The sequence below is a fragment of the Pseudomonas sp. R15(2017) genome (assembly GCF_002112685.1).
Lineage (GTDB): Bacteria > Pseudomonadota > Gammaproteobacteria > Pseudomonadales > Pseudomonadaceae > Aquipseudomonas > Aquipseudomonas glycinae.
Map to the genome: position 1 here is coordinate 1 of NZ_NEII01000015.1, position 55,340 is coordinate 55,340.

The 55,340-nt window shown below is 61.2% G+C and carries 59 protein-coding genes and 2 tRNA genes (1 of these 61 running past the window's edge); 18 read left to right on the plus strand and 43 right to left on the minus strand.

Annotated elements, in window-relative coordinates; all coding sequences use genetic code 11:
- Positions 1-161 precede the first annotated feature (161 nt).
- Positions 162-1,169 carry a DUF481 domain-containing protein gene (locus CAF77_RS25485; protein ID WP_011332762.1) on the minus strand — a complete coding sequence of 336 codons (1,008 nt, stop codon included), beginning with the start codon at positions 1,167-1,169 and terminating at the stop codon, positions 162-164.
- A gap of 177 nt (positions 1,170-1,346) precedes the next feature.
- Between CAF77_RS25485 and CAF77_RS25490 the strand changes: the two genes are divergently transcribed.
- From CAF77_RS25490 to CAF77_RS25505, 4 genes are all read left to right on the plus strand, one after another.
- Positions 1,347-1,688 carry an MGMT family protein gene (locus CAF77_RS25490; RefSeq protein ID WP_234420624.1) on the plus strand — a complete coding sequence of 114 codons (342 nt, stop codon included), beginning with the start codon at positions 1,347-1,349 and terminating at the stop codon, positions 1,686-1,688.
- A 43-nt stretch (positions 1,689-1,731) separates the two neighbouring features.
- The gene (locus CAF77_RS25495; protein ID WP_064379072.1) at positions 1,732-3,291 is read left to right on the plus strand and encodes an AmpG family muropeptide MFS transporter; all 1,560 of its coding nucleotides are present in this window, start codon (positions 1,732-1,734) and stop codon (positions 3,289-3,291) included.
- 115 nt (positions 3,292-3,406) lie between these two features.
- On the plus strand, positions 3,407-5,122 hold the full coding sequence (locus tag CAF77_RS25500) for a proline--tRNA ligase (protein WP_064379073.1): 1,716 nt from the start codon (positions 3,407-3,409) through the stop codon (positions 5,120-5,122).
- A gap of 17 nt (positions 5,123-5,139) precedes the next feature.
- Positions 5,140-6,093: a hypothetical protein gene (locus tag CAF77_RS25505; RefSeq protein ID WP_011332758.1), complete on the plus strand. Its 954-nt coding sequence runs from the start codon at positions 5,140-5,142 to the stop codon at positions 6,091-6,093.
- 48 nt (positions 6,094-6,141) lie between these two features.
- Here the strand turns inward: CAF77_RS25505 and dinB are convergent, their stop codons facing one another.
- Positions 6,142-7,203: a DNA polymerase IV gene (gene dinB / locus CAF77_RS25510; RefSeq protein WP_085655595.1), complete on the minus strand. Its 1,062-nt coding sequence runs from the start codon at positions 7,201-7,203 to the stop codon at positions 6,142-6,144.
- Between the two features lie 280 nt (positions 7,204-7,483).
- Here dinB and CAF77_RS25515 point away from each other — a divergent pair.
- From CAF77_RS25515 to CAF77_RS25530, 4 genes are all read left to right on the plus strand, one after another.
- Positions 7,484-7,560 (plus strand) — tRNA-Met (locus CAF77_RS25515).
- 204 nt (positions 7,561-7,764) lie between these two features.
- A tRNA-Met gene (locus CAF77_RS25520) sits at positions 7,765-7,841 on the plus strand.
- Positions 7,842-8,119: 278 nt separating this feature from the next.
- Positions 8,120-10,759, plus strand: coding sequence for a bifunctional lysylphosphatidylglycerol flippase/synthetase MprF (gene mprF, locus CAF77_RS25525; RefSeq protein ID WP_085655596.1), 2,640 nt, complete (start codon positions 8,120-8,122; stop codon positions 10,757-10,759).
- Positions 10,759-12,054: a virulence factor family protein gene (locus CAF77_RS25530; RefSeq protein WP_011332755.1), complete on the plus strand. Its 1,296-nt coding sequence runs from the start codon at positions 10,759-10,761 to the stop codon at positions 12,052-12,054. The genes mprF and CAF77_RS25530 overlap by 1 nt, the downstream gene beginning before the upstream one ends.
- Before the next feature lie 260 nt (positions 12,055-12,314).
- Here CAF77_RS25530 and CAF77_RS25535 read toward each other — a convergent pair whose 3' ends face one another.
- A complete protein-coding gene (locus CAF77_RS25535) occupies positions 12,315-14,156 on the minus strand; it encodes a potassium transporter Kup (protein WP_371915551.1) in 1,842 nt (613 codons plus the stop codon).
- Between the two features lie 347 nt (positions 14,157-14,503).
- Here CAF77_RS25535 and rimO point away from each other — a divergent pair, with 347 nt between their 5' ends.
- The 6 genes from rimO (at position 14,504) to tsaA (ending at position 19,707) form a co-directional block, all read left to right on the plus strand.
- On the plus strand, positions 14,504-15,841 hold the full coding sequence (gene rimO / locus CAF77_RS25545; protein ID WP_011332753.1) for a 30S ribosomal protein S12 methylthiotransferase RimO: 1,338 nt from the start codon (positions 14,504-14,506) through the stop codon (positions 15,839-15,841).
- Between the two features lie 111 nt (positions 15,842-15,952).
- The gene (locus tag CAF77_RS25550; RefSeq protein ID WP_064379067.1) at positions 15,953-16,426 is read left to right on the plus strand and encodes a GNAT family N-acetyltransferase; all 474 of its coding nucleotides are present in this window, start codon (positions 15,953-15,955) and stop codon (positions 16,424-16,426) included.
- Between the two features lie 204 nt (positions 16,427-16,630).
- Complete coding sequence (locus tag CAF77_RS25555) at positions 16,631-17,341, plus strand: rRNA pseudouridine synthase (protein WP_011332751.1); 711 nt, start codon at positions 16,631-16,633, stop codon at positions 17,339-17,341.
- Between the two features lie 74 nt (positions 17,342-17,415).
- Positions 17,416-17,883 (plus strand): DUF1456 family protein, encoded by a 468-nt coding sequence (locus CAF77_RS25560; protein WP_085655597.1) that lies wholly within the window; start codon positions 17,416-17,418, stop codon positions 17,881-17,883.
- 156 nt (positions 17,884-18,039) lie between these two features.
- Positions 18,040-18,810: an SDR family oxidoreductase gene (locus CAF77_RS25565; RefSeq protein ID WP_085655598.1), complete on the plus strand. Its 771-nt coding sequence runs from the start codon at positions 18,040-18,042 to the stop codon at positions 18,808-18,810.
- A 198-nt stretch (positions 18,811-19,008) separates the two neighbouring features.
- A complete protein-coding gene (tsaA, locus tag CAF77_RS25570) occupies positions 19,009-19,707 on the plus strand; it encodes a tRNA (N6-threonylcarbamoyladenosine(37)-N6)-methyltransferase TrmO (RefSeq protein WP_170929000.1) in 699 nt (232 codons plus the stop codon).
- A gap of 110 nt (positions 19,708-19,817) precedes the next feature.
- On the opposite strand, the gene fpr is transcribed toward tsaA, so the two are convergent.
- Complete coding sequence (gene fpr / locus CAF77_RS25575; protein ID WP_003222277.1) at positions 19,818-20,597, minus strand: ferredoxin-NADP reductase; 780 nt, start codon at positions 20,595-20,597, stop codon at positions 19,818-19,820.
- A 144-nt stretch (positions 20,598-20,741) separates the two neighbouring features.
- On the opposite strand from fpr, the gene CAF77_RS25580 reads away from it, so the two are divergent.
- A complete protein-coding gene (locus CAF77_RS25580) occupies positions 20,742-21,668 on the plus strand; it encodes a LysR family transcriptional regulator (protein ID WP_011332748.1) in 927 nt (308 codons plus the stop codon).
- On the opposite strand, the gene CAF77_RS25585 is transcribed toward CAF77_RS25580, so the two are convergent.
- Both CAF77_RS25585 and erdR read right to left on the minus strand, forming a co-directional pair.
- Positions 21,665-22,027: a diacylglycerol kinase gene (locus tag CAF77_RS25585; protein ID WP_003222276.1), complete on the minus strand. Its 363-nt coding sequence runs from the start codon at positions 22,025-22,027 to the stop codon at positions 21,665-21,667. The two genes, CAF77_RS25580 and CAF77_RS25585, sit on opposite strands and share 4 nt — an antisense overlap.
- Before the next feature lie 75 nt (positions 22,028-22,102).
- Positions 22,103-22,753, minus strand: a complete 651-nt coding sequence (erdR, locus tag CAF77_RS25590) for a response regulator transcription factor ErdR (protein WP_064379063.1) — start codon at positions 22,751-22,753, stop codon at positions 22,103-22,105.
- Between erdR and CAF77_RS25595 the strand changes: the two genes are divergently transcribed.
- Positions 22,746-23,012, plus strand: coding sequence for a hypothetical protein (locus CAF77_RS25595; protein ID WP_139831636.1), 267 nt, complete (start codon positions 22,746-22,748; stop codon positions 23,010-23,012). The genes erdR and CAF77_RS25595 overlap by 8 nt on opposite strands.
- On the opposite strand, the gene CAF77_RS25600 is transcribed toward CAF77_RS25595, so the two are convergent.
- Positions 22,979-23,722 carry a tRNA-uridine aminocarboxypropyltransferase gene (locus CAF77_RS25600; protein WP_085655601.1) on the minus strand — a complete coding sequence of 248 codons (744 nt, stop codon included), beginning with the start codon at positions 23,720-23,722 and terminating at the stop codon, positions 22,979-22,981. The two genes, CAF77_RS25595 and CAF77_RS25600, sit on opposite strands and share 34 nt — an antisense overlap.
- A gap of 189 nt (positions 23,723-23,911) precedes the next feature.
- Here CAF77_RS25600 and CAF77_RS25605 point away from each other — a divergent pair, with 189 nt between their 5' ends.
- Positions 23,912-24,337, plus strand: a complete 426-nt coding sequence (locus CAF77_RS25605; protein WP_064379061.1) for a PA3611 family quorum-sensing-regulated virulence factor — start codon at positions 23,912-23,914, stop codon at positions 24,335-24,337.
- On the opposite strand, the gene CAF77_RS25610 is transcribed toward CAF77_RS25605, so the two are convergent.
- Positions 24,338-24,532: a hypothetical protein gene (locus tag CAF77_RS25610; RefSeq protein ID WP_011332745.1), complete on the minus strand. Its 195-nt coding sequence runs from the start codon at positions 24,530-24,532 to the stop codon at positions 24,338-24,340.
- 352 nt (positions 24,533-24,884) lie between these two features.
- On the opposite strand from CAF77_RS25610, the gene CAF77_RS25615 reads away from it, so the two are divergent.
- On the plus strand, positions 24,885-26,003 hold the full coding sequence (locus CAF77_RS25615) for a TIGR00730 family Rossman fold protein (RefSeq protein ID WP_064379060.1): 1,119 nt from the start codon (positions 24,885-24,887) through the stop codon (positions 26,001-26,003).
- 64 nt (positions 26,004-26,067) lie between these two features.
- Here CAF77_RS25615 and recX read toward each other — a convergent pair whose 3' ends face one another.
- The 35 genes from recX to CAF77_RS25790 form a co-directional block, all read right to left on the minus strand.
- Complete coding sequence (recX, locus tag CAF77_RS25620) at positions 26,068-26,538, minus strand: recombination regulator RecX (RefSeq protein WP_064379059.1); 471 nt, start codon at positions 26,536-26,538, stop codon at positions 26,068-26,070.
- Positions 26,539-26,546: 8 nt separating this feature from the next.
- Positions 26,547-27,605, minus strand: coding sequence for a recombinase RecA (gene recA, locus CAF77_RS25625; protein ID WP_003222269.1), 1,059 nt, complete (start codon positions 27,603-27,605; stop codon positions 26,547-26,549).
- A gap of 83 nt (positions 27,606-27,688) precedes the next feature.
- Entirely contained in the window at positions 27,689-28,189 is a 501-nt protein-coding gene (locus tag CAF77_RS25630) for a CinA family protein (RefSeq protein ID WP_064379058.1), read from the minus strand.
- Positions 28,190-28,257: 68 nt separating this feature from the next.
- On the minus strand, positions 28,258-28,788 hold the full coding sequence (locus CAF77_RS25635; RefSeq protein WP_064379057.1) for a lysis system i-spanin subunit Rz: 531 nt from the start codon (positions 28,786-28,788) through the stop codon (positions 28,258-28,260).
- Entirely contained in the window at positions 28,770-29,333 is a 564-nt protein-coding gene (locus CAF77_RS25640) for a glycoside hydrolase family 19 protein (protein ID WP_064379056.1), read from the minus strand. Before CAF77_RS25640 ends, CAF77_RS25635 begins: the two co-directional genes overlap by 19 nt.
- Before the next feature lie 33 nt (positions 29,334-29,366).
- Complete coding sequence (locus tag CAF77_RS25645; RefSeq protein WP_064379055.1) at positions 29,367-29,621, minus strand: hypothetical protein; 255 nt, start codon at positions 29,619-29,621, stop codon at positions 29,367-29,369.
- Positions 29,621-30,781, minus strand: a complete 1,161-nt coding sequence (locus CAF77_RS25650; protein WP_064379054.1) for a hypothetical protein — start codon at positions 30,779-30,781, stop codon at positions 29,621-29,623. Before CAF77_RS25650 ends, CAF77_RS25645 begins: the two co-directional genes overlap by 1 nt.
- 18 nt (positions 30,782-30,799) lie before the next feature.
- Complete coding sequence (locus tag CAF77_RS25655; RefSeq protein WP_064379053.1) at positions 30,800-31,246, minus strand: hypothetical protein; 447 nt, start codon at positions 31,244-31,246, stop codon at positions 30,800-30,802.
- Entirely contained in the window at positions 31,247-32,143 is an 897-nt protein-coding gene (locus CAF77_RS25660) for a hypothetical protein (RefSeq protein WP_064379052.1), read from the minus strand. It lies immediately after the preceding gene.
- 41 nt (positions 32,144-32,184) lie between these two features.
- Positions 32,185-32,652: a phage tail assembly chaperone gene (locus tag CAF77_RS25665; RefSeq protein ID WP_064379051.1), complete on the minus strand. Its 468-nt coding sequence runs from the start codon at positions 32,650-32,652 to the stop codon at positions 32,185-32,187.
- A complete protein-coding gene (locus CAF77_RS25670; RefSeq protein WP_085655602.1) occupies positions 32,652-33,578 on the minus strand; it encodes a hypothetical protein in 927 nt (308 codons plus the stop codon). The genes CAF77_RS25665 and CAF77_RS25670 overlap by 1 nt, the downstream gene beginning before the upstream one ends.
- Positions 33,579-33,600: 22 nt before the next feature.
- A complete protein-coding gene (locus tag CAF77_RS25675; protein ID WP_064379049.1) occupies positions 33,601-34,167 on the minus strand; it encodes a tail fiber assembly protein in 567 nt (188 codons plus the stop codon).
- A gap of 7 nt (positions 34,168-34,174) precedes the next feature.
- The gene (locus CAF77_RS25680) at positions 34,175-35,269 is read right to left on the minus strand and encodes a phage tail protein (RefSeq protein ID WP_085655603.1); all 1,095 of its coding nucleotides are present in this window, start codon (positions 35,267-35,269) and stop codon (positions 34,175-34,177) included.
- An 11-nt stretch (positions 35,270-35,280) separates the two neighbouring features.
- Positions 35,281-35,880 (minus strand): YmfQ family protein, encoded by a 600-nt coding sequence (locus CAF77_RS25685; protein WP_011332730.1) that lies wholly within the window; start codon positions 35,878-35,880, stop codon positions 35,281-35,283.
- Entirely contained in the window at positions 35,868-36,911 is a 1,044-nt protein-coding gene (locus CAF77_RS25690; protein WP_064379047.1) for a baseplate J/gp47 family protein, read from the minus strand. The genes CAF77_RS25685 and CAF77_RS25690 overlap by 13 nt, the downstream gene beginning before the upstream one ends.
- Entirely contained in the window at positions 36,901-37,299 is a 399-nt protein-coding gene (locus CAF77_RS25695) for a phage GP46 family protein (protein ID WP_064379046.1), read from the minus strand. Before CAF77_RS25695 ends, CAF77_RS25690 begins: the two co-directional genes overlap by 11 nt.
- On the minus strand, positions 37,299-37,808 hold the full coding sequence (locus tag CAF77_RS25700) for a phage baseplate assembly protein V (protein WP_011332728.1): 510 nt from the start codon (positions 37,806-37,808) through the stop codon (positions 37,299-37,301). The genes CAF77_RS25695 and CAF77_RS25700 overlap by 1 nt, the downstream gene beginning before the upstream one ends.
- Positions 37,809-37,967: 159 nt before the next feature.
- Complete coding sequence (locus CAF77_RS25705) at positions 37,968-39,011, minus strand: phage baseplate assembly protein (RefSeq protein ID WP_085655604.1); 1,044 nt, start codon at positions 39,009-39,011, stop codon at positions 37,968-37,970.
- 3 nt (positions 39,012-39,014) lie between these two features.
- Positions 39,015-40,250, minus strand: a complete 1,236-nt coding sequence (locus tag CAF77_RS25710) for a DNA circularization protein (protein WP_085655605.1) — start codon at positions 40,248-40,250, stop codon at positions 39,015-39,017.
- On the minus strand, positions 40,237-42,132 hold the full coding sequence (locus tag CAF77_RS25715) for a hypothetical protein (RefSeq protein ID WP_064379043.1): 1,896 nt from the start codon (positions 42,130-42,132) through the stop codon (positions 40,237-40,239). The genes CAF77_RS25710 and CAF77_RS25715 overlap by 14 nt, the downstream gene beginning before the upstream one ends.
- A gap of 130 nt (positions 42,133-42,262) precedes the next feature.
- Positions 42,263-42,559, minus strand: a complete 297-nt coding sequence (locus CAF77_RS25720; RefSeq protein ID WP_003222226.1) for a phage tail assembly protein — start codon at positions 42,557-42,559, stop codon at positions 42,263-42,265.
- Complete coding sequence (locus CAF77_RS25725) at positions 42,556-42,903, minus strand: phage tail tube protein (RefSeq protein ID WP_007908779.1); 348 nt, start codon at positions 42,901-42,903, stop codon at positions 42,556-42,558. The genes CAF77_RS25720 and CAF77_RS25725 overlap by 4 nt, the downstream gene beginning before the upstream one ends.
- Positions 42,904-42,970: 67 nt before the next feature.
- The gene (locus CAF77_RS25730; protein WP_064379042.1) at positions 42,971-44,467 is read right to left on the minus strand and encodes a phage tail sheath subtilisin-like domain-containing protein; all 1,497 of its coding nucleotides are present in this window, start codon (positions 44,465-44,467) and stop codon (positions 42,971-42,973) included.
- On the minus strand, positions 44,467-44,646 hold the full coding sequence (locus tag CAF77_RS25735; RefSeq protein WP_007954893.1) for a DUF2635 domain-containing protein: 180 nt from the start codon (positions 44,644-44,646) through the stop codon (positions 44,467-44,469). The genes CAF77_RS25730 and CAF77_RS25735 overlap by 1 nt, the downstream gene beginning before the upstream one ends.
- A complete protein-coding gene (locus CAF77_RS25740) occupies positions 44,643-45,227 on the minus strand; it encodes a hypothetical protein (protein ID WP_064379041.1) in 585 nt (194 codons plus the stop codon). Before CAF77_RS25740 ends, CAF77_RS25735 begins: the two co-directional genes overlap by 4 nt.
- 61 nt (positions 45,228-45,288) lie before the next feature.
- Positions 45,289-46,317 (minus strand): hypothetical protein, encoded by a 1,029-nt coding sequence (locus CAF77_RS25745; RefSeq protein ID WP_064379040.1) that lies wholly within the window; start codon positions 46,315-46,317, stop codon positions 45,289-45,291.
- A gap of 9 nt (positions 46,318-46,326) precedes the next feature.
- Positions 46,327-46,539, minus strand: coding sequence for a tail protein X (locus CAF77_RS25750; protein ID WP_064379039.1), 213 nt, complete (start codon positions 46,537-46,539; stop codon positions 46,327-46,329).
- On the minus strand, positions 46,532-46,915 hold the full coding sequence (locus CAF77_RS25755; protein ID WP_064379038.1) for a phage tail protein: 384 nt from the start codon (positions 46,913-46,915) through the stop codon (positions 46,532-46,534). The genes CAF77_RS25750 and CAF77_RS25755 overlap by 8 nt, the downstream gene beginning before the upstream one ends.
- A complete protein-coding gene (locus CAF77_RS25760) occupies positions 46,912-49,110 on the minus strand; it encodes a phage tail tape measure protein (RefSeq protein WP_064379037.1) in 2,199 nt (732 codons plus the stop codon). Before CAF77_RS25760 ends, CAF77_RS25755 begins: the two co-directional genes overlap by 4 nt.
- Positions 49,111-49,238: 128 nt before the next feature.
- Complete coding sequence (locus CAF77_RS25765; RefSeq protein ID WP_064379036.1) at positions 49,239-49,820, minus strand: phage tail assembly protein; 582 nt, start codon at positions 49,818-49,820, stop codon at positions 49,239-49,241.
- A 99-nt stretch (positions 49,821-49,919) separates the two neighbouring features.
- Positions 49,920-50,426, minus strand: coding sequence for a phage major tail tube protein (locus CAF77_RS25770; protein ID WP_064379035.1), 507 nt, complete (start codon positions 50,424-50,426; stop codon positions 49,920-49,922).
- Positions 50,426-51,592 (minus strand): hypothetical protein, encoded by a 1,167-nt coding sequence (locus CAF77_RS25775; protein WP_064379034.1) that lies wholly within the window; start codon positions 51,590-51,592, stop codon positions 50,426-50,428. The genes CAF77_RS25770 and CAF77_RS25775 overlap by 1 nt, the downstream gene beginning before the upstream one ends.
- Positions 51,593-51,594: 2 nt before the next feature.
- On the minus strand, positions 51,595-51,780 hold the full coding sequence (locus CAF77_RS25780; protein ID WP_039771239.1) for a hypothetical protein: 186 nt from the start codon (positions 51,778-51,780) through the stop codon (positions 51,595-51,597).
- Between the two features lie 101 nt (positions 51,781-51,881).
- On the minus strand, positions 51,882-52,427 hold the full coding sequence (locus CAF77_RS25785) for a DUF4376 domain-containing protein (protein WP_064379033.1): 546 nt from the start codon (positions 52,425-52,427) through the stop codon (positions 51,882-51,884).
- A 9-nt stretch (positions 52,428-52,436) separates the two neighbouring features.
- A protein-coding gene (locus CAF77_RS25790; RefSeq protein WP_085655606.1) for a tail fiber protein crosses the window boundary here: on the minus strand, positions 52,437-55,340 show its 3' portion. Its footprint extends 39 nt past the window's final position; 2,904 of the gene's 2,943 nt are visible here — the last part of the coding sequence; its start codon lies beyond the right edge, outside the window — the gene reads right to left on this strand; it ends in the stop codon at positions 52,437-52,439.

A 55,340-nucleotide genomic window follows, 5' to 3' on the forward strand; every position in this document is an offset into this window, starting at 1 on the left:
ACCAGGAGCGCCCGCACCTGTCCTTAAAATACAAAACGCCCGATGCGGTGCATCGGGCGTTAGGGTGAAACAGGTGTAAACCTATTTCAGGACTAGACACGTCGGTTTTTCCGGGCGCAAAAAAAATCGCAGCTTGCGAAGGCTGCGATCTTTTTTGTTGTTTACCAGGCGACGCCGAAGCCGGCGGTGTAGCGGGTTTTGCTCAGATCCGCGTCCTCGGTGCCGCTGATGATGTCGCGTTCGGCCTTGAGGTTGAGCGAGGCCCAGTCGGTGACTTTGTAGCGCAGGCCCATTTCCGCATCCAGCGCGTAGTCGGCCACGCCGGACAACGGCTTGCCGACCTCGCCATTGGTGAAGAACTCGACCTTCTTGCCGATCAGGTAGCGGTTGTAGTCCCACTTCATGGCGACCGAATAGAAGTTGTCCTTGCTGCCATCGCGGTACTCGTAATCGGTTCGGTTGAGCAGCGAACCCAGGGAGAACGCTCCCAGTTCATCGTCCCAGAACTGGTAACCCGGACCGGTACCGACCACGCGCTGGCGGGCCAGCTCTTCAATGTGATCACGCTTGTAGTTCAGGCGGCCCTGCCAGAACCATTGATCAGTGAGGAAGCGGTCGAGCGAGTACTCGGCGCGCCAGTTATCGGTGGTGGTCACGTCGTCCTGCACTTCGCGGTTGTATTCGCCCTCGGCGGTATGGCGCCAGCGGCCGTGACGAGCAGTGGTCTTGAAGCCGACATCGTAATCATCGGTATCTTTCTCGGCACGCTGGTAGTCGAGCGCCAGGTCGACGTTGCCCTTCCACACCAGATCCTCGACCACCGGTTTGGGCTTGAGAATCTGCTGAATGCTCGCCAGTTCCACGGTTTTCGGCGCTTCGCCGTTGGCCAGGGTGACCTTGCCGTCTTCGGCGGCGCTCAGCGACTTGGCCTTCTCGCCATTGTAGGCGTCCTGTTTGACCAGCAACTCCTGATCACTTTCCAGGGTCTTGACCTGCTTCCAGTCGATGGTGACGGCACCGGCGTACTGGGTCTGGACCAGCAACTTGCCGCCGTCGAACAGCGTGATTTTGCCGCTCAGCTTGTCACCGTTCTTCAACCAGACGGTGTCGGCAAGCAAAGGTGTGGACGCACTGAAGACAGCAAGGCACAGCAGGGTTCTGGACAACATAAGCGAATCGAAGACTCAAGTTTGCGAAAAAAGGGTCGGCATTATCCGTAGGAATAATTCCCTGACAAGGAGTGACCCGGCTAATTCTGTTGAGTTCATTTCTCAATTGCCCATCCACCGATTACGCTTAAGGCCATAAGGCGATCAAGTTCAGGAACCGCGCACGTGACAGACCCGATGCATGCCTGCGAAAACGATCCGCAAATCCGACGCACGGCACTCTATTCCACCCTCGCCCAAGTGCCTGAAGGCAAAGTCGTCAGCTATGGTCAGTTGGCCGAACTGGCGGGGTTGGGGCGCGCCGCCCGCTGGGTCGGCCGGACCCTGAGCCAATTGCCCGGCGACACCAAACTGCCCTGGCACCGCGTACTCGGCGCCGGCGGTCGGATCAGCCTGCCGGTGGGCAGTCCGTCCGGGGACGAACAGCGTGCGCGATTGCGCATGGAAGGCATCACCGTCCTGAACAATCGTGTGGATATTCGGCGCCATGGCTGGCGTCCGGTAGAGCACAGCGGTTAGAGTGCGCGCTTTGTTTTCGCAATCTTGAGGCAGACTTCAGCCCATGCCCCGTAAAACCTGGCGCGCCGCGCTCGCCGCCTATGCCAGTCCTTCGACGCTCGTGCTGTTGTTGCTGGGTTTCGCCGCCGGCCTGCCGTACATGCTGGTGTTCTCGACACTTTCGGTCTGGCTGCGTGAAGCCGGTGTGGCCCGTGAGACGATCGGCTACGCCAGCCTGATCGGTCTGGCCTACGCCTTCAAATGGGTCTGGTCGCCCCTGCTCGACCAATGGCGCCTGCCGTTGCTGGGCAAGCTGGGACGTCGCCGTTCGTGGCTGGTGCTCTCACAGACGCTGGTAATCCTCGGCCTGATCGGCATGGGTTTTTGCGACCCGCAAAAACACCTGTCCTGGCTGATCGCTATCGCAGTGGTGGTTGCATTCGCCTCCGCCACCCAGGATATCGCCGTCGACGCCTATCGCCTGGAAATCGCCGAAGACAGCCGTCAGGCCGCGCTCGCCGCCAGTTACATGTCCGGTTATCGGGTTGCAGCGCTGCTGGCGACTGCCGGTGCACTGTTCTTCGCCGAGGGCTTCGGTTCCACCGGTTTCAACTACCAGCACTCCGCCTGGACCGGCACTTACGTGCTGTTCGGCGCCCTGATGGTGCCGGCCCTGCTCACCACCCTGCTGATGCGCGAGCCGCCGGTGCCATTGCGCACCCAGTTGCAGGCCGGGCGCTACACCTTCATGCATCAGTTGATGTCAGTGTTCGTGCTGATCATTTTGCTGGTGTCTGTGCCGGCAATGTTTACCCAGCTCTACAACACCGATTTCGCCAGCGTGCTGTTTGGTGACATGAGTCCGCTGGACCTGCTGCTGGAAGACCGGGCGTTCCTGCGTGCCATTCTCTACACCACGCTGACCTGCCTGTGCCTCTCGGCCATGGGTCGCCGTGGCCTGGCGCCGGTACTGACACCGGTCAACGACTTCATCCTGCGCTACCGCTGGCAGGCGTTGCTGCTGCTCGGCCTGATCGCCACCTATCGAATGTCCGACACGGTGATGGGCGTGATGGCCAACGTGTTCTACATCGACCAGGGCTTTACCAAGGACCAGATCGCCAGCGTCAGCAAGATCTTCGGTCTGATCATGACCCTCGTCGGCGCCGGCATGGGCGGTCTGCTGATCGTGCGCTTCGGCATCCTGCCGATCCTGTTCATCGGCGGTGCCGCGTCGGCGGGTACCAATCTGCTGTTCCTGATGCTCGCCGACATGGGCCCGAACCTGCAGATGCTGGTGGTGACGATCTCCCTCGACAACTTCAGCTCCGGCCTGGCCACCTCGGCGTTCGTCGCCTACCTGTCGAGCCTGACCAACCTGAAATTCTCCGCCACCCAGTACGCCCTGCTGAGCTCGATCATGCTCCTGCTGCCACGCCTGATCGGCGGCTACTCCGGGGTGATGGTGGAAAAATTCGGCTATCACAACTTCTTCCTGATCACCGCGCTGCTCGGCGTTCCGACCCTGGTGCTGATCGCCCTGCACTGGTTCCAGGAAAGCCGCCGAGAAGGCCCGACGCCGACGCCGGAACCCGCACCGACCTCCGTCGTGGAAGAATCGTAAGCCATCTCGCACCCGGCGAGAGGGTTTGCGCCGGGGCTGCACTTCTGTACGTCGGCGGATCTCGCCGTTACACTGCTCCGTCATTTCCAGTCATAGCAACCGACAACGGCCAACCATGCGCACCAGTCAATTTTTGCTCGCCACACAGAAAGAAACGCCTTCCGACGCGGTCGTGATCAGCCACCAGCTGATGCTGCGCGCCGGCATGATCCGCAAACTCGCCTCGGGCCTGTACACCTGGCTGCCGATGGGCTTGCGAGTGATGCGCAAGGTGGAAGCCATCGTTCGCGAAGAAATGGACGCCGCCGGCTCTCTGGAAGTGTTGATGCCGAGCACCCAACCGGCCGAGCTGTGGCAGGAATCGGGGCGCTGGGAAGAATACGGCCCAGAACTGCTGCGCATCAAAGACCGCCACGGTCGTGATTTCTGCGCGGGCCCGACCCACGAAGAAGTGATCACCGATCTGATGCGCAACGAGTTGAGCAGCTATAAACAGCTGCCGATCAACCTGTACCAGATCCAGACCAAATTCCGTGACGAAATCCGTCCACGCTTCGGCCTGATGCGCGGTCGCGAATTCATCATGAAGGACTCGTACTCCTTCCATGCGGATCAGGCGTCGCTGCAGATCACTTATGACCGCATGCACGAAGCGTACTGCAACATCTTCACCCGCCTGGGCCTGAAATTCCGTCCGGTGGAAGCCGACAACGGTTCGATCGGTGGCGCCGGCTCCCACGAGTTCCACGTGCTGGCCGAGTCCGGCGAAGACGATATCGTCTTCAGCAACGGCTCCGACTATGCGGCGAACATCGAGAAAGCCGAAGCCGTGCCGCGTGAAACCTCGCGCGCCGCGCCAGGCGAAGAGCTGCGCCTGGTCGACACACCAGACACCAAGACCATCGCGGCCCTGGTGGAGAAATTCAATCTGCCGATTGAAAAGACCATCAAGACCCTGATCGTGCATGCCGAAGAAGAAGGCAAGCTGATCGCTCTGATCATCCGTGGCGACCACGAACTGAACGAAATCAAGGCTGCCAATCAGCCAGGCGTTGCCAGCCCGCTGGTCATGGCCTCCGATGCCGAACTGCGTGACGCCATTGGCGCCGGCGCCGGTTCCCTCGGCCCGCTGAACCTGCCGCTGCCGATCATCATCGACCGTTCGGTCGAACTGATGAGCGACTTCGCCATCGGTGCCAACATCGACGACAAGCACTACTTCGGCGTGAACTGGGAGCGTGATCTGCCGGTTCCGACCGTGGCCGACCTGCGCAACGTCGTGGCCGGCGACCCGAGCCCGGACGGCAAGGGCACCCTGGAAATCAAGCGCGGCATCGAAGTCGGACACATCTTCCAGCTGGGCAACAAGTACAGCAAGGCGATGAAGTGCGAAGTGCTGGGCGAGAACGGCAAGCCGGTGACCCTGGAAATGGGTTGCTACGGCATTGGCGTGTCCCGCGTGGTGGCTGCCGCCATCGAGCAGAACAACGATGAGAACGGCATCATCTGGAGCGACGCCCTGGCACCGTTCCAGATCGCTCTGGTGCCGCTGCGCTATGAAACCGAGCTGGTGCGCGAAGCCACCGACAAGCTGTACGCGGAACTGACCGCGGCCGGCTTCGAAGTGCTGCTGGACGACCGCGACAAGAAAACCAGCCCGGGCATCAAGTTCGCGGACATGGAGCTGATCGGCATTCCACACCGGATCGTGGTCAGCGACCGCGGCCTCGCCGAAGGCAACCTGGAATACAAGAGCCGTACCGAAGGCCAGGCGCAAGCGCTGCCGGTTGCCGACGTGCTGTCCTTCCTTCAGGCCCGTATCCGCCGCTGAAACCAGATAGAGACGTCATGTTCAAGCGAAACACCTTAGGCCTCGGTGGTGCCGCCCTGTGCGGCACCCTGCTGGTCAGCGGCTGTGCCAATCACATGTCACAACGCAGCGAGCACGAGGAACGTGTCGAGCGCAAACTGCTCGATCACAGCCTGCAGATCGATGTCGGCGAGCCCAAGGTGCTTGAGCTGCCGCAACGGCGCGTGAAGATCAACGAACAGAAGACTTTCGAAGTCACCGAGTTCGAGGTCACCCGCCATTACGACCGTTACACGCCTTACCAGCCATGGCGGGAGATCTACGAGATCCCGCTGGGCGCGGTGGCGGTGGTCGGCGGCATCGGCGCGAACGTGGTCAACGTGTTTGCCCTCGGCAATCTGCCCGACAGCGTGACACGGGACTGGCTCAGCTACGGTTTCGCCGGGCTCAACCCGTTCATGAACGTGCAATCCAACGGTCGCGCGCAGCAGAACCTGGCCGGCATCGATGAAGTCCAGCGCGACAAGCGCACGGAGTATTCGAGCCTGCCTTGGAGCGAGCGTCCGGTTCAGGTCAAGGCTGGTAAACAGACCTTCGACATGACCACCGATCGCAACGGCGTGCTGCGTCTGAACCTGCTGGACAGCCCGTTCGCCGAAAACGACCTCAATCATGTGGGCAAACTGCAGATCAGCGTCGAAGACGGCAAAGATGACGTGCATTCCGATTCGTCCCTGGCGATCAGCACTCACCTGCGCGGCAAGCTGCTGGAGGCTCACGGGCTGATCTACGACGATCTGGAAGACGACGAAGTGAGCCAGTGGGTGCACCGGGTCAAGCGTCTGTCGGAACTGGGTCTGGAAGAAGAAGCCAGTGAGCTGGAACAAAGCCTGATCGAACTGACCCGCAACGATCCCGAGTTGCAAGCTGAATTCCTCAAGTCCCTGACCCGGGATGCGGGGCGTCTGGTGGCGGATCCGGGGCCGAACTGAATCCCCTGAAAAATTGCCCGAACCTGCTTCGGGCATTTTTTTGTCCGTCTATCGCTCGAACAACTCCATTTGTTCAAACCCGCCGCGTAAATCCTCCAGCCGCACGCCCACTCCTAATAGCCGCACCGGTTTGCCACCGCGATTGAACGCCTGCGTCAGCATCAACTGGTAACTGCCCAGATCCCGCCCTGCCCCGGCCTGCTCAAGTGTGGTCTGGGTGAAATCGTGAAACTTCACTTTGACGAACGGCTTGCCCGGCCGGTAGCTGCTGTCGATCCGCGCCATGCGGGTTTTCAGGGTTTCCAGTAGTTCCGGAAGCTTGTCGAGGCAGCTGCGCAGATCCGGCAGATCGACGTCGTAGGTGTTTTCGACGCTGATCGACTGACGACGACTGTCGTTGTGCACCAACCGCTCATCGATCCCACGGGCCAGACTCCACAAACGCTCGCCGAAACTGCCGAATTCCCGCACCAGCGCCAGCTTGTCCCACTCGCGCAATTGCAGGCAGTCATTGATACCCAGTTTGCCCAGCTTGTCGGCCGTGACCTTGCCCACTCCGTGCAACTTGCTCACCGGCAGGCCACTGACGAAGTCTTCGACTTGATCGGGGGTAATCACGAACAAGCCGTTCGGCTTTTTCCAGTCGCTGGCGATCTTGGCCAGAAACTTGTTGGGCGCCACGCCGGCGGAGACAGTGATGTGCAACTGATTGGAAACCCGGCGGCGAATGTCCTGGGCGATCCGCGTGGCGCTGCCGGCAAAATGCGCGCTGTCCGAGACGTCGAGATAAGCTTCGTCCAGAGAAAGCGGTTCGATCAGGTCAGTGTAATCGCTGAAGATCGTGTGAATTTCCTTCGAGGCCTCGCGATAGGCGTCCATTCGCGGCTTGACGATGGTCAGGTCCGGGCACAGCTTCAGGGCATGTCCGGACGACATCGCCGAGCGAACCCCGTAAGCCCGCGCCTCATAGTTGCAGGTGGCGATCACTCCGCGCCGATCCGCCGAGCCACCCACCGCCAACGGCTTGCCGGCGAGACTCGGGTCATCCCGCATCTCGATGGCAGCGTAGAAACAGTCACAGTCGACGTGGATGATTTTTCGCTGAGTCATGACAGAAAAGGAAACATGGCGAGCCGGACCGGCAGTATCTCACTGACACCTGTATATAGCACCAGTGGTACGAATGTTCTTTTCAGTTTGTAGGAAACGGAGTTTGAATTTATTTCCTCAATCGAAAACCAACCTCCAATAGAGCTGAAACCCTTGCCCTGCCTGACCTGCAGCCTCTGAAAAGACCGTCCGTCAGCGCTAACCGATTGAAGCTGAACAGGTTTTATCCGAATTGAAGGTTGACACCCCCGCGTTCCTCTGTAGAATGCCGCCACACAGACGCGGGATGGAGCAGTCTGGTAGCTCGTCGGGCTCATAACCCGAAGGTCGTCGGTTCAAATCCGGCTCCCGCAACCAAACATCAAAAAAGGCCAATCGAAAGATTGGCCTTTTTTGTGCGCGTCTGTTTTTCGGATCCAGTCGCGCCAAGCGGAAATCGTTCCGATTCCGAAACTTAGCGCTTGCCCTGCGACCGTTTGCCGCGATTGCACACTTATTTGACCCTTCTCGGGATTATCGGTTGACACCCCGTCGTTCGCCTGTAGAATGCCGCCACACAGACGCGGGATGGAGCAGTCTGGTAGCTCGTCGGGCTCATAACCCGAAGGTCGTCGGTTCAAATCCGGCTCCCGCAACCAAACATCAAAAAAGGCTACTCGAAAGAGTGGCCTTTTTTGTATCTGTGGAAAAAGTCCTTTCGCAACAATGATCTGTCACTGTGCAGTACCGTTCAGGATCTGAAGACCCGCCAAGTTGCGACTATGCTTGAAGTCGCGGGCAAGGCGTCTGCAATCCAGGAGCTGCCCTCGCCGATACCCGGTGAGAGGCGTAGTATTTTGTGATTATTTTTTTCTACAGGGATTGGTAACTTGGCTGGATACCTCCATCCTGTCGCGCACAATCCAAGAGGTGATTGATGCGCGCCAACTCGTCTGATTCACAAGACACCGTCACAGCAAACCCACCGATCAAACCTGAGCGTTTGCGCCTGCTGGATCGGATCAGCAAATACCGGCAACCGATCGGTCTGGCGGTCACTTTGCTGCTGTTCGCCATTGCGCTGATTGCCTGTCGCCATCTGCTCAGCGAACTCGATCTCGATGCCTTGCACGACTCGATTCTCGACGTGCCGAAACCGGCCCTGCTCGGTGCCCTCGGTGCGACGGTCGTCGGCTTCATTATCCTGCTCGGCTATGAATGGTCGGCCAGTCGTTATGCCCGCGTGACGCTGGCGCCGAAAGTGCTGGCACTGGGCGGTTTCACCGCGTTTGCCATCGGCAACGCCATCGGCCTGTCGATGCTGTCCGGCGGCTCGGTGCGTTACCGTTTATATGCACGACATGGACTGGGCGCTTCCGAAGTCGCGCACATGACCCTGTTCGCCAGCCTGTCGCTGGGCTGCGCCCTGCCGCCGCTGGCCGCGCTTGCGACCCTGAGCAACCTGCCCGCCGCGTCACAGGCACTGGGGCTGTCCGAGACCTTGTTGGGCACGATTGCCGGCGTGGTGCTGCTGCTCGGCGCGATCCTGGCCATCGGCATCTATCGCCGTCGCCTGCCGGAGCAGCCTTACCCGGACAACCTGCTGGTCCGGGCCGGTCGTCGCACCCTGCGTCTGCCGGGTCGTCGCCTGACGTTCCTGCAACTGGTCATCACCGCCCTCGACGTGGCTGCCGCTGCGACCGTCCTTTATCTGCTGCTACCGGAAGCGCCGCCCTTCGGTGCGTTCCTGCTGGTTTACCTACTGGCCCTGGCGGCGGGCGTACTCAGTCACGTTCCGGGCGGTGTGGGGGTCTTCGAAGCGATTCTGCTGGCCGCGTTCGCCGACAAGCTCGGCGCCGCGCCACTGGCCGCTGCCCTGCTCCTGTATCGCCTGATTTATGTGGTGCTACCGTTGCTGGTGGCCTGCGTGCTGCTGCTGCTCAATGAAGGCCAGCGCCTGTTTCAGTCGCAGACCATGCGTGCAGCCTCCGGTCTGGCGGCACCGATTCTCGCGGTGCTGGTGTTCCTGTCCGGCGTGGTGCTGCTGTTTTCCGGCGCGACGCCAGAGATCGACACCCGCCTGGAACATATCGGCTTTCTGATTCCTCACCGTCTGGTCGACGCCTCGCACTTTGGCGCCAGCCTGATCGGCGTGCTGTGCCTGATGCTCGCTCAAGGCCTGCGTCGCCGGTTATCGGCGGCGTGGATGCTGACCACCATTCTGTTGCTGGTGGGCGCCCTGCTCTCGCTGCTCAAGGGTTTCGACTGGGAAGAAGCGACCCTGATGACCCTCACCGCCGCGCTGCTGGGGGTTTTCCGTCGTTCGTTCTATCGCCCGAGCCGTCTGACCGAACTGCCGTTCTCGCCGCTGTATCTGGTGGCCAGCCTGTGCGTACTCGGTGCTTCGACCTGGCTTTTGCTGTTTGCTTATCAGGACGTCCCTTACAGCCATCAACTGTGGTGGCAGTTCACCCTCGACGCCGACGCCCCGCGCGGCTTGCGCTCGCTGCTCGGCGCCGCCGTGTTGCTGCTGGTGATTGCCCTGACCTGGCTGCTGCGCACTGCTCGCCCGGTGATTCACCTGCCGACACCCGATGAGCTGGAACGCGCCTCGAAAATTCTGATGGCCTCCTCGCAACCGGACGGTGGCCTGGCCCTGACCGGTGACAAGGCGCTGCTGTTTCATCCCAACGACGAAGCCTTCCTGATGTACGCCCGTCGCGGCCGCAGCCTCGTGGCCCTGTACGACCCGATCGGCCCCGGCCAGCAACGGGCCGAAATGATCTGGCAGTTCCGCGACCTGTGCGACATCCATCACGCCCGCCCGGTGTTCTATCAGGTGCGCGCCGAGAACCTGCCGTACTACATGGACATCGGCCTGACCGCGATCAAGCTCGGCGAAGAAGCCCGGGTCGATCTGCATCGCTTTGACCTGGAAGCCAAGGGCAAGGAGATGAAGGACCTGCGCTACACCTGGAACCGTGGCACCCGCGACGGCCTTTCGCTGGAAATCCATGAGCCAGGCCAGGCGCCGATGGATGAGCTCAAGGTGATTTCCGATGCCTGGCTGACCGGCAAGAACGTGCGCGAGAAAGGCTTCTCCCTCGGCCGTTTCAGCGACGATTACCTGAAGCATTTCCGCATCGCGGTGATTCGCTTCGAAGGCCGCCCGGTGGCGTTCGCCAACCTGCTCGAGACCTACAGCCATGACCTGGCCAGTCTCGATCTGATGCGCGCGCACCCGGACGCCCCCAAGCTGACCATGGAATTCATGATGGTCGGTCTGATTCAACACTATAAGAGTCACGGATACGCGCGCTTCAGCCTGGGCATGGTGCCGCTGTCGGGGTTGCAACCCCGGCGCGGGGCACCGCTGACCCAGCGACTGGGCTCGATGGTTTTCCGCCGTGGTGAGCAGCTGTACAACTTCCAAGGCTTGCGCCGCTTCAAAGACAAGTTCCAGCCTGACTGGGAACCCCGTTATATGGCCGTGCCCGCCGGACTCGATCCGCTGGTGGCGCTGGCCGACACTGCTGCCCTGATCGCGGGCGGCTTGACTGGATTGGTGAAACGCTGATGATTCAACGCTCCCTGAAGTACATCCTGGTGGCACTGCTGGTGCTGGCCGCGATTGCCGGTGGCGGTTTCTGGTACCTCAAACGCCCGGCACCGGAACCGACCCTCGAACAGCTCACCCCGGCCGATGGCGCCGCCATGACCCGGGTCATCCCCGGCACCAAGCCCAAGGCTCAGGTGCTGGTGGCGGTCAACGACGACCAGAAGCTCAGCGACAAACAACTGAGCACCCTGAGCCGCAGCGCCTCGGCGCAAATTGTCCAGGTGATCCTGCCCAAGGACTGCCTGCTGCAAAGCCGCGCCCTGCAGGCCGGCCTGCGTGAACTGAACGGCCCGGCGACGTTGGTCAGCGGCATCGGCCCCGGCGCCGTCCTGGCGTGGCGCTGGCTGTCCGAGCAGAAGGACGACAAGGCTCAGGCCGTCTCCGTCGACCTGGCCCTGGAAAAACCCGGCTGCACCCACCTGCTGCCAAAAGCCGCCGCCCACGGCCACTGGCTGGTGGCGTGGAACGACAACCCGGACGACACCAGCGCCGGTTTCGTGCGCGATCAACCGAACGCCGAAACCAGCATCAGCGACTACGACATCAACCTGCCGCAAGTGCTGAACAACGAACTGCGCAAGATCCTCGTCGGCGGCGACAAGGCCAACGGTGGCCTGCAGATCCCGGTGGTGGAAGTCCCGGCCGGCCAGGCCAAGGACACCGTGACCCTGTTCCTGTCCGGTGACGGCGGCTGGCGCGATCTGGACCGCGACGTGGCCGGTGAAATGGCCAAGATCGGCTACCCGGTGGTCGGCATCGACACCCTGCGCTACTACTGGCAGCACAAAAGCCCGGAACAGAGCGCCCTGGACCTGACCGAACTGATGCAGCACTACCGCCAGAAATGGGGCACCAAGCGCTTCATCCTGACCGGTTACTCGTTCGGCGCCGACGTCCTCCCGGCGATCTACAACCGCCTGCCGGAAACCGAGCAGCAGCGCGTCGACGCAATCATCCTGCTGGCCTTCGCCCGCACCGGCAGCTTCGAAATCGAAGTCGAAGGCTGGCTCGGCAACGCCGGCAAAGAAGCCGCCACCGGCCCGGAAATGGCCAAGCTGCCACCGGCCAAGGTCGTGTGCATCTACGGTGAAGAAGAGACGGATGAAAGCGGCTGCACCGACAAGACCGCGGTGGGCGAAGCGGTGAAGCTGCCTGGCGGCCACCACTTCGACGAGAACTACCCGGCGCTGGCCAAGCGTTTGGTGGATCTGATCGAGAAGCGCCAGAACTCGGCGCAGGTGGCGGAAGAGTGATCTGAAGCGCCCCCCAAAAAGCCCCCGCAACTTCGCAGTTGCGGGGGCTTTTTCGTTTTGGCAAACGCCCGAGATCCTTGTGGGAGCCGGGCTTGCCCGCGATGGCGGTTGGTCAGGCAGCTGATTTGTAAACTGATACACCGCATTCGCGGGCAAGCCCGCCCCCACAGGGATCTCCACTGGATTCTGATAAGTCCACAAACACAAAAAAGCCCCCGCCAGCCGCAAAGCTGACGGGGGCTATTCAATCGAGACGCAAACTACATCTCCACCTGCGTCCCCAACTCAATCACCCGGTTCAGCGGCAGATTGAAGAACCGCAGGTTTCCGTTGGCATTCTTCAACATGAATGCAAACAGCGCTTCACGCCAACGGGCCATGCCTTCGAGTTTCGAGGCGATGACCGTTTCGCGGCTGAGGAAGTAGGTGGTGCGCATCGGGCTGAAGTCCAGATCATCCAGGTGGCACAGCTTCAGCGCCTGCGGCACGTCCGGTTCGTCGGTGAAGCCGAAGTGCAGGATCACCCGGAAGAAGCCTTCGCCGTGGGCTTCGACTTCGAAGCGCCGGGATGGCGGGACGCGCGGGATGTCTTCGTAGACCACGGTCAGCAGCACCACTTGTTCGTGCAGCACCTGGTTGTGCAGCAGGTTGTGCAACAGCGCGTGCGGCACCGCGTCGGAACGGGCGGTAAGGAACACAGCGGTGCCCTGCACGCGGTGTGGTGGCTGGACGCGGATGCTGCTGATAAAGATCGGCAGCGGCAGCGCGCCTTCGTCGAGGCGCTCGACCAGCAGTTGCTTGCCGCGCTTCCAGGTGGTCATGAGCACGAACAGCGCGATACCGGCGATCACCGGGAAGGCGCCACCCTGGACGATCTTCGGCACGTTGGCGGCGAAGTACAGGCCGTCCACCAGCAGGAAGCCGATCAGTACCGGCACCGCCAGAATCGGTGGCCATTTCCATAGCAGCAGCATGACTGCCGACACCAGAATCGTGGTCATCAGCATAGTGCCGGTTACCGCCACACCATAGGCCGAGGCCAGTGCGCCGGAGGATTCGAAGCCCAGCACCAACAAGACAACGCCGACCATCAGCGCCCAGTTCACCGCGCCAATATAAATCTGGCCCTGCTCGTCGCTGGACGTGTGCTGGATGTACATACGCGGAATGTAACCAAGCTGAATCGCCTGACGAGTCAGGGAGAACGCGCCGGAAATCACCGCTTGGGACGCAATCACCGTGGCCAGGGTCGACAGACCGACCAGCGGAATCAGTGCCCAGCTCGGCGCCAGCAGGTAGAACGGGTTGCGCGCCGCTTCCGGGTTGTCCAGCAACAAGGCGCCCTGACCGAAGTAGTTGAGCACCAGCGCCGGCAGCACCAGCAGGAACCACGCGCGGGCAATCGGCTTGCGACCGAAGTGGCCCATGTCGGCGTACAGCGCTTCGGCACCGGTCAGCGCCAGCACCACGGCGCCGAGGATCGCCACGCCCATGCCGGTATGCACCATGAAAAAGCGCACGGCCCAGATCGGGTTCAGCGCCTTCAGCACTTCCGGGGAATGGCTGATGCCGTACACGCCGAGAGCGCCGAGAACGAGGAACCAGGTGACCATGATCGGCCCGAAGAGAATGCCGATCCGTGCTGTGCCATGGCTCTGGATCAGAAACAACCCGACCAGCACCACCAACGACAACGGCACGACCCAATGGTCGATCCCGTCAAATGCCAGGCCCAGACCTTCGATGGCCGACAGCACAGAGATCGCCGGGGTGATCATGCTGTCGCCATAGAACAGCGCTGCGCCGATCAAGCCGCAGACCACCAGCAGCGAACGCAATTTCCTGCGTTCCCCCGCTGCCCGCCGTGCCAGCGCGGTGAGCGCCATGATGCCGCCCTCGCCCTGGTTGTCGGCACGCAGCACGAACATCATGTATTTGATCGACACGACCCAGATCAGCGACCAGAAGATCAACGACAGAATGCCCAGCACCCCGTCGTGGTTCACCGGAACGCCATAAGCGCCGGAAAACACTTCTTTGAGGGTGTACAACGGGCTCGTGCCGATGTCGCCGTAAACTACCCCGACCGCCGCGACCAGCATGCTCAGCGGCTTGGTGGCCGAACCTTCGGCGCCTGCCGCGTGACTACTTGCCTGACCCATCCAACACTCCTGATTCCCAGACCGGCTTCTCATATGAAGCACTATGCTTTGTGTGCAGCATGCGCGTTTTTACGCCCTGTAACAGACGTTTTGTTGACTGTAAAAATTCAGTAAAGCGCAACGGCGCGAAGCATAGCGCAGCACTCGTCGTATTTCCCTGCATAAAGCTGGTCAAGTGCGTTGCTCACCGCTAGAATTGCGCACTTTTTGATCAGCGGCGCGCCTTAAGCGCCCATCCGTCGGTTCCTGAATCAGGCAAGCGACGTCACAAAACACCGAGGTTAGACATGTCCACCACTCCTGCGCCGGCCAATCCAAAGGTTGGCTTCGTTTCTCTGGGTTGCCCGAAAGCACTGGTCGACTCCGAGCGCATCCTGACCCAGCTGCGCATGGAAGGCTATGACGTGGTGTCCACCTATCAGGACGCCGACGTGGTCGTGGTCAACACCTGCGGCTTCATCGACTCGGCCAAGGCCGAATCGCTGGAAGTCATCGGCGAAGCGATCAAGGAAAACGGCAAGGTCATCGTGACCGGCTGCATGGGCGTGGAAGAAGGCAATATCCGTGACGTGCACCCGAGCGTGCTGGCCGTCACCGGTCCGCAGCAGTACGAGCAAGTGGTCAACGCCGTGCACGAAGTCGTGCCGCCGAAGCAGGATCACAACCCGCTGATCGACCTGGTGCCGCCGCAAGGCATCAAGCTGACCCCGCGCCACTACGCGTACCTGAAGATTTCCGAAGGCTGCAACCACAGCTGCAGCTTCTGCATCATCCCGTCGATGCGCGGCAAACTGGTCAGCCGTCCGGTCGGCGACGTGCTCGACGAAGCCCAGCGTCTGGTCAAATCCGGCGTGAAGGAACTGCTGGTGATTTCCCAGGACACCAGCGCCTACGGCGTTGACGTCAAGTACCGCACCGGTTTCTGGAACGGCGCGCCGGTGAAAACCCGCATGACCGAACTGTGCGAAGCGCTGAGCACCCTCGGCGTCTGGGTCCGTCTGCACTACGTTTACCCGTACCCGCACGTCGACGAACTGATCCCGCTGATGGCCGCCGGCAAGATCCTGCCGTACCTGGACATCCCGTTCCAGCACGCCAGCCCGAAAGTCCTGAAGTCGATGAAACGCCCGGCGTTCGAAGACAAGACCCTGGCGCGGATCAAGAACTGGCGCGAGATCTGCCCGGACCTGATCATCCGTTCGACCTTCATCGTCGGCTTCCCCGGCGAAACCGAAGAAGACTTTCAGTACCTGCTGGACTGGCTGACCGAAGCCCAGCTCGACCGCGTCGGCTGCTTCCAGTATTCGCCGGTCGAAGGCGCTCCAGCCAACGATCTGGATCTGGAAGTGGTTCCGGACGACGTCAAGCAAGACCGCTGGGAACGCTTCATGGCGCACCAGCAGGCCATCAGTTCGGCGCGCCTGCAACTGCGCATCGGCCGTGAAATCGAAGTGCTGGTGGACGAAGTCGACGAGCAGGGCGCGGTCGGCCGCTGCTTCTTCGATGCCCCGGAAATCGACGGCAATGTGTTCATCGACAACGGCAGCAACCTGAAGCCGGGCGACAAGGTCTGGTGCAAGGTGACCGACGCCGACGAATACGACCTCTGGGCCGAACAGATCTAAGCGCGAAAAATACAGAAAGCCCCGCTCTCTTTTACGAGATGCGGGGCTTTTTTACGGCTAGAGTTTGTGAGGGGAAGGACTCCCTCATCCATGACAAAGAGGCTATCGGGCATGCGTCAGCATTCGGTCATCCACACGCCGAAACTCAGCGATTATCAGGAACTGACCCGGGTCTGGGAGGCCTCGGTTCGCGCGACCCACGATTTCCTGCCGGAATCCTACATCGAGCTGCTGAAGAATCTGGTGCTGACTCGCTACCTCGATGCGGTGATGCTGATCTGCACCCGCGACAGCCACCAGCGCATCACCGGGTTTGCCGGGGTCGCGGCGGGCAAGATCGAAATGCTGTTCATCGACCCGGCCCATCGCGGCCAGGGCCTTGGCAAGAAACTGCTGAAGTACGCGATGGAACACCTGAACGCCGACGAACTGGACGTCAACGAACAGAACCCGCAGGCGCTGGGGTTTTACTTCAAGCAAGGGTTCGAGGTGATCGGCCGCTCGGAGGTCGATGGCATGGGCCAGCCGTATCCGTTGTTGCATATGCGTCTGCGCCAGAATCAGCAACGCTCGAACCATGCCTGATCAAGCATAGAACCCTGTGGGAGCTTCGGTGCGACGTTTCGACTTGCCAGCGATGCAGGCGCCTCGGTCTGACAGAACACCGCGGTGATAACATCGCTGGCAAGCCAGCTCCCACAGGTCAAGCGAACACTCTGTAAATGCAATCGGGCTTAACCGGCCCCAGGCAGGTACAATGCCCACCCCTTTTTTGTTACGGCCCCTGTCATGACTGACCCGATTCGCCTCTCCAAACGCCTCATCGAGCTGGTCGGTTGCTCCCGCCGGGAGGCCGAGCTGTTCATCGAGGGCGGCTGGGTCACTGTGGACGGCGAAGTCATCGACGAGCCGCAGTTCAAGGTCGGCGACCAGAAAGTCGAGCTCGACAAGGATGCCAAGGCCACCGCGCCGGAGCCGGTGACTATCCTGCTCAACGTGCCGGCGGGCATGGATGTCGACAGCGCCATGCAGTCGCTGAACGCCGAAACCCTCAGCGAAGAACACCGCTACGGCAAACGTCCGCTGCGCGGACACTTCCTGCGCCTGACCGCCAGCGCCGACCTGCAACCCAAGGCCAGCGGCCTGCTGGTGTTCACCCAGGACTGGAAGGTGTTGCGCAAGCTCACCGCCGACGCGGCCAAGATCGAGCAGGAATACGTGGTCGAAGTCGAAGGCGACATGGTTGCCCACGGCCTCAATCGCCTGCAGCACGGCCTCACCCACAAGGGCAAGGAGCTGCCGCCGGTCAAGGCCAGCTGGCAGAACGAAAACCGCCTGCGCTTCGCCATGAAGAACCCGCAGCCGGGGATCATCGCCCAGTTCTGCGAAGCGGTCGGCCTGAAGGTCATCGGCATACGCCGGATCCGCATCGGCGGCGTGTCCATCGGCAAGGTGCCGGTCGGCCAATGGCGCTACCTGTCCGGCAAAGAGAAATTCTAAGGCTCGCAAGCCACCCAATATTTCCGGCATCGCGCCCCGCTCGGTGCCCACAGCGAACAATCAGGATTGCACACATGGTTCACAACGACGTTCTGCGCAGCGTGCGCTACATGCTCGACATCAGCGACAAGAAAGTGGTCGAGATCATCAAACTCAGCGGCATGGATGTAACGCTCGCCGACGTGATCACCTGGCTCGACAAAAAAGAAGAAGACGAAGAAGGCTTCGTGCGCTGCCCGGACGAAGTCATCGCGCACTTCCTCGACGGTCTGGTGATCTTCAAGCGCGGCAAGGACGAAAGTCGTCCGCCGCTGCCGATCGAAGTGCCGGTGACCAACAACATCATCCTGAAAAAGCTGCGCGTGGCCTTCGAATTGAAGGAAGACGACATGCACGCGATCCTCAAGGCTGCCGACTTCCCGGTGTCCAAGCCTGAGCTGAGTGCGCTGTTCCGCAAGGTCGGCCACACCAACTACCGCCCGTGTGGCGATCAGTTGCTGCGCAATTTCCTCAAGGGGCTCACGCTCCGCGTGAGAGCGTAAAGCAGCGACAAGCGTCGAGCTGCAAGCTTTTACTCGTAGCTCGACGCTCGCAACTTGAAGCTGGCCCTATGGCCTCCCATTCCCTCGAAAAATAGTGGCTCCGCTTTTTGCGGCCGGCGACTAGGGTGTACTGAACCCTAGCCCTCAGGAATCGCCATGCACCCGTATTTCTCCCTGCAAGGCCGCACCGCCCTGGTGACCGGCGGCACCCGTGGTATCGGCAAAATGATCGCCAAGGCCTTTGTCGAGGCCGGCGCCCGCGTGTACGTCTGTTCCCGTGACGCGGAAGCCTGTCATCAAACCGCTGAAGAACTCAGTGCTCTGGGCACTTGTCTGGGCATGGCGGCGAACCTGGCGACCGAAGAAGGCGTGAAAGAGCTGGCCGAGCGACTGGGCGAACAGATCACTCATCTGGACATTCTGGTGAACAACGCCGGCACCACCTGGGGCGCGCCGCTGGAGAGTTACCCGGTCAAGGGCTGGGAAAAGGTCATGCAACTCAACGTGACGTCGGTGTTCAGCTGCATCCAGCAGTTTCTGCCGTTGCTGCGCAAATCCGGGTCGGCGGCCAATCCGGCGCGGATCATCAACATCGGTTCGGTGGCGGGGATTTCTTCCTTTGGTGAACAGGCCTACGCCTACGGGCCGAGCAAGGCCGCCCTTCATCAGCTGTCGCGGATCCTCGCCCGGGAACTGGTGAGCCAGCACATCAACGTCAACGTCATCGCACCGGGGCGCTTTCCGAGCAAGATGACCCAGCACATCGGCAGTGATCAACAGGCGCTTGCCGAAGACACCGCGCTGATTCCGATGAAACGCTGGGGCCGCGAGGAAGAGATGGCGGCGCTGGCGATCAGCCTGGCGAGTACAGCCGGGGCCTACATGACCGGGAATATCATTCCGCTGGATGGTGGGTTCAGCCTCTGATATCGGCGGTGCGGCTATCGCTGGCAAGCCAGCTCCCACAGAGATCTCGAGTGTCAGCAGGATTTGTGTACACCACAAAACCTGTGGGAGCTGGCTTGTCGGCCCGCCGCATCGCAGCGATAGCGTCAGCCCTGTCAGCACCAGACTTGAAGCCTGCCGGGTTATCATGCCCGCCCTGCTCCGCTTCGAATGCAAACCATGACTTACAGCGTCTCCCCCATCGGCTTTGTCCGCTCCTGCTTCAAGGAGAAGTTCGCCATCCCGCGCCAGCCGCAACTGGCCCCTGCCGCCCGCGGCGTGCTGGAGCTGGTGGCGCCGTTCGATCAGGGCGATGCGGTGCAGGGGCTGGAGCAGGTCAGTCATGTCTGGCTGCTGTTCCTGTTCCATCTGGCCCTGGAAGACAAGCCGCGCCTCAAGGTCCGCCCTCCGCGCCTGGGTGGCAACAAGTCCATGGGCGTGTTCGCCACCCGAGCCACCCATCGGCCGAACGGCATTGGTCAGTCGGTGGTGAAGCTGGACAAGGTCGAGGCCAATCGCCTGTTCATCTCCGGTATCGACCTGCTGGACGGCACGCCGATTCTCGACATCAAACCCTACGTGCCCTACGCCGACATCATCACTGACGCCTCCAACAGCATCGCCAGTGCCGCGCCGCACCTGATCGACGTGCAGTGGACGGACACGGCGCTGCAACAGGCGCACACGCACGCTCAGCGCCTGGCCGAGCCGCTGGTCGAGCTGATCGAGCAATGCCTGGCCCAGGATCCGCGCCCGGCGTACCAGACGCCCGCGCCAGAGCGCGAATACGGCGCGCAGTTCTGGGATCTGGATGTGCGCTGGCATTACCCTGTGCCTGAGCAGATCCGCGTCCTGGAAGTGATTCCCGCCGCTGACTGAATCGCGAAAACGAAAAAGCCCGCGCTGCCTTCTCAGGCAACGCGGGCTGATCGTTCCCACGCTCTGCGTGGTAATGCATCCAGTGACGCTCTGCGTCACCTATAAACAGCTTACTTCTCGACGAATGCGCGCTCGATCAGGTAGTCACCCGGCTCGCGCATCCGCGCCGAGATCTTCAGGCCGAAGCTGTCGAGCACTTCGCTGGTCTCGTCGAGCATGCTCGGGCTGCCGCAGATCATCGCGCGGTCGTCCTGCGGGTTGATCGGTGGCAGGCCGATGTCGCTGAACAGCTTGCCGCTGCGCATCAGGTCGGTCAGACGGCCCTGATTCTCGAACGGTTCGCGGGTCACGGTCGGGTAGTAGATCAGCTTGTCACGCAGCGCTTCGCCGAAGAATTCGTTCTGCGGCAGGTGCTCGGTGATGAATTCGCGGTAGGCGACTTCGTTGACGTAACGAACACCGTGAACCAGGATCACTTTCTCGAAGCGCTCGTAGGTTTCCGGGTCCTGGATCACGCTCATGAAAGGCGCCAGACCCGTACCGGTGCTCAGCAAATACAAATGCTTGCCCGGGTTCAGGTCGTCCAGCACCAGGGTGCCGGTCGGTTTTTTCGAGATGATGATCTCGTCGCCTTCCTTCAGGTGCTGCAACTGGGAGGTCAGCGGACCGTCCGGCACCTTGATGCTGAAGAACTCGAGATGCTCTTCCCAGTTCGGGCTGGCGATCGAGTAAGCGCGCATAAGCGGGCGGCCGTTGGGCTGTTGCAGGCCGATCATCACGAACTGACCGTTCTCGAAGCGCAGGCCCGGATCGCGGGTGCACTTGAAGCTGAACAGAGTGTCGTTCCAGTGATGAACACTGAGGACACGCTCGTGGTTCATGTTGCTCATGTACGTGGGACTCCTGGAGATTGATCTGCGCCTGCCCGGCTCGTGTTGAAGAATGCCGACGGTGCGCAATTGCATCGCATTCTAATAGCGCCGACAATATCTGTTAACTGGATTATTAAGATAAGGGTTATCGGTTATATCGATATGCGATTTACTCTTCGTCAACTGCAAGTCTTCGTCGCCGTCGCCCAGCAGGAAAGCGTGTCCCGAGCTGCGGGGCTGCTCAACCTGTCGCAATCGGCCGCCAGCACTTCCATCACTGAACTGGAGCGCCAGTCCAGCTGCCAGCTGTTCGATCGCGCCGGCAAACGCCTGAGCCTCAACGCCCTCGGCAAACAATTGTTGCCGCAAGCGGTGGCCCTGCTCGATCAGGCCAAGGAAATCGAAGACCTGCTCAACGGCAAATCCGGTTTCGGCTCGCTGTCGGTGGGCGCGACCCTGACCATCGGCAATTACCTGGCGACGCTGCTGATCGGCGGTTTCATGCAGCGCCACCCCGAAAGCCAGGTGAAGCTGCACGTGCAGAACACTGCCAATATCGTGCAACAAGTGGCTCATTACGAAATTGATCTGGGTCTAATCGAAGGCGATTGCAGCCACCCGGACATCGAAGTGCAGAGCTGGGTCGAGGATGAACTGGTGGTGTTCTGCGCCCCGCAGCATCCGTTGGCCAAACGCGGCAGCGCGACCATGGAGGAACTGACCCATGAAGCGTGGATTCTGCGGGAACAGGGTTCGGGCACGCGCCTGACCTTCGATCAGGCGATGCGGCATCACCGCAGCGCACTGAACATCCGGCTCGAGCTGGAACACACCGAAGCGATCAAGCGCGCCGTGGAATCAGGTCTGGGTATTGGCTGCATTTCGCGGCTGGCGCTGCGGGACGCCTTCCGGCGCGGCAGCCTGGTGCCGGTGGAGACGCCGGATCTGGATCTGGCGCGGCAGTTCTATTTCATCTGGCACAAACAGAAGTACCAGACTTCCGCCATGCGCGAATTCCTCGACCTGTGCCGCGCCTTCACCGCCGGGGTCCAGCGCAGCGACGAGATCGTTCTGCCGAGCATCGCTTAAAGCAGAATCACCGCCCACACCAGGGCGATCATGCTCAGTGCCACGAATTGCGCGGCACTGCCCATGTCCTTGGCATTCTTGGACAGCGGGTGCAATTCCAGCGAGATGCGGTCGATGGCCGCCTCCACCGCCGAATTCAACAGCTCGACGATCAGCGCCAGCAGGCACACGGCGATCAGCAGCGCCTGCTCGACCCGGCTGACATTGAGGAAAAACGTCAGTGGAATCAGAACCACGTTAAGCAGCACCAATTGGCGGAAAGCCGCTTCGCCGGTGAAGGCGGCGCGCAAGCCGTCCAGCGAGTATCCGGAAGCGTTGAGGATGCGTTTCAGGCCCGTCTGGCCCTTGAAAGGTGACATAAAGTAGATAACCGACCGAAAGGAAGTGGGGAAGCTAGATCAACGAAAGTCAAAAAAGCGTGAAGACGCCAGTACTTACTGGCTCGGAATTGACTCAAGTTGTTGCAGCAGTAAAGCGGCCTGGGTCCGGGTCCGCACGTTCAACTTGCGAAAAATCGCCGTGACGTGGGCCTTGATGGTCGCTTCGGACACATTCAGCTCGTAGGCAATCTGCTTGTTCAGCAAACCCTCGCAGACCATGGTCAACACCCGGAACTGCTGTGGCGTCAGGCTGGCGAGGCCATCGCTGGCAGCCTTGGCTTCATCCGAAACGCTGACCGCTTCGAACGCCTGGGGTGGCCAGAACACGTCCCCGTCCAACACTTTACGCACCGCTTCCTGAATCACGCTCAGGTCGCTGGACTTGGGAATGAAACCACTGGCACCGAATTCCCGGGACTTGACCATCACCGAGGCTTCTTCCTGGGCCGAAACCATCACCACCGGAATCTGCGGGTACTGACCGCGCAGCATCACCAGCCCGGAAAATCCGAAAGCGCCCGGCATGTTCAGGTCCAGCAGCACCAGATCCCAGTCAGCCTTCTCGGTCAGGCGGGTTTCCAGCTCGGCGATGCTCGCCACCTCCACCATGCGTACATCCGGGCCAAGGCCCATCGTCACTGCTTGATGCAGCGCGCTACGAAAGAGAGGGTGATCATCGGCAATCAGGATGTCGTATGTGGCCATTTTTCAAATGATCCTGTTTTTGATGGCGGGCCCGGGCATTCGGGCCTTGCCAAAGCAACTCGAGACACCGCCCGGCGGCGGTATCCACAGGGGCACGTTCAACGCCAATCACGAACAAAAAACGGCGTTTCAAACCTTGGCCGCACCCCAATCGGCGCCAAGCATGACCAGCCAGGCCGGGGTGGTCAAGCCACGCGGCCACTGCTTTAGCAGTATGGGCCAGGATCAGGCCGGTAATGGCGCCGCGTTTCGGATATAGGGCAGCAATTCAGCGTGGGCCGGCGTCGACACATTGACGTCCAGTTGCTGCTTGGCGCCCAGGTAATGCTGGCTGAACACATCGAAATAGGCATCCAGCGCCGACGCGGCGTCCGAATCGCCGGCCAGTTCCAGGCACAGCGCCGCCACTTCGGCGGTGCACAGGTGCTCGCTGCGGGTCGAGCGGCGCAGGCGATAGCGCGACAGCTTGTCGGGCAACAGGCTGAGGATCGGCAAACGGTCGAAATACGGGCTCTTGCGGAAAATCTTCCGGGCTTCGGTCCAGGTCGCGTCCAGCAGGATGAACAGCGGACGCTTGCTGCTATCGAGATCCACGGTATTGGTCACCCGCGAGGGTTCGACGTACTCGCCGGGGAACACCAGATACGGCTGCCATTGCGGGTCGTTCAGCAGCGCCAGCAGTTGCTCGTCGGGCTCGGTCCGCGACCAGATGAAAGCATGATTGTCGCGCACGATGTCTGCGATCAACCAGCCGGTATTGCTGGGTTTGAACACTTCCTTGCCGGTCATGATCAGGCAAACACCCGAACGCGTATCGACGGTCGGCCGCCAGGCGCACAGGCAATGGCTGATGATCACGCGGCAATCGCGGCAGCGCGGGGAGCGAAAACCACGGGCTTGGATCGGCTTGATGCCTTCGTCCTCGCGCTGATCGCGCAGGCGGGCCACGGCGTTGGGGGCATGATTCATCGCAGACGGCACCGGCAGGCAGGGAAACTCGACACGAACGACACTCGGCAGGGCAATAAAGGCCGGCAGTTTACCAGAGCGACGGGCACAAGCCTGTACCCTCCCGACCGGCTCCCCTATAATTCGCCGCCACTGAACGCACAGTCACGTGGCTGGTCGAACCACCAGTCACTGAACCAGGAGAGTTTCATGCTGCGCCTTATCGTTCCCACCGCTGCCATTCTGCTGGCCTCGTCCTTCAGCGCTCAGGCTGCATCCCTGAGTGAGCAGAATCTGAACCGAGAGCTGCGCAATGTCGCCGCACAAAGCAGCGTCGGCACGCCACGGGCGATCAACGAAGACATTCTTGATCAGGGCTACACCGTCGAAGGCACCACGCTGGTCAATCACCTGAGCGTGCAAAAGAGCCACGCCGACAAAATGCGCGCCGATCCCAAAGCCGTGTATTTCCAGCTGGGCGCCTCGGTCTGCAACAACCCGTCGTACCGTAAGCTGATGGCCAAGGGCGCGATCATGCGTTATGAATTCACCGAAGTGAAAACCAACAAGGCGATCGGCTCCGCCAGCTACCAGGAATCGGATTGCCCGAAAGCGGCTCCAGCGAAGAAGAAGTAATCATCTCGACGTGGCGCGCCGCTGTTCATCCTCGGCGCGCAGTTCGGCCAGCAAGGCCTGCAAGTAACGCGAGCGGCGCTCCCCTCCCGCCAGGCGTCGGCAGCACTCCTCTTCGAGACTCACATGATTGGTCTCGGCTGATGCTTTCAACAATCGATACAGCTGCGCATCGATCTCCAGAATGACTCTGGTCATGTGTCCCGCCTCCTTGCCACCCGCAAATCCTTGAATAGCGTGCACCTGGCGTACGCTCGTTGACGCAAAGTTGTCGCACGGTGCCTTTAACCTAGTAAATCAGAGCATTCAGCCCTCGACGTGGCATCGGACGAGCGGTGAAAACACTTCGAAAAGCGGCAATAAGCAGTTGCCAGGAAAGACTTTGCGGCGCGATGTTCAATGAGCGAAAAATGCTTTGAGGGTCTAGATTCAACGTATTCCCGATCTTTTATTAACGGCAGGAAAGGAGCTGCCGGCTGTTTGTTTTCTTGCAGCGCGGCACTGACGCCGCACGTCAGGGCCGGAAGCTCTGTGCAGAAGGAGAAGTTGCATGCCTTACCAACCGAATGACCTGCTCAGCCGTCATTTTCAGGAAAGCGGCCACGACCTCATCAGCAAGGTCGAAGAACAACTCAACCTGGTGTCACCCGACAGCCCGAATTCCCCCATCTACCGCGACATGATCCTGACCGTGCTGCGCATGGCCCAGGAAGACCACAACCGCTGGAACGCCAAGATCACCCTGCAAGCCCTGCGCGAACTGGAGCAGGCCTTTCGCACCCTTGAACAGTTCAAGGGGCGACGCAAGGTCACGGTATTCGGTTCGGCTCGAACCCCGGTCGAACATCCCCTTTACGCCATGGCTCGGGAACTCGGGGCCTCGCTGGCCCGCTCGAACATGATGGTCATCACCGGTGCCGGCGGCGGAATCATGGCCGCGGCCCATGAAGGTGCCGGGCGCGATCACAGCCTCGGGTTCAACATCACCCTGCCCTTCGAACAACATGCCAACCCCACCGTGGACGGCACCAATAACCTGCTGCCGTTCCATTTCTTCTTCACCCGCAAGCTGTTCTTCGTCAAGGAAGCCGATGCGCTGGTGTTGTGCCCCGGCGGGTTCGGCACCCTGGACGAAGCGCTGGAAGTGCTCACGCTGATCCAGACCGGCAAAAGCCCTCTGGTGCCGGTGGTGCTGCTGGACGCACCGGGAGGGACTTTCTGGCAAGGCGCGCTGGACTTCATCCGCCAGCAACTGGAGGAAAACCGCTACATCCTGCCGACCGACATGAAGCTGATGCGCCTGGTCTACAACGTTGAAGAGGCGGTGGAGCAGATCAACCAGTTCTATGGCAACTTCCACTCCAGCCGCTGGCTCAAGCGCCAGTTTGTCATTCGCATGAATCACAAACTTAGCGATCAGGCCCTCGACCATATGCAGGAGGCTTTTGCCGATCTGTGCCTGAGCGATCAGTTCCATCAACACGCCTACGCTGGCGAAGAACACGACGAGGCTCAATTCAGTCACCTGACGCGCTTGGCATTCGCGTTCAATGCCCGAAACCACGGGCGTCTGCGGGAGCTGGTGGACTACATCAATCTGCCGGAAAACTGGGCCCAGTCAAAACCCCAGACCGCGCAACGCACCCGCGAACCGTCGAAGGTAACGTGAAGGCAAAAAAAACGGCCCGCTATCGAAATAGCGGGCCGTTTTTTTTGATTGAAGCTGAAGCGATTTAATCGTCCATCCCTCTACCGCTGAACAAGCGGTTGATCATCTCCATCGAGAATCCCCGGTACGCCAGGAATCGACCTTGTCTGGCGCGTTCCTTGGCATCGCCGGGAAGTTGTCCGGAGAACTTCCGTTGCCACGTGTCCGTTAGCTGCTCCTGCCAGTTTATGCCGCTCTCGCGCAAGGCGAGTTCGATATCGGCGCGTTGCAAACCGCGCAGGCTCAGTTCTTCGCGAATCCGCAGAGGGCCATAACCGGAGCGGGCGCGATAGGAAACAAAGCTTTCAAGATATCGGGCTTCGGAAAGCAGCCCTTCTTCCGTCAATCGGTCGAGGGCCGTTTCGATCATCTCGGGGGGAGCGCCACGCTGACGCAGTTTGCGCGTCAGCTCGACTCGACCGTGCTCGCGGCGTGCGAGCAGGTCCATGGCGGTTCGCCGCACCGCGACGAGGGTATCGAGTACGGCGGTTGTCATCGGTGCAATCAGATATCAGCGTCAGCCAGGTCGTCTTCGGTCTCTTTGACCGCAGAAGCCTTGGAATCAGCAATCACAGCTGGCGACAGCAGTTTGTCACGCAGTTGCTTCTCGAGCTTGGCCGCGACTTCCGGGTTGTCCGCCAGGAACTTGGCCGAGTTGGCCTTGCCCTGACCGATCTTGGTGCCTTCGTAGGCATACCAGGCGCCGGACTTCTCGACGAAACCGTGCAGTACGCCCAGGTCGATCATCTCGCCGTTCAGGTAGATACCCTTGCCGTAGAGAATCTGGAACTCGGCCTGACGGAACGGCGAAGCAACCTTGTTCTTCACAACCTTGACACGGGTTTCGCTGCCGACCACTTCGTCGCCTTCCTTCACCGCGCCGGTACGGCGGATGTCGAGACGAACCGAGGCGTAGAACTTCAGCGCGTTACCACCGGTGGTGGTTTCCGGGCTGCCGAACATCACGCCGATCTTCATGCGGATCTGGTTGATGAAGATCACCAGGCAGTTGGCGTTCTTGATGTTACCGGTGATTTTACGCAGCGCCTGGGACATCAGACGGGCTTGCAGGCCCACGTGCATGTCACCCATTTCGCCTTCGATTTCTGCCTTCGGTACCAGAGCGGCCACGGAGTCGACGATGATCACGTCAACGGCGTTGGAGCGCACCAGCATGTCGGTGATTTCCAGGGCCTGTTCGCCGGTGTCCGGCTGGGAAACCAGCAGGTCGTCGACGTTGACGCCCAGCTTGCCGGCGTACTCTGGGTCGAGGGCGTGTTCGGCGTCGACGAAGGCGCAGGTCGCACCGGCTTTTTGAGCCTGGGCGATCACGGACAGCGTCAGTGTGGTTTTACCGGAAGATTCAGGACCGTAGATTTCAACGATACGGCCTTTTGGCAGGCCGCCGATGCCGAGTGCGATGTCCAGACCCAGAGAGCCGGTGGAAATGGCCGGGATCGCCTGACGGTCCTGATCGCCCATACGCATTACGGCACCCTTGCCGAATTGACGTTCGATCTGACCCAGGGCCGCAGCCAAGGCTTTCTTCTTGTTGTCGTCCATTAAAGTCCTCACGTAATCAATAAGGCCTGACGGCCAACACCTGTATAAGTAGCCAGTATTATTCCACAGCGTTCACGGATCGCCTACCCCTGATTTTCGATTTCTCGTGCCGCTAGTCGCAGCAAGCCCTCTAGCGCGGCCTTCACCGTTTGTCGGCGGACGTCGTCGCGGTTGCCGGGGAAGTGCTGGACCTCGCTGGAAACCTGGTCGCCCACGCCCCACGCCAGCCAGACGGTGCCCACCGGTTTGTTCGGCGAACCACCGTCCGGCCCGGCCACGCCGCTGACCGCCACGGCAAACCGCGCCAGGCTTTTTTCCTGGGCGCCGCGCACCATGGCCTCGACCACTTCGCGACTGACCGCGCCCACGGTGCCGAACAGCTCGGTCGGTACATTCAGCTGCTGGGTTTTCTGGCGGTTGGAGTAGGTCACGTAACCCGCCTCGAACCATGCCGAACTTCCCGGAATGCGGGTGATGGCTTCGGCAATCCCGCCACCGGTACAGGACTCGGCCGTAGTGACGTGAGAATTGAGCAATTGCAGACGTCGGCCAAGTTCGGCCGCCAGTTGAGTGATTTCTTTCACGGCGCGCTCCGGATCGGATGGAATGGGTACCACCGTACACGAGCCGGTTGCGCTTTCAATACACAAGCTTATTCAAAATGTGCAGGCGCCAGCGCTCTGATATAGGCCTGACAGGCCTGCAAGGCGATCAGTCCGCGGTCGCCTTCGCCGGTGATGGCGACAATTCGTCGAGCATGCGCCGGGTCAAGTCGGGCGCGTACGGCTGCATGATCCACGCCGCCGGCGCCGGAGGCGGCTGGCACACCACAGCCTTGGGCAGCGTCGCCTGCGTCGATGAGGACTGACAGGCGCAGATCAGCAGTGGCAAGGCGATCGCGCAGGCGATCCTGATCACGTTGGGCATCGTTCAGTGCTCGGTAATGGGTTTGTTCGCCGGCCGCGAGCCTTTGCTCCAGGGCCAGACGCTTGTCCTGCTCGGCCTGTTGCGCGGCGGCAGCGGCCGAAGTCAGTTGATTGAGGGTCTCGGCCTGCAGCCGGGCCTGTTCGGCCAATTGACGACCGTAGCGCCAGTCCTGAAACTGCCAGGCCAGCGCCGCCGATCCTGCGGCCAACAGCACCAGGCCAATCAGCCGCCAGACGCTCAGACCGAAGGCTGGCATAGCACCGCCCTCGCCCGCCCCCAGAGTTCCAGGCGATCCTGCAAGCCGTTCAACCCGCCGTTGATCCGCCGGGTGATGCTGTTGAACTCATCACGGTCGGCCAGCGCGTTCAGGCCGTTCTGCGCCCAGAACCACGCCGCGGATTCGGCCGCCCATTGCGGTTGCTCCAGCAGCTCCGGTAGCGCCAGCAGTCGCTCATCGCCGAACAGCCCGAGGCTGCACTGGCGATAGTTGGTGCGGCCGGTAATCTGGATCAGCCCGCGCCCGCGATACTTCTGCCCGTCGCCATCGGCCTCGGGCGTGTTACCCAACCGCAGGGCCAGCGTACCGGTGTCGTATTTGCTCAGGTATTGGTTGTTGCCCAGTTCACGCACGTACTGCAATTGCCCCGACTCATGCCCGATCTGGGCAAGAAACGCGGCAATACGCTTGGGCGTGTCGATGCGATGGCGCGCCATGGCATCGTTGAGTGCAGAAACAAAAACGCCCGCTTGGCGGCGGGCGTTGGGCATGATGGTGAGTAGATTGTCTTCAGTGATTTGCATGATGCTCGATCCTCCCTGGATGTCCCGATTGAATCACGGTTGGCGGCCGAGACCGGTCAGCCATTTCTTTGCCAGGGTTTTCAGGGTTCCCTCCGGGGCACTTTCCTCCGGCGACGAAAACACCCAGCCAAGGGTGCCGAAGTTTGCCGACCAGTCGATTTGCGGCGCGGGCGTGATATCGGTGATGTCGACCCAGAGCAGATCCGGGTGAAACATCTCGACCATGTTTCCATCGGTCGAGAACAGCTCGACCACCGTGTTTTCAACAACGCGTGCGTAGGTTTTCATCAGGCGTACTCGTAAATGATCACGACGCCGGGGGCGCCAGAACCGCCGGGCCTGCCCGGTTGGTTGAGGGCGTTGGCAATGCCGCCGGCGCCTGCCCCGTAGCCGGTTCCTGGTGCTGCAAGACTCAGAGCCACGCTGCTACCAGAGCCACCGCCACCCAACGGAGAGTTCCCGCCATGCCCGGCCAGAATTGAGCCAGTGACGTTGATCCCCGGACTGCCGGCCGCACCCGAACTGCTAACAATATTGCCGCCGGTAGCGCTCGTGCTCGGAAAGCCACCGACGAACAAGCCAAAATCGGTGACATTGATGACTCCGAGAGAGGGAGATCCGCCACCGCCCGGTGCAGACACCAAAGAGCCGAAGGAGCTGGTCCCACCTGGACCGGCACTTGCTGCAACAGCTCCGGCTGCACCTTTTGCACCCACGGTAATGACTTGGTTCGCACCTATGACGGCTGAAGAAATCCATGCTTCGGCATAGCTTCCGGAAGCACCGCCACCGGCAAGTGAAACCTGGCTGCCGTTGGTCGCGGCTATTCCACCACTGCCACCGCCGCCACCCAGCACCTTGACCAGCACATTTTTCATCCCCGTCGTCGGTACATAAATTCCCGAAGAGGTGAACGTCTTGATCCCCAGCAATCGACCGCTGTTGGCGTTGCCGCCACTGGCGTAAACCAGCAGCCAACTGTCCAGCAAAGCGCTGTAAACCACAGAGCAAACACTGCCTGCGACAATCTCCGCTGGGCGCAATGCACTCTGCGCCAGACTCAAAAGCGGCTTGGGCAGCAAGCCATTCGGCGCAAAGGTACTCGCTCCGGTATTGGCATTGCCTGCGGTGAAACGCAGCGCCAGCCCGTCCTTCAACGTCGTGATGGCCGGCACGTAGTTGGCCATGTACAGATTGGCAGCGCCGATATCCGCGGCGTGTTTATCTTCACCGACCTGGCTTATCTTTTTGATTGCCAGGAGCAACTGCGTCGCATCGTTTTCGCTCGGCTCAAGGCCCGCAGACTTGACGACATTCAACAACTCATCGGTGACACCGTTGCCCCAGGTCGCGGGAATCAACGATCCCGGCAATCCACCGACGACGTCTTCATTGACGAACTTGCCGTTCACCAGCCCGATGCCGGGAACGCTTTTCGGGTAATCCATTTCCGTTTCCTTTATCTGCTAGAGCGCCGAAGCCAACCAGCGCGGCGCTACCGGACGATGCTCGCTGAACGGGAAAAACGACGCCTGGGGCCAGCCGCGCAACTCGCGCCGATAGGTTTGCAGTTCGGCATATTGCTCGGTGGTCAGCGTGGTGCCGCCGCCGTCCTCCAGCTCATCGCGATCACGCGCCACCAGGCCATCGGTCGCGGCCAGTTGCGCCGTGCGCCAATGGCGTTCGATATCGGCTGCTTCTTCGGGACTCGGTGGCGGCGGATCCACCAGAATCGGAAACCCGTTGTCATTGTTGACGCCAATCACCTTTGGCGAGACGGCCAATTGCTGCAACAGGGAGATCCAGTACGCCTGAGGAATTTCGATCACATCCTCGGGAATGTCCGAGGTGTTGATACCGGGTACATAAACGGCCCGGGTAGTTGCGCTGAAAAACACATTGAACGGGTTCATTCAGTAGCCCTTTGCAAAATAATAGATACCCCAGTTTGCCGAGACGGCCCCGTTATAACTGCGGACCTTCAAACGGCATCCGGTTCGGCTTTCCGATCCCGCGTACTGAACGACCATGGCTCCATCGCCGCCCGAATGGATGGCGACAATCGATGAAAAGGCGGTCGGGAATGCGATCGGAAAGGTCACATAGACATCGCCATTGGAATCGGTCGTCCCGACTCCCCATTGATCGATGTTGCCGCTGGGAAAGCGCTGGTAACCGACATTGCCGTAGACGCCGGAATGGGCCGTCGCATACCGGTCGCTGATCGATCCGCCGTACAGTCGCCACTGTCCGGTCAACTTGACCAGTTGCGCCGAATCACCGAGGCCAAGCTTGAGTGCGCCGATGGTGCCGTTGCAGGTTTCAATGGCTTCATTGCCGGTGGGACTGATCGTCAGAACGCCATTCCCGGCGTTGAGGATATGCAGGGTCCCGGCATGAGGAATATTGGCAACGGAAGGCAGGGTCGCCGTAATCGGCGTGGCGCTGGAAAAACTGGCCACGCCGCCCACGCTGGCCGCTGTCAAAGTCGTACTCGTCGGATAGGAGGCGAAACCGGAAAACTGCAGACCGCTGCGGCTCACGAAAGCGGTAGTGGCGACCGACTGACTGTTGTCGAACTGCGGCGCGGTCGCAAACAGTTTGTTGCTGCGCAATGCCGTCAGCACTTGGTCGGTTCGAGTCTCGGACGGGGTGAGGCCAGCGGTCTGGATGACGGTCAGCAGCTCCTGAGTGATGCCGTTGCCCCAGCTGGCCGGGATCAAGGATCCCGGCTTGCCGGTGACCGGGTCTTCATCGACAAACTTGCCGTTCACCAGACCTGCGCTGGGAACACTATTGGGGTAGTCCACGGTTTATCTCCTTATCTGAATTCATGGGTTGTGTGAGGGCTTCAGCCAATGTCCGTGGCCAGCCATTGGGGCGCTGACGGTCGTAAAACGGAGGACGGAAATGCGCCGGCACCTGGCCAGTCACGCAAGGCCTGGCGGTACTCGAGCAGCTCCAGATATTGCTGGGCCTTGAGCGTTGTTCCGCGTCCCAGTTCCTGCTCGTCGCGGTGGCGGGTGACTTGCCATTCGGTGGCTGCGAGTGCGGACTGGCGCCAGGCGCGCTCTGCTGCCAGAGGCTCGTTGTCGTCGACCATTGCGACCTGAGCGATGACAGGAATTTGCGGTTCGCACGAAGGTTCGATCGCGGGAGTCGCATCGGCCATCGGCGCGCCGATTTCGACGCTCACACCCTCGGGCACCTGCACCATCGCAGCGACAAAAGCAGGCGCGAAGAGTTGGTCGATCGCGTAGTCACCGGTGTCGATCACTTCGACCGCGACACCGTTTTCAATGCGTGCATACATGACCATTACGCGTACTCCCAGATTTCACAGAAAGCGTTGCCGCCGGCACCGCTCAGAAACGACACAGACGTGTTGTTGGAGCAGGTACCTCCACCTCCGGAACCACGAACCCCCGCATAGCCATTGCCGTTGATACCGGTGGACGACGCACCGCCATCAAACGGGCTGGCCCCTCCGGTACCGGAAAGCACGCCCCAATTGTTGTTGAACATCGCGAACCCACCGCTCATGCCGCGGGCGTTGGTCAGATTGCCGCCCGTGACCACCTGACCACCCGGACCGCCCTGGACGAAGCCGTTCGCCGTGGGTCCCACGGCGACAGCCAGAACCGATCCGCCAGCGCCACCGGCAGCACTCATCAAAGAACCGAACGAAGCGCCGCCCTCCGCCAAGCCAGCCACAGTGCGGGACGCGCCACCAGCGCCCAGCGTGACCGGCACGCCGGCGAGCATGTCCGTTGTCACGTCGTACAGACCTTCCGCATAGGCACCGGCGCCACCGCCTCCGCCAATTCGCAGAGTGCTCACCTCGACAGGTGCACATCCGCCTCCGGAACCTCCCGCGCCGACCAGCCGGACGCGAATCCTTTTCGCATTGGGGTTGGGGCGGTAAACCGTGATCCCGACCGCGTCGATCTGCCTGACCGCCAACAACCGCCCCACCGCATCGGTGATGCCGTAGCCCGCCAGCGTGGTCGGGGTGTTTTTCATTTTGGTGAAGTCGACCAGGGCGCCAATGGCCGTTGCCAACTGATTGGTCTTGCTCTCGTCCGGCGTCAGTCCGGCGGCCTTGATGGCGTTGAGAATTTCTTGCGTGACACTGTTGCCCCAGGCGGCGGGGATCAATGATCCGGGCGTGCCGGCAACCGGGTTTTCATCGACAAAACCGCCGTTGACCAGGCCGACGCCGGGGATGCTGTTTGGATAATCCATTGCACGGTTCCCTGTGCTGCGGTCAGTTGGTTACGCTTGCGCCGGGCACTGCCGGCCAAGTGATTTCAGTGGGGAAACCGGCCTGCTTTTCTATGCGATTCAGCTCCACGCTATAGAGCTTCCATTCGAGCAATTGCAGTTGCTCTTCGTGGCTGGCGTCGCCGATGTCTTCGGCGTATTGCAGGGGGGCGATGCGCAGGACGGCATCGCGCAGCAGCGTGTCGCGCTGTTCCAGCATCTGCTGGCTGATGCTGAGCAATCGGGCCTGTTCATCCACTTGCCAGGCGTCGCCGCGCCACACATGAAATTCCCCCGGCCAGGGCTGCGTTGTGAGGGTATCGGGCAACTCCCCCAACTCACTCCAGATCTGCTGCCCGCCGCCATCCTTGCGGAAAACCGGACCGCGCCGGTCAATCACCTCTCGCGGTACACCGTTGATCAGGGCCCAGGTACGACCGGCTTCTGGCGCGGGCAACTCGAAGGACAACTCCACCGCATTGCCGGGCAGTTGAATACCGATGCCCGGGGTCACAAAAAACTCGACAGGCCCGGACAAGGCGCCCGAGCCGTCAAACAGATAGTTGAACATAGGCACCTCAGATGAGCTTGATACGGCCGGGATAGGCGATGTTGCGAGGGCGGGACTTGAACGCCAGCAGCAGGGCGTTGGCGGCATCCCGCTGATAACTCGTACCGGCAGGGAAGACCGGGCCACCGTTGTACAGCCCGGACACGTATTGCGGTTCTTCACGAGTATCGGCACCGAAACTCGTCAGGCTGTCCGACCACCACGCGCCGACCGCTCCGGCACCATTGGCGCCCATGGCATACGAATGCGTCGAGCCCACCTGAAAAGAACCCATCGCACGTGCCGCATCCACGCCCCGCCCCTCGTCCAGCACTCGCAGAAACTCACCGCGCCCTTCAGGGCCTCGGAAGGTTGCGGCACCGTCACCCGACGTCCATTTACCTTCGTTGCCCGCACGCGCGGCTTCGGTACCCAACATTCCAGATAGCTGCGCGTGGTCCCACAACCAGGGCCACTCGGCACGCTTCATGACTGTACCGTTGAGCGCACCGTAGCCACCGGGACTGAGCAGGATGGTCGTTTCAAAAAACGGTCGGCCGAGTGGAGTGTTGTCGAACCGACCGACTGGCCACCAGCTACCCGCAGCATCGCTGCGCAACTGCCACCAATCCCCGCCGCCCATCAACACCAAAAACGGATAACCGCTGGGTGAAAGATGCGTGTGAAAACGGATGCGGTCGGAACCCGACGCCTGAACGATCAATCGGTTGCCGCTGTTATCCATGCGCCGAACAAACACATCGCGTACACCCAGCGCCGCGTTCGCCGGCGGCAACGTCACCGTCACGGCACTGGATCCGCCATCAATCAGCACCAGGCCCAGCTCCGGGTCAGTCAACGCCCTGGATGCAGTCAGCCGTGTTACCACCGAACGCATCGGACTGGCATTGCCGACAATCGATTGAATGGCTCTGAGCAACTGACCGGTATCGGCCTCGGCGGCTGCCAGCCCGGCGCCAGTAATCACGTTGAGAATCTCTTGTGTAACGCTGTTGCCCCACACCGCCGGAATCAAGGAGCCGGGCGTTCCGGCCACCGGATTTTCATCGACGAACCGGCCATCGACCAGGCCGACGCTGGGGACACTCTTCGGATAATCCATTGCGTTATTCCCTAGTCATAGTTGATATGCACCTTGGTATGCGCCGGTGCCGCCCGGTGGATCAGGCATTCCAGCGCCGAGCCCGGATTCACGCCGAAGCGCTCGCCCCAGTAGCTCGCGCCATAACGCCGGCCGAGCAGCAAGCGGCCGCCAGTATTGAGCGTCCACATGAACTGCGCTTCCCAGGTGCCCCAGTGCGCTGCGCCGAAACGCGAACGGCCCATACGCGGGGCTTCGAGTTCGGTGATGGTGGCGTTGGGGTAACCCTGGCTTTTGGCGATTTCCAGGTAGTAGCCGACGGCCTGGCTGCCGACCGCCAGCAAGCGGCGGCGCACGGCGAGGCGACGGTCGTCGAACAGCGGCGTGGCGCCGAGGCACGGGTCGGGCAGGTTCATCACCTGCTCCCAGTCCGGCACCAGTTCGCTGACGCCGGCCGGGTCCATCTCGTTGAGCAGGTCGGCGGCGCGAGCGTCGAGGCGCGCCAGTTCGACGGCGACGCCTTGCAGCACTTCCTCAAGCTCCGGCACGCGCTCCGGATCCCATGCCGGACCGCTCGGCAGCAAGGCGCGCAGTTGCGCCTGGTATTGCGCGGCGGTTCTTATGGCAGCCATACGCAACCCCCGAAGGTGAGCAGTTCGCTGTCACCCGCGGCCACGTTCGCCACCGGGGCTGACAGCACGTGATCGGTTTCACCTGCCGCGCTGCTGATCGCTTCGCGGATATGGCTGATCAACAGATCCTCGCCCAGGTCGGCTTCACGGTTATGCAGGTCGCGCAGCTGAGTTTCGACGGCGGCACGCACGGCAGTGGTGTCGGGGATCAGCTTCAGTTGATAAGTCACCGGCTTCTGCACCGGCGGGCGTACATGCACTTCGGCAGTCACCGGGCGCAACGGCTCGATATAAGCCTGCACTTCGGCCAGTTGATCGGCATTCGGCACCGGTTGCGGATCGTCGTCGCGCATGATGTACACGCCGACGGTGCCCGGCCCGAGGAAGCCGCCACGGCACCACGCGCGGGTCACACCCGGTACTTCCAGCGCCCAGGTTTCATAGTCGCTGGCCGAACCGCCGTGGGGGATCACGCGATAGGAGCGGATCACCCGCGAGCGCAATGACTCCAGGCTTTCCCGCGCCACGCCGCCATTGAGCCCCGGCGCCAGCACCACAAAACTGTTGCTGACCACACCGGCGATCGGCTGCACCGGCGTCAACGCCAGCCCGGCCTCGGCGTTACCCAGACTGCCGGCATCCAGCGCGGCGATGCTGGTGCTGTTGACGCCATTGACGGTGGTGCGCGCGACGGTGACTTTGAAGGTGCGACCGTCACTCGCCTGCAGCAACGTATCGGCGTCCAGCACCGCGCCCGCCGTGGCGCTGAAGCTGACCGTGCCGGTGGCAACCTGCGCCGGTTTGCGCGGTTGGTTCAGGCGCAGTGCGGCGATGCGTTCCAGGGTCGATTCATCGGCGGTGTCGGGCAGGATCTGCTCGGCAATCCAGTCAAGGTAGCCATACAAACCGTAAGCGGCACCACCGAGTGTACGGGCCAGGACTTGCGCATCGGACTGGCGCAGCGAATCGCCGGCCAGGTCGCTTTGGGTGCGCTTGATCAGCACCGGCAGCGAAGGGGTTTCAAACGGCATAGATCACCTGCCAACTGTTATCGGGGTTGATGTCCAGGCGTTCGCCGTCGGCCAGGGTCAGGACCGAGCGCAGGTTCAGGCGCTGGGCGTCGAGGCGTTCGCTGATGATGTCGATGGCGCTGCAGTGGCCGTCATCGATCAGCCACTGCAAGGCTTCGCGGGCATAGAACTCGGCGTCCATCTGCGTCTGGCGGGTCAGCTTGACCCGGCGCAACAGCCACAGTCGTGAGCCGATGCGATCGTCGGCCACGGTGGGAAAGGTGTCGCCCCACCAGCCGAAACGCTCCTCGTCGTCGAGGGCATCGTCGTCGGCGGCGCGGCGCCAGGTGAACAGGCTGATCAGCACCGCACGGGTCAGCGCGGCGTGGAGGTTCTGACTGAAAAGCATCACTGACCTCCCGCCGGCGCGCCGGTCTGGCCACTGCCCGCCTGCACGCCAACGTGCACGTGCTTGATCTGGCTGATGCCGCCGGCCACTTGATCGCCCTTGGAAACGATCTTGCCGGTCTGGTTGATCACCGGCGTCTCGAAGTTCACGGCGGTGCTGGCGCGGATATTGAGCGTGGCGGTTTCGATGTCGATGATCCGCCCGCGCTTGAAGTGAATCTTGTCGCCCTCGTCGGTGTAGATCGCCACCTCGCCGGCCGCCAGCGATTGCAGGCGGTAACGGCGGTCGGCGACCACCAGAGCGATGGCGTGAGAACGGTCACCGCCGAGAAACGTGACGACACCTTCGGCACCGGCCAGCGGATGGCTGGTGAAGCCGTAGGGTTCGAAGTGCTCCATGTCGTCGTTCACTTCACCGGCGGTGAGGCGCATTTGCAGCGATTGCAGCTTGGATGCCGAATTGGCGAGCACGACAGTGCCGCGCGCCAGCAGGCGTGTCAGTAGGCTCATGAATTGTCCTCAGGACTTTGCCAACACAAAACCTGTGGGAGCGGGCTTGCCCCGCGATGGCGGTGTGTCAGGCAAAGTAGTGTTTGCGGTAACCACCGCTATCGCGGGCAAGCCCGCTCCCACAGGGTCAGGTGATGCCAGTCAGGTTCGGCGTCAGGCTCAGGTTTTTTTCGGGGGCGTCGGATTGGCGTCGAAGGTATGCGGCGGCGCCACTTGCAGCGTGGTCACCGAGCCTTGCGCCGACAACGAATACGTAACCTTGGAGATCAGCATGTCGCCATCGAAGCCGAGTACCGGATCCTTGACCTTCACCAGCGTGTTGTGGCGCCACAGATCGCCGTTGGACTGGCGCCAGCCCTGCACCTGATACGTGGTGGTCAGCGCCCGGCCCATGCGCGTGGCGCTTTCCCACTGGGCCCGCTGCTGGGCCAGTTCGAACGTCAGTTGCGAGCCCTCGTTGATGATCGTGGTGCGCCGGCGTTTGAAGCTCAGGTCGGTCGCCGTCGATTCCACTTCGCTGGCTGCCGCCCCGCTCTTCTTGTCGTTGCCCTTTTGCTGGCCGATCACCTTGTATTCGGAGAACACCTGGCTGTGATCCATCGGCGCATTGGCCGAGAGAATGTTCTTGCCCAGCTCCAGCGCATCGCTCGCGCGGCCGCCGCTGCCCGGTTTGGCCAGCACCAGCCGCCCCTCGGCGTCATCGGTGGAAAACACCCGGTACAGCGAGAGCAGACGGTCGATCGACTGAAACACGGTTTCACCCGGAACGATGGTGTGTTTGCTCAGGCGTGCGGTCTCGGGAATTTCGTTGACCACAAACTGCGTGTATTCCCCGGCCAGGGCCTGGACGATGCTCAACAGCGATTGATCCTGCCATTGGCCGGGGATATTTCGCGCCGCACAATCGACCAGATCCTGGGTCTTGGAACTGCCTTCGATGCTCAGGCTGATCTGCCGCCCGTCATAGCTGATCGGGGCCTTGAACACATAACCGGTGAGCACCAGATCCTGGCCGATCCGCACTTCGCACGGGTCGCCGGCCTTGATCCGCTGATCCACGGTCTGCCCCGGCCATTGCCAGGTGATGTCGAGTTTGAAGGTGCGGAACTGACGCTCCAGGTCCGCGGTGATCTGCACGCTTTTCCAGCCGCCGTACTCCATGTTGTTGACGGTCAGCGTGACGCGGTTGTCAGTCTCGTTCATGGCTCACTCCCTGGAAACCTTGACTTCGTTGGGTGAGTACCCCGGATGAGACAGACCATTGCGCTGAATGACCTCGGTCACCCGGGTGGCGTCGCCAAACTGTTTGTAGGCCACGACCACTGCCGGAAAGGTTTCCTGGAACGTTTTGCTGACCAGTCGCACACCGGACGAAGCCACGGCCTTGAGGTGCGCGATCAGCGCCTCCTTCACATCGGCGATGGCTTGATAGTGCGCGGGGTCGGCCTTGTCCTGGGCCTTTTGCAGCGCTTCGTTCAACTCTTTTTGCAGGGCTTGCAGATCGTCGGTGACCGGAACTTCCTGACGGCTGACCGGCTGCTTCGATTGCTGGTCCAGCGAGGGTGTCGAGGTCAGTTTCACCGGTGTCGACGCCACCGGCATCGAGGCCACCCACTGCGCCACTTTGACGATCAGCGTGTCCTGCACCAGGTTGGCCATCGCTTGCGCGGCGGCGTTGGTGTCCTTGCCGGTGGTGATTTTCGGCGCGTCGGCCTTGCGGATGGCTTCGATCTGTTGGGACACGTCGGCAATCACGCCACGGTAGCCCTCCTTCGCGAATGCCTTCAGCTCCTTGATATCGCCGAGCAACCCCTTGAACTCCGCCGCCACTTCCTTGGGCAGCTCCTTCACGGCTCTGACCAGTTCGGTGATCTGCTTGTACTGCGCGATCAGCGGTTTGAGCTGTTCCTTGATCACGTCGTACACCCCGGTGAGGCTGTTGCGCAGATTGGCGATGCCGATCCGCGCCGCCTTGATCAGGGTCATCGCCTGTTCGAAACGCGCCACCGCCGAGCCGAGCAAACCGTCGGCCTTGATCAGCAGGACTTTTTGCGTGCTGACCGTCGCCGTCGGAAACGGCAGCGGCCGGTCGGGGTAGAACTTCAGGCTGAACGTCACCATCCCGCCGTCCTGGCGGGTATGGGTCATGTCGCACTCGCCGACCTTGACCTGCAAGCGCCCCAGCCACGGATGCACCAGTTCGCCGCTGCCCTGCTCCAGGGCCTGGAGCAGCTTGTCGCGCTGCTCCAGGCAATCGGCACCGATGATGAACGCCGTCAGATCGTGGGTCTTGGCCTGCTGGCCGAGGTCCTCGAAAAACGGCAGGTCGCGTTGCGGGTATTCGTGCAACTGCCCCTTGCGACCGACCGGGGTTTTCGCCTGGTCGATCCAGAAACCGACACCGCGAAAGGATGCCGGCAACAAACGGTCACGCCAGTTCATTGGAACCTCCCATGGAGAGCGAGCGATAGCCGATGCGCGAACTGAGCGCCAGCCCCGGTTGATTGGTTTGCGGTTGATCGGTGCGCAGCCCCGCCGGCGCGTTTTCGAAGCGTACTGTCAGGCCGCCTTCGAGTTGCGTGCGGTTGTTGGCGGCGCTTTGCTGGATCAGGGCGCCAGAGGATTGCGGCAACGAACCGCCCTGCAACGCACTGCCACCCTCGGGTTTCGGACTGGCACCGAAGAAGGCCGGCGCCAGTTCACCCTTGCCTTCGGCATTGGTCTGGCGTTGCGCTTCAGTCAGGGTTTCGACCTTGCCGGTGACCTTGGCGATCAGCCCGGCGAAACCTCCATCGAACAACTCCTTGATCGGCGCGATGACGGTTTGCAGCTTTTGCCACAACTCGCCGAACCACCCGACAATCGGCCCCCAGCTCTCGATGATCTGATCCAGGGGTTTCCATTCGAACAGGCCGTGCAAAAAGTCCACGACCGGCGCGGACAGCGCCAGCACAACACCCCACAGCGCCGAAAAAACCTCACCGATCGGCTGCCAGTACTGCGCAATCTGCTCCAGTGGCGACCACTCGAACAGACCGGTGAAAAAGCCTTTGACCTGTTGCACTGACGTTTGCAGTGCCGTCCAGATCGGTTCGAAGAATCCGACAACACCACCCCAGGCGCTGGTCATCATTTCCATCGGGAAAAAATCGAACAGTGCCCGCAACGTATCCCGGGTGCTTTGCACGGCCGATTGCAGCGTCGTCCACACCGGCTGGAAGTACGCAACAACACCGCCCCAGGCGCTGGTAATCATCTGCATGGGCGAGAAGTCGAATAACGACACCAGAAAATCTTTAGCCGGTTGCGCGACCTTTCGCAGGCCGCTGAGCATCGGTTCGAAGAACCCGACAACACCGCCCCACGCACTGTTGATCATCTGCATCGGCGAGAAGTCGAACAGGTCTCTGAGGAACGCCATCACCGGCACACTCAAGGCCTTGAGCAGTTCCCAGATCGCCGAAAACAGACCGGTCAACGGCCCCCAGTTTTCCAGGATCAGGCCTGCGGGCGACCACGAGAAAACCGACTTGAAGAAGTCGATCACCGGCGCGGTCACGACCTTGACCTTGTCCCAGATCCCCGAGAAGAAACCGGTGACCGGTTCCCACAGCGCCGCCAGTGCCTCCAGCGGCCGCCAGTCGAGTACCGAGCGCAATGTCGCCATTGCACTGGCCCCGGCATTTTTCACGCTCTCCCACAATCCGGTGAAGAACGCGGAAATCGGTGTCCAGTTGGCCACGATCAAACCGGCCGCCACGGCAATGCCCATGGCGATCAGCATGATCGGGTTGGTCTTGAGCACCATGCTCATGACGTCCATCACCTGAGTCATACCGGTGACGGCGGTCTGCATGGCGGAAAACGCAATCGCCCCCGCTGCCAGGCCTTCGACCAGTTTCGGGTTGTCGGCCAGCAGGCTGCCGACCTGGGTCAGCATCGGCTCCAGCCCGACCACCAATGCGCCCACCGCCGGCACCAGTGCGGCGTCCACCGCAGCGGATACCTTCTCCATGGATGCGCTGAACACATTCATGTTCTGCGCGGCGGCTTTCGGTGTTTCCGGCAGGTCGACGGTTTTCGCCGTCTCGCTGACCTCGGCAAGCTTGCCCTGAAACGCCGCAGCCGATTTGATGCCGTCCACGAACGGCGTAATCACGCTGCCGCCCTTGAACAGACCGCTGATGTCGAGTTTGCCGAGGCCGGTCTGTTCGAGGTTTTTCTTGAAGTCATCGACCTTCACTCGCAGGGCGCCGAGTTTGGGTGACAGTTCGTCGATGCCGGTAAGCAGCACCGACGCTTTAGCTTTGGTTTCTTCTGCCATCACTGCACCTGCTGCATCGCATTGATCCGTTGCGCGTGCTCCAGCGATTCGCGAAGCACATCCAGTGGCCTGGCCATCATCTGTTCGGGGTCAACCTTCCAGAACCAGGCCAGGTCATAGGCGACCGAAATCAGGTCGGTGATGGCTCCGACGCCGCACTCATGAAAAAACTCGCAACGGCCCAGCTCAGCGCGTTGAGGTCAGCCAGATCCAGCTGGTTGACCGACGACGGCGGAATGCCGGCGCACACGGCGATGTATTTGGCCGCCACGTCCATGTCGAGGCTGACCTCTTCGCTCTTGTCGATCTTGTACGGCAGCGCCTTGATCGCTCGCACCTCCTGCACCGTCGGACGGCGCAGGACGAGTTCGGTCAGGGGCTCGCCGTGAGCTTCGATCGCAACCTGAAGCTTCACGGCGCCGCTCATTGCCAGGTCCCCTTGATGCCTTCGAATTTCAGTTCGATGGTGGCGTCATCGCCTTTGGAGACGGGTTCTTCGACCAGGTAGGCACCGGCCAGTACATAGACTTTGCCGTTGCTGAATTCGCAGGTGACGGTGATGTCGGTGCCTTCGATCAGCTTCTTCAGCGGGAAGTCGGCGGTGTGCAGCGCGGTCACCTTGAACGACGGCGCGATGTCGGTTTCCTTGTAGAAACCCGGCACGACGGTTTCGCGTTTGACGGCCATCAGCGGGGCTTCGCAGCCGCCGTTGATAGTCAGTTGTGCACCGTCGACCTTGACGTAGCAGGTGCCTGCAATCAGTTGACCCATGGTGTTACTCCCTTCAAATAAAAAGCCCACGCAAGGTGGGCTGAAATCACAGTGTCAAACGGGCCGATCAGGCGACGTCGTCGTACTGCAGGCGGAACTGGTTGAGCAGTGCGAACACGCGCAGACCGTTGATGTAATCCGGCGGGAACAGCACGTTCACGCGGCTCGGGTCCTGCACGTCGCGCTCGACGATCAGGTGCTCGGCGAACAGCTCGGCGTTTTCCACGTGGCCTTCGAGTTCGAGCTTGGCGTACTGGGCGATCAGCTCGCCGCGAATGGTCGCCGGGGTGACGATCGGCTGGCCGGCGCCGAAACGGGTGCCGTCGGAAGCCAGTTTGTGGCGACCGTACTTGCTGGTGATCACGCTTTGCAGACGACGCACGATGAACGCCGACTGGTGCATGGTTTCGCTGTCCAGGTACGAGTTGTCAGCCTGGCCGTAGGCGTTTTTCTGGTAGGTGGTGATCGAGCGCTGGATGCGCACGTAGCCGCCTTCGTAGTACGCGGTGGCGATGCCGTAGTTGAGCAACGACTGACGCTCGGTCAGGGTGAAGCGCTCGCTCGCTGGGGCCGGATCGACGCCTGGCAGGCTGCCGCTCTGGGTCGGACGGCTGGCGTCGGCGGAGATGAACACCGCCGTGCGCGCAGCCAGTGCTGCGGCCTGTACCCACACCGGTTGCGGAACGCCCGGCTCCAGCGCCTGAATGGTCATGTGCTGGTCGTTGCGTGCCTGACCGGCTGCCACCAGCGTGCCGACGGTGCCGCGCTTGGCGCTGTAGACGTGACCGAACAGTTGCTTGGCCCACGACCAGCGACCGGTGCTGTCGTCCATCACCGCTTGCCAGGTGTTGAGGGTGGCCAGGTCGGACCATGGCAGTGCGATGAATTCGAACGGCTCATCGCCCAGTGCAGCAACCGCTTCAACCTGGTCCGGCACACCGACGCCGCCGGTCATGGCGGTGATCGCGGTGGTCAGGCCGGCCGGGGTTTCTTCGCCGTTGCTCTTGCCCAGGCGATTGAATTGCAGGCTGATGTCGTTGCCGCTCTCGCCGGTCCATTTGGCGTTCAGAGTGACGACGCCTTCAGCGGCCGCAGCGCTCACCGGCAGATCGGCGGTGGCGTTGATTTTCTGGGCCAGGGCGCTGGCCGCCTGGGCAGCGGTGGCACCGTTGACCACGGTAGCCTGGACGCGGACGCCGCCGACATACAGGTTGAGCACGCCAGCCTGGGTCGCGGTGCCGGTCAGGGTCAGCACGCCTTTGGCGATGGCGCCGGTGGCGTTGTGCAGCGGCAGGCACCAGATCTCACCGATCGGGTCGGCCTTGCGGAAGGTCTCGTACATCGACGCCAGCATCGAGCCCTGGCCACCAATGCTCTTGGCCAGCGCCACGCTGGAAACCAGCACCAGTTTGCCGACTTCGCCCGGGGCGATGTTGTCGTTGACCTGCGCCACGATCAGGCGGCGCATGGACGAGGACGCACTATTGGCGGCCGAATTGTCCATTTCGGCATAGAACAGCGGTACACGAATGTCCGCAGGAATGTTGCTGAATCCGATCGCCATTATTTGGCTCCCTTTTGTTTGGCTGTTGCGGTTTTGAGGGTGATATCGCCGTCGGCCAGACGCCGGCGCCACCAGGCGCTGTCCAGCACTTCACGGCCTTCCAGTGGCAGCAGGTCGCCGGCTTCCGGGTCCGGCACGGCACGGCCGGCGGCCGGCACTACGGTGATGCGGTTGCTCATGGGGTTACGTCTCCAGAGAAAGTCATTTCCACGCGCCCGTCAGGGCCCGGGCGTTTCAGGTTGGGGTCGGCCGGGTCGATCGCATCGACCCGCACGGTGGCCCCGGTAAAGGACGACAAACCGTCCAGTTCGCGTTCGTGCCAACTCTCCGCAGGCTGACTTGGCAGATTGCGGCCCTGCTGGAACTCAGCGAAAAAGCGCAGCCGGTAGAACGCGCGGCTGCTGTTGATCGAGACCGTTTCGCCGCCGTCGTAAACGATGGCGCTGTAGTTGGAATCGGGTTTGAAACCCACCAGCGCACGCCACAGTTCGGCGCGCAGGTCGTGCAACAGATCCAGCGCTTTTGTAGCGTCCGTGGCATCAAGCACCAGGACGATTTCGAAGCGGTCGCGGATCGGCTGGATGGCGGAGTTCTGTGCGGTGCTGGCGCTGGCCAGATCCTCCAGCGGTAAAACATGGGCCGAGGGCATCGGCAGATTCGGGTCGCCTTGCAGAAGCACCAGGTCGACACCTGTCGCGATATGGCCGGCAAGGCTTGGGCATTGCGCACGCAGCTGCGTGAGGATCGGGGAGATCTTCATGGGGAGCGTTCCAGGATGTGTGAGTGACCACAGTGAGGTGTGTGGCGGTGAGACCGGGGGATCAGTCCCTGGCTTTTGCCTCGGGATCCCGACCGGTCGCTTCGATCAGACAGCGATAGCTTTCTTCGCGCTTGCCACTGGCGGTGACCTTTTCAATCGACCAGCGCCCGCGCATGAAATCCGGCCAGGTACCGTCGAGCACCAGCAGACCTTCGGCCGCCAGCAACGGATCGCCCGGACAGGTGACCTTCAGCTTGTATTTCTCGCGCAGCATCTTGCGCACTTCGGCCTCGCCGATGGCTTTGGCTTCTTCTTCGCTGGCCAGTTTCTGGCGGATGACCTTATAGGGTTCGGAACCGGTGATCACTTCGCGCAGCTTGCCGAGCGCACTGTCCCAGAATGAGGTTTTGCAACCCTGATTCTGGGTGCGGGCGGTTTCTTCCAGCGTGGCGCTGATGAAGGCGTGATCGCCCGGTCGATTGTTGTGGGTGACCGCCAGCCTGACGTCCGGTATGACCTGGCCCGACAGGTTTTTGAGCTGTGCCGGTTTCGCCAGTACGTAGAGGTCGTTGAACGGTTTGGCCACCGCGTCGTACTTTTTCGCCAGGCGTGTGATGAAGCCCATGTCGGTTTCGTTCGACTGGTCGACATGAGCGATCCTGATCAGCGCCAGTTCGGGATCCACGCGCGGCGAGAATCCGTGTCTCGAGACCAGCTCGCGAAACAGTCCGCCAAGGGTTGTAGGGCCATGACTGGCCGTGCGCCGTTCCTTGAATCCGGTGTCGTCCTTGCCGCTGAAAGGCGCGGCGGTCGCGACCAGCGTCAGGCGCAGCGGGAACAGCGTGGGTGTCAGTCGAGTGACCTTGAACTGGCCTTTTTCGACCAGCCCGGTCTCCAGATACCCCACCCGCAACCCGATGGTTCCGCCCAGGGTCGGCAAGCCTTCAAGGCCTTCCAGGTCGATCACCAGCGTCAGTTGATCGGACTCCATCCCGGCGGCATCGATGTGTTCCCAACTGATCAGGCGCTGGTTGAGCAGGTCCTTGTGGGCGCCGTAGATTTCGATCGCCGGCGTAAATCCCTGTGCCATGCAGCCTCCTTAATCCCAGGCCAGAACCGGTTTGATTGCGGCGGGTTTCGAATCGAGTTCCGGCAGCGTCACCCAGACACCGGCCGGCAGGATCGGGCCCTGCTCGGCCAGGGTCGGGTTGAGTGTCCACAGGGCTTCTTCGGCGCTGTCATCGCTGCGACCGGTTTCGCGGTACAGCAAAAGATTCACCGAATCACCGGCCACGCTTCGTACCTTACGCATTGTTGAACTCCGACAATCCGATGACCCACTTGATCACCATCGCGGTGCCGTCATCGATGACCTCGCTCTGGTTTTCGTCGATGCTGTTGATCCGCCACAAACCCCAGTTGCGGCCGATGCCGTCAATCAACGGCAACGGTGCACGCAGTGCTTGCAGCGCACGAAGTTCATCGAGCCGTTCCATCCCCACGGCGTACATCGAGGTACCGGAGATGGTCAGGGTTTCAGGCTTTTGTCCTGTCTGATGGGATCTGGGTTTGCTGTTGAGGATCTGCAACTCGGTCCAGCCACCCTCGGATTTTCGCGACAGCGTGCTGTAGGCAAAATCCCGGGACAAACCGAAGATGAAACTGCCCAGTGCCATTTGTTGTTTCATGTACCGGCTCCGTCAGTCAGGGCTGCATCACGACGCGTCCCGAGTGGGTTTCCGCCCATCAGCAGCGGCATGAATTGGCCATGGAATTGACCGGAAATCTGTTGCTCGATAATCGACTGAATCTGTTGGGCAGTGTCGGGGGCAGGACAGTTGACCTGGATCGTCGGAGAGAAGGAAACCTGCTGGTTTTGCGTCTGTGCGCCAGCCAGGTCTTTGGCGACTTCGGCCGGCGGTGCGAGTTTGTCCGGCGCGCTGGACATGAGTTTCTCACCTAAAAAGCCTCCTCCCTCAGCGCCCAGCCATCCCCCGACCAGTCCACCAATCAAACCGCCAAGTGCAATGCCCGGCGCCAGCCCCACACTTCCTATGGAGGCGCCGATTGAGCTGCCGGCGACCGCACCGGCCCAGGCGCCACCAGCGGCACCGAGACCTTGCGCGATCTGCTGTTTGTCACCGCTGGCAATACCTGCGGCGACAGCCGAAGCACCAATCGCCGCCTTCGCCTGCCAAGGCATCCAGCGCGAGGCCGGCTGCACCGATGCGAGCACAGGCTCCAGCCCCGGGGCAGCAACCCTTGCAGTCTGTTCGAGTATTTTCAGACCGTTGCCAGCGCTGGCACTGCGACTGGCCAGAGCCAAGCCCTGAGTTTCAACCACGGCCGTCGCAGAGGTTGCTGCAGACAAGCCGAGCTTTGAACGACCGGGAAGGTAACTGGCAGCTTTATCAACGATCCATTTGCCTCCCCGATCTTTTAGCTCACCGACCACCGCATCGGTCACGGCGTCGAACACCGGTTTGATCCAGGCCGTCGCCGTCAGAACTGCACCCGTGGTTTTCGGGTAGGTCTCGGCCAGATCGCTCAGCCTGTCTATCGAATGGCTCTCACCGGGCGTTTCGATATCCGGCGCCAGTGCATTGCCTTTGGCGACCGCCAAACGTTCCTCACGGGCATTCCTGATGTTCCATTGCCCCTGCTGAGTATTGGCAAGTGCCTGTGCGGACTCCCTTACCGAGCTTTTATCACCCAGCTTCGATGTCGCGTATCGGCTTTTGTCGCTGACCAGGTAAAAGGCTTCGTTCACCTTGCCGAGGTCCTGAGACAGCGACAACGCGGCGTCTCCACTGTCCGCGAACAATGTCCGGGCCAATGTCGAGCGCTGCTCCACCGGTCTGGTATTCAAGGCCGCAAGCACCGACAGAACAGCGCCTTGGGCATTCTGTTTGTCAGGATCACGCATGGCTTCGGCCACTGCCTTGGGATCCAGGCCCAGTTGCTTCCAGGCACCTTTCTCGGCCATCGAGGCTTGATCGCCCTTGCCCAGTGCATCGGAAATGTTCTTCAACGCATTGCCGGCATCGTCTTTTTTCGCGCCGCTGTTCAGCAGCGCTGCCGTCAATGCCGCGGCCTGCTCAGGCTGCAAGCCTGCGCTGATTGCCGCCTCGCCTGATTGCTGCAGAACAGAACCAATATCAGCCGCCTGGACATCTCCGGGTATTTTGCCGAGATGATTGGCCGCATCCGCCAGATCAAGGGCTTGATCGCGCGAGAGCTTCATCGAAGTGCGCCAGACCTTCAACATTTCACCGGCTTCCAGCCCGGTAACTTTGAATGCCGATGCAGTAATGGCCGCATCGCTGGCAAAAGTGAGCAATTCGCGTTTCTTGCCCTCGGCGTTTACCGCTTCGCTGCCGACTCCCGCCTTGGCTGCCAGTGTTTCAATCCTGACCAGCTCAACCCCGGTAGTGCCTCCGGCGGCCACCAGAGTGGCACTGGCCATTTTCAGGCTAGTGAGGGCCATGTCTTTCCCGTCATCGCGGGAAAGCTGCGCCACACTCGCAAGAGTGGCCGCTGCCGAATCCATGGTCATCGCCGCCTTGCGCGTCTCGGGAGGCTCAGCGCCCCCGGAGGATTTTTCCGGTGTTTTCTGCCCGCCGGATGACTCACTCTTCGCTCCGGCACTCGCAGCCTGTGGCAACCCACGCAAGGCGGACAGGGTCACGCTCAATGCATCGATTGCCGAAGTCAGCAGCACGATTTTTCCGCTGGCCGTCAGCAGTGCCTGGCGCAGGTCGCTGGTCTGAACCAACGCGGTTTGCCCAGCACCTGCGAGCGCAGCCCTGCTCAGAGTGATACTGCCAAACCCTGCGCCGGCGCTGTCGCCGGCATTCATGAGCGAAATCTTGCTCTCTGCCATGCCGCTCTACTCCTGTTTCACGCCAAGGCGAGTGATCGCTATGTCGTAGCGGCGCAACGCCTTTTCGGCGTCCCACTCCAGAATTTCCGCCTCACTTACCGGGTAAATGAGCGGCACGATATCGAGGATTACTTCGATGTCGCGTTCTGAAAGAAGGCCGCCGGCTGGTTTAAAAAATCGTCGATGCGCACCTGCAATTGCGTCCAGTCCGGCACGCTCAACAGGGCCAGATCGGGGATCATCAGGCCGGTGCAATGGGCGGTGATGAACTCGGCGCGTTCCTTGGCCGTTTTCAGTTTCTTCATCACTTTGGTGGCCCGCAGCGCCGGCATTTCCAGACTCAGCGAAGTCACGGTGCGGCCGGTGACGGCGAGCGGCAACAGCAGTTGCACCTGATCGGGATCATCGGATTTTTCCGCGTCTTCGACCTGTTCGAGAAAGAACGACGCCGGACGGGTCGAGAATTCGTGAACGTACTGCGCGATGGTCACGTAGTCCGGACGCTTGAGCTGGTCGAGTTCCTTGACCGACAAGCCGGTGGCCAGCAGCGCCAGTTCGAAGAACTGGTCGTCTTCGTCGTCGCCGGCGCGTTCCAGTGCTTCTTTCTGGGCGGCGTAGAACAGCGGCTTGAGCTGGATCGATTCGATCTGCGAGCCGTCGTCGCCGGTAATCGGCGACAACAGGTCATGCTTGGGTGGCATCCACGACATGTATGAATTCCTTGGTGATTCTTGAGGGGTGTTGCATTCCCTTGTGGGAGCGGGGTTTGCCCATTCCCACAGGGTTTTGTGATTGCCTCTGGCCGAGACTTACGGCATCAGCACCGCACGACGGGCATCACCGAGGATGTCGACGCCGTTGAGCACGAACTTCTGGGTGCGCACGTCGATGTCGATCACCGGCACGCCGTTTTCCAGGCGGGTGTAAGTCCGGCAGGAGAGCTCCAGCGTGGTCTTGGGTTTCTCGCCCATTTTGATCGTGCCCTCATCGAGGATCTTCAGCTTGCCGCCCACGGTGTGGTAGGTGAACCAGGTGTTGCCGTCCTGATCCTGACCGGCTTCGCGCACGTTCAGCAGGATGTCTTCGCCCAGCTTCACACCCAGTGCAAGCATGATTTCCGGGCCGGTGCCCTGCAGGATCAGCTTGGCGCCGAGTGCCTTGGCGCTCTTGGCCATTTCCTCGACGATGAAGCGCCCGCCCGTCATGTTTTCCACATCGAATTCGATCTTCGGCGGGGTGAATTCCTCCACGGTCGCCGACAGCGGCAGGCCTTGCAGGGTGGCCGCGATGGCTTGTCTATTACGGTTGGTAAACATTAGAGAACGTCCTCCAGGAACTGCTCGATGATTTCATCGCGGGCGTTGAGTTGATAAACCATGTGTTCGTTCGGCGCGTAGCGGCCGTAGTCGATGACCACGTACCAGGTGCCGTTCTTGTACTTCTCGACGCTGTTGAGTTCCGGGTGCAGATACACGCTGCCGCCGGGAATGGTTTCGTCGGCGACCAGGGTCTGCAGCCAGTCGTTGATGCGTTTGACTTCCTGATCCATGAACGACTTGGTCAGGTTCTTCGCCATGGCTTTCTGGCCGGCCTTCACCAGCTTGCGGCTGATCGCGTCTTCCAGACCGACGTAGCTGATGAACTTGCCGGTGATCGAACGGTTGCCCAGCAGCGAGAAGCCGCCAAGGATGGTGCGGGCGTAGTAGCTGACGCCGTAGCGGTTGAGCAGATCGCCTTCGGTGGAGGTGTCGAGGATGTTGTATTCCACGACCCGCGACACGTCTTCGGCGTAGGTCACCTGGTTGCCCGGGCTTTCCCATTGCTTGACCTTGGCCAGCGCGGCAATCGCCAGACTGGATGGCGCGAGGAACACGTTTTTCTTCGCCGCTTTCGAGTACACGGCAGGCATGTTGTGCACCACCAGGCAACGGTCGAAACCGAGATCCGCACCGCCCAGTTCCTGGCTGTACAGCACCTGATCGGCGACCGAGACGTCCTTGCCGTCCAGCACCACACGGGCCTTGATGCGCTTGCCGAACGAGGCGAACTCGCTGGCCACAGCCTTGGTGCCGGTGAAGCCCGGCGCGCCGATGATGGTCAGGTCTTCCGGGACACTGCCCAGTGCGGCCAGACCGAGCTTGCGGCCGGTGGCCGGTTCAACACCGCCGATCACGGCGTTGACGGTATCGGCCGGGGTCGCGCCCGCTTCGACGATCACCACGTACACCGGCACCTTGACCACTTTGAGGATCTGGTAGACGGCGTGGTACAGGGTGCCCTCTTCGGAACCTGTCGGATCGAGCAGCGCATGGGTGGTGAAGCTGTTGATGCGAAACGGTGCGTTGCGCGGAATCAGCGGATCGGCTTTCGGCGCGGTGCCGACCAGACCGATGACGTTGTCGCCCAGGCCCCCCATGGCCTCGGGGGATTCGGTGGCATTGACGGTAATGCCGTTGTGCTCGAAGTTCAGAACCTCAGCCATAGTCAGTCAGCCTTCTTGGCAGCGGCCTTCACGGCCTTGGTGGTAGGTGTTTTCAGCTCCAGTCGACCGGCGCTGTGCAATGCGCTGGCTTCGACGTCGAGCAGATCGAGTTCCTGGCCGACGCTCGACCAGTGCCCACCGCCGGTGGGGAATGGAACGAGCACGGTGTAGGTTTGGCGGGTTGCCATTTTTCGTTTCTCCATAAACGGGAAAGCCCCTCGTTGGGAGGGGCTTGGCGGGTGTTGAATGAATTGGGCGTCAAAGAAAACGCCCCGGGGTGCGGGGCGTTTTATTGTGGCTCGGAGGTCGGTGAAGCTGGCATGGAATCGGGCCAGCCTTCCTTGAGCATTTCATCGGAGTACGTGCCGTCCTCGATTGCCTGGAGCAATTCCAGTTCGCGGTCGAAACAAGCCTGCACGTGCGCCCTGACAGCTTTGGCAATCGCGAGAATCTGCTGCGCGCCGATCTCGACGAAACCCTCGAGCGTTTTGAAGTTGCAGCGGTAATCAGGATCGAGGATCGCCGAGATGCCAGCGCCATAGATCATCCCCGCGCTGTCACGGGAGGTTGCAACAGTCAGACCTTCCACAGAAACGACCGCGTCCTCCCGCTCATAGCGCTCGTCGGCGACCCGTTGCGCATAATCAGGAGTTACTTGCGGGAAAGGCGCTTTGACAATTTCATCGCCTACTCGACGCCAGATACCATCGGCCTCCTGGGTCAACCTGATAAACAACTTGTCATCGACTTTGACTGCCGAAGCGGGGATCGGGTGAACCCCTTCAATCAGGCAGGTTTGCAAGTTCGAATTCTCGTCAAACAGTGCGTATTTCATGATCTCTCCTTAACTGCCCACCGCGACCCAATGAAAGACCGTGACCCCGGGAAAGGTATGTTTTCCATAAAACGAAGTGAGACTTGACACACCGACATCCACATACCCGTTCACTGCCGACCCTGGGGTGTAGTTCAATGTCGCGTTCAGGCTGTACATGGCATTGGGAAACGCGATCGGGAATGCGGTGGCGATGTCCGTACCACCATTTCCGGAGACCCTGCCCCACTGAATGATCAATCCACCGAGCCAGGACGGGAAAATGATGTACCCGTTGATTTCCTTGAGAATCTGAAATCCCCAGCGGAGTTTTTTGGGTGTCACGATTGTGGTGTCGTCAGCCCCGGCATCGGTCAGCGCCTGAGTGGCGAGTTTGGCTGTGCCGTGTTTGATTTCGGTCGCTTGCTGGGCCAGAGGAGCCAGCGCTGCGACATCAATGCTTCCCTGATTGACCGGTGCGTTCCAGGCTTTGATGCACCACATGACGGCGAGGTTGCGCGGACGGGTGCCAACCAGGTGCCCATCAGTAAACAGCGCCGCCTGATTCAGCGATACAGGGGAGGTGATTTCGCCAGAAGAGAAAAATGCGGAAGGATAGTCGGCCGCAGAGGCAACGTCGCCTCCAAGTACCGGGTGAGACTTCCCACTATTGTCTGGATTGAGTTTCCAAGATGAGGCGGCAGCTTGGATAGCCTGCGCTGTCGAGGTCACCGCATCGTGCGCAACCAACGTCGCTTTTTGCCAGCTACCGATTGTCCGACCAGCGTCAACACCGCGACCATGATCCCAACCACGCAGAAACTCACCGCGAGATTCCGGCAACCGGAAGTTGCCCGCACCTTCGTCCCCCTTGTTGAACTTTGTGCCGAGATAACCCGCCAGATCCGGATAGGTCGCAATGCTTTGCACACTGCCGTCCAGCTCCAGATAACCGGCAGGAACGACGCCCGTTGGAAACGACAGGACAGCACCGACCGGAACGGAAGATTTGAGCTGTGCGACTTCATTGGCCAGTGCGGCGACGTCGATGTTTCCCTGATTGATCGGCGCGTTCCAGGCCTTGATGCACCACATGACTGCAATGCTGCGCGGACGGGTTTCCGAACCGCCAGTGGCAGTCGTCTGTGGTGTTCCGTTGCTGTCGGAGCGGTTGCCACGAGCGACCTTGTCCTGGCCAAATCCGCTCGGATTGGCAGGCGCATCAACCTGGTGAACGTGAGACTTAAGCTCATCAGGCGCCCAACTGCCAATCGCCCGACCTGGGTCTACACCTCGCCCATGATCCCAGCCTCGCAGGAACTCACCACGTGATTCCGGCAACCGGAAGTTGCCTGCACCCTCATCACCTTTGTTGTAAGTGGTGCCGAGATATGCCGCCAAATCCGGATAAGTCGAAGTGCTCTGCACACTGCCATTCAACTCAAGAAAGCCGGGCGGTACGATCCCCGTCGGGAATGCCATGACGGCACCCACCGGAACGGCAGATCCAAGCCGGGAAACTTCCTTGACCAGTGCCGCTACGTCGATGTTTCCCTGATTGACCGGCGCGCTCCAGGCTTTGATGCACCACATGACGGCGATGTTGCGGGGACGGGTTTCAGAGCCACCGACAAACCCGGTCACATTACCGCCATCGGTCACTGCATATTGCCCTGACCCCGCTACAGTCCCGACCGCAATATTCGAAATGCCCTTTGAGTTGTCGGGAATATGGGTATGGCTGTGGGAGCCGAAGAGGTCACTCTGTAAGGCGCCTATCGCCCGTCCCGGGTCAACTCCGCGCCCATGATCCCAACCCCGCAAGAACTCCCCACGCGCTTCCGGCAACCGGAAATTCCCGACACCCTCATCCCCTTTGTTGAACTTGCCACCCAGATAGGCGCTCAGGTCCGGGTAGGTCGCGCTGCTCTTGACGCTGTTGTCCAACTCCAGAAAGCCCGGAGGTGGCGAGTCAACCGGGAACGCGACAATCGACCCCACCGGCAACGCCGATGCCTTGGCAATCAGCGCCTCGACTTCAGCCTTGGTGTACGAATCCTTGATACCAAAACCGGCCAGCGTGTCGGGATTGGAGCCGGCCGTCGCGCGGCCATATTCGTCGACGCTCAGACTCTTGTAAGTCCCGGCAGCAATCCCGGTACGCCCCGCGAGCATCTTGAATGTCAGCGCGGTAGTGCCGAGGGTGATCGGCGCATTGGTGGTCAGGTGCCACAGCGAGTCGCCATTGAGCGTGCCCTCTTCCACCATCACCGTCAGGCCCGGGGTGACCTTGGCGCTGACGTTGGCATCGTTGGCCCGAATCCAGTCGCCGTTCGCCACAATCCACAGGCCGTTGTCCTTGGCCAGGGTCTGGTTCGGCAGCAGCACGCGGTCACCGGCGATCACCGCTACGCCGTCGATCTGCTGCGCGCCGTTCAACACCACGTTGGCGGTGGCGGCGACGCGCACCGACTGTTTGCCGTCGAGTTTGCCGAGTTCTTCGGCGAGGTAGCTCATGACCCAGGCGCGAGTGGCCTTGACCACGGTGTCGTCGATCAACAGCGTCACCAGCGAGGCATTGCTGGTCTCGAAAATCGAGCGGATGTAGAACTCTTTGCCCGAGCCGGACGTGGCCAGCACCGGTTTGAACGACTCCGGGTATTTGACGATGGCGTAGAGAATCCCGGTGTCGGTCCACAGTCCGGCTTCACGCACATACCAGCCGCCAACGTCTGGCGGAATGGTCACTTCCGCGAGCAGCCAGCTCGGATTCTTCTCGTCCTGGAACAGCGCATTGAGCGGACCGCGCCAGACTTCGCGTTTCAGCGCGGTAGCCGTCGCGGCCGGGTTGTAGACCGCGCCGCCGCCATCGCCGACGGAAATCTGCGTCAGCTTGATCGGCAGGCCCGCGGCCTTGCACGCCGTTTCGTAGGC

Bases quoted from the DNA above. Each gene is read 5' to 3' on its own strand.
- CAF77_RS25485 (WP_011332762.1), bottom strand. From the start codon at position 1,169: ATGTTGTCCAGAACCCTGCTGTGCCTTGCTGTCTTCAGTGCGTCCACA.
- CAF77_RS25490 (WP_234420624.1), top strand. From the start codon at position 1,347: ATGCATGCCTGCGAAAACGATCCGCAAATCCGACGCACGGCACTCTAT.
- CAF77_RS25495 (WP_064379072.1), top strand. From the start codon at position 1,732: ATGCCCCGTAAAACCTGGCGCGCCGCGCTCGCCGCCTATGCCAGTCCT.
- CAF77_RS25500 (WP_064379073.1), top strand. From the start codon at position 3,407: ATGCGCACCAGTCAATTTTTGCTCGCCACACAGAAAGAAACGCCTTCC.
- CAF77_RS25505 (WP_011332758.1), top strand. From the start codon at position 5,140: ATGTTCAAGCGAAACACCTTAGGCCTCGGTGGTGCCGCCCTGTGCGGC.
- dinB (WP_085655595.1), bottom strand. From the start codon at position 7,203: ATGACTCAGCGAAAAATCATCCACGTCGACTGTGACTGTTTCTACGCT.
- mprF (WP_085655596.1), top strand. From the start codon at position 8,120: ATGCGCGCCAACTCGTCTGATTCACAAGACACCGTCACAGCAAACCCA.
- CAF77_RS25530 (WP_011332755.1), top strand. From the start codon at position 10,759: ATGATTCAACGCTCCCTGAAGTACATCCTGGTGGCACTGCTGGTGCTG.
- CAF77_RS25535 (WP_371915551.1), bottom strand. From the start codon at position 14,156: ATGCTGGTCGCGGCGGTCGGGGTAGTTTACGGCGACATCGGCACGAGC.
- rimO (WP_011332753.1), top strand. From the start codon at position 14,504: ATGTCCACCACTCCTGCGCCGGCCAATCCAAAGGTTGGCTTCGTTTCT.
- CAF77_RS25550 (WP_064379067.1), top strand. From the start codon at position 15,953: ATGCGTCAGCATTCGGTCATCCACACGCCGAAACTCAGCGATTATCAG.
- CAF77_RS25555 (WP_011332751.1), top strand. From the start codon at position 16,631: ATGACTGACCCGATTCGCCTCTCCAAACGCCTCATCGAGCTGGTCGGT.
- CAF77_RS25560 (WP_085655597.1), top strand. From the start codon at position 17,416: ATGGTTCACAACGACGTTCTGCGCAGCGTGCGCTACATGCTCGACATC.
- CAF77_RS25565 (WP_085655598.1), top strand. From the start codon at position 18,040: ATGCACCCGTATTTCTCCCTGCAAGGCCGCACCGCCCTGGTGACCGGC.
- tsaA (WP_170929000.1), top strand. From the start codon at position 19,009: ATGACTTACAGCGTCTCCCCCATCGGCTTTGTCCGCTCCTGCTTCAAG.
- fpr (WP_003222277.1), bottom strand. From the start codon at position 20,597: ATGAGCAACATGAACCACGAGCGTGTCCTCAGTGTTCATCACTGGAAC.
- CAF77_RS25580 (WP_011332748.1), top strand. From the start codon at position 20,742: ATGCGATTTACTCTTCGTCAACTGCAAGTCTTCGTCGCCGTCGCCCAG.
- CAF77_RS25585 (WP_003222276.1), bottom strand. From the start codon at position 22,027: ATGTCACCTTTCAAGGGCCAGACGGGCCTGAAACGCATCCTCAACGCT.
- erdR (WP_064379063.1), bottom strand. From the start codon at position 22,753: ATGGCCACATACGACATCCTGATTGCCGATGATCACCCTCTCTTTCGT.
- CAF77_RS25600 (WP_085655601.1), bottom strand. From the start codon at position 23,722: ATGAATCATGCCCCCAACGCCGTGGCCCGCCTGCGCGATCAGCGCGAG.
- CAF77_RS25605 (WP_064379061.1), top strand. From the start codon at position 23,912: ATGCTGCGCCTTATCGTTCCCACCGCTGCCATTCTGCTGGCCTCGTCC.
- CAF77_RS25610 (WP_011332745.1), bottom strand. From the start codon at position 24,532: ATGACCAGAGTCATTCTGGAGATCGATGCGCAGCTGTATCGATTGTTG.
- CAF77_RS25615 (WP_064379060.1), top strand. From the start codon at position 24,885: ATGCCTTACCAACCGAATGACCTGCTCAGCCGTCATTTTCAGGAAAGC.
- recX (WP_064379059.1), bottom strand. From the start codon at position 26,538: ATGACAACCGCCGTACTCGATACCCTCGTCGCGGTGCGGCGAACCGCC.
- recA (WP_003222269.1), bottom strand. From the start codon at position 27,605: ATGGACGACAACAAGAAGAAAGCCTTGGCTGCGGCCCTGGGTCAGATC.
- CAF77_RS25635 (WP_064379057.1), bottom strand. From the start codon at position 28,788: ATGCCAGCCTTCGGTCTGAGCGTCTGGCGGCTGATTGGCCTGGTGCTG.
- CAF77_RS25640 (WP_064379056.1), bottom strand. From the start codon at position 29,333: ATGCAAATCACTGAAGACAATCTACTCACCATCATGCCCAACGCCCGC.
- CAF77_RS25645 (WP_064379055.1), bottom strand. From the start codon at position 29,621: ATGAAAACCTACGCACGCGTTGTTGAAAACACGGTGGTCGAGCTGTTC.
- CAF77_RS25650 (WP_064379054.1), bottom strand. From the start codon at position 30,781: ATGGATTACCCGAAAAGCGTTCCCGGCATCGGGCTGGTGAACGGCAAG.
- CAF77_RS25655 (WP_064379053.1), bottom strand. From the start codon at position 31,246: ATGAACCCGTTCAATGTGTTTTTCAGCGCAACTACCCGGGCCGTTTAT.
- CAF77_RS25665 (WP_064379051.1), bottom strand. From the start codon at position 32,652: ATGGTCATGTATGCACGCATTGAAAACGGTGTCGCGGTCGAAGTGATC.
- CAF77_RS25670 (WP_085655602.1), bottom strand. From the start codon at position 33,578: ATGGATTATCCAAACAGCATCCCCGGCGTCGGCCTGGTCAACGGCGGT.
- CAF77_RS25675 (WP_064379049.1), bottom strand. From the start codon at position 34,167: ATGTTCAACTATCTGTTTGACGGCTCGGGCGCCTTGTCCGGGCCTGTC.
- CAF77_RS25680 (WP_085655603.1), bottom strand. From the start codon at position 35,269: ATGGATTATCCGAAGAGTGTCCCCAGCGTCGGCCTGGTCGATGGCCGG.
- CAF77_RS25685 (WP_011332730.1), bottom strand. From the start codon at position 35,880: ATGGCTGCCATAAGAACCGCCGCGCAATACCAGGCGCAACTGCGCGCC.
- CAF77_RS25690 (WP_064379047.1), bottom strand. From the start codon at position 36,911: ATGCCGTTTGAAACCCCTTCGCTGCCGGTGCTGATCAAGCGCACCCAA.
- CAF77_RS25695 (WP_064379046.1), bottom strand. From the start codon at position 37,299: ATGCTTTTCAGTCAGAACCTCCACGCCGCGCTGACCCGTGCGGTGCTG.
- CAF77_RS25700 (WP_011332728.1), bottom strand. From the start codon at position 37,808: ATGAGCCTACTGACACGCCTGCTGGCGCGCGGCACTGTCGTGCTCGCC.
- CAF77_RS25705 (WP_085655604.1), bottom strand. From the start codon at position 39,011: ATGAACGAGACTGACAACCGCGTCACGCTGACCGTCAACAACATGGAG.
- CAF77_RS25710 (WP_085655605.1), bottom strand. From the start codon at position 40,250: ATGAACTGGCGTGACCGTTTGTTGCCGGCATCCTTTCGCGGTGTCGGT.
- CAF77_RS25715 (WP_064379043.1), bottom strand. From the start codon at position 42,132: ATGGCAGAAGAAACCAAAGCTAAAGCGTCGGTGCTGCTTACCGGCATC.
- CAF77_RS25720 (WP_003222226.1), bottom strand. From the start codon at position 42,559: ATGAGCGGCGCCGTGAAGCTTCAGGTTGCGATCGAAGCTCACGGCGAG.
- CAF77_RS25725 (WP_007908779.1), bottom strand. From the start codon at position 42,903: ATGGGTCAACTGATTGCAGGCACCTGCTACGTCAAGGTCGACGGTGCA.
- CAF77_RS25730 (WP_064379042.1), bottom strand. From the start codon at position 44,467: ATGGCGATCGGATTCAGCAACATTCCTGCGGACATTCGTGTACCGCTG.
- CAF77_RS25735 (WP_007954893.1), bottom strand. From the start codon at position 44,646: ATGAGCAACCGCATCACCGTAGTGCCGGCCGCCGGCCGTGCCGTGCCG.
- CAF77_RS25740 (WP_064379041.1), bottom strand. From the start codon at position 45,227: ATGAAGATCTCCCCGATCCTCACGCAGCTGCGTGCGCAATGCCCAAGC.
- CAF77_RS25745 (WP_064379040.1), bottom strand. From the start codon at position 46,317: ATGGCACAGGGATTTACGCCGGCGATCGAAATCTACGGCGCCCACAAG.
- CAF77_RS25750 (WP_064379039.1), bottom strand. From the start codon at position 46,539: ATGCGTAAGGTACGAAGCGTGGCCGGTGATTCGGTGAATCTTTTGCTG.
- CAF77_RS25755 (WP_064379038.1), bottom strand. From the start codon at position 46,915: ATGAAACAACAAATGGCACTGGGCAGTTTCATCTTCGGTTTGTCCCGG.
- CAF77_RS25760 (WP_064379037.1), bottom strand. From the start codon at position 49,110: ATGGCAGAGAGCAAGATTTCGCTCATGAATGCCGGCGACAGCGCCGGC.
- CAF77_RS25765 (WP_064379036.1), bottom strand. From the start codon at position 49,820: ATGTCGTGGATGCCACCCAAGCATGACCTGTTGTCGCCGATTACCGGC.
- CAF77_RS25770 (WP_064379035.1), bottom strand. From the start codon at position 50,426: ATGTTTACCAACCGTAATAGACAAGCCATCGCGGCCACCCTGCAAGGC.
- CAF77_RS25775 (WP_064379034.1), bottom strand. From the start codon at position 51,592: ATGGCTGAGGTTCTGAACTTCGAGCACAACGGCATTACCGTCAATGCC.
- CAF77_RS25780 (WP_039771239.1), bottom strand. From the start codon at position 51,780: ATGGCAACCCGCCAAACCTACACCGTGCTCGTTCCATTCCCCACCGGC.
- CAF77_RS25785 (WP_064379033.1), bottom strand. From the start codon at position 52,427: ATGAAATACGCACTGTTTGACGAGAATTCGAACTTGCAAACCTGCCTG.